56 protein-coding genes (2 of these 56 cut by a window edge) are annotated in these 56,804 nt (G+C 59.8%); 12 read left to right on the forward strand and 44 right to left on the reverse strand.

The window, feature by feature from the left end; all coding sequences use genetic code 11:
- The 12 genes from CAF77_RS25790 to CAF77_RS25845 all read right to left on the reverse strand — a co-directional run.
- Positions 1-39 carry the beginning of a tail fiber protein gene (locus CAF77_RS25790; protein ID WP_085655606.1) on the reverse strand. The gene continues 2,904 nt to the left of window position 1, outside the view, so only the first 39 of its 2,943 coding nucleotides appear in the window; its start codon is at positions 37-39; its stop codon lies off the left edge, out of view.
- The gene (locus CAF77_RS25795; RefSeq protein WP_064379032.1) at positions 40-675 is read right to left on the reverse strand and encodes a phage tail protein I; all 636 of its coding nucleotides are present in this window, start codon (positions 673-675) and stop codon (positions 40-42) included.
- Positions 672-1,667, reverse strand: a complete 996-nt coding sequence (locus CAF77_RS25800) for a baseplate J/gp47 family protein (RefSeq protein ID WP_064379031.1) — start codon at positions 1,665-1,667, stop codon at positions 672-674. The genes CAF77_RS25795 and CAF77_RS25800 overlap by 4 nt, the downstream gene beginning before the upstream one ends.
- Positions 1,664-1,996: a hypothetical protein gene (locus CAF77_RS25805; RefSeq protein WP_007954853.1), complete on the reverse strand. Its 333-nt coding sequence runs from the start codon at positions 1,994-1,996 to the stop codon at positions 1,664-1,666. The genes CAF77_RS25800 and CAF77_RS25805 overlap by 4 nt, the downstream gene beginning before the upstream one ends.
- Before the next feature lie 14 nt (positions 1,997-2,010).
- On the reverse strand, positions 2,011-2,619 hold the full coding sequence (locus CAF77_RS25810) for a phage baseplate assembly protein V (RefSeq protein ID WP_064379030.1): 609 nt from the start codon (positions 2,617-2,619) through the stop codon (positions 2,011-2,013).
- Positions 2,620-2,622: 3 nt separating this feature from the next.
- Positions 2,623-3,144, reverse strand: coding sequence for a hypothetical protein (locus CAF77_RS25815; protein ID WP_064379029.1), 522 nt, complete (start codon positions 3,142-3,144; stop codon positions 2,623-2,625).
- A gap of 74 nt (positions 3,145-3,218) precedes the next feature.
- Positions 3,219-3,557, reverse strand: a complete 339-nt coding sequence (locus tag CAF77_RS25820; RefSeq protein ID WP_064379028.1) for a phage holin family protein — start codon at positions 3,555-3,557, stop codon at positions 3,219-3,221.
- A 110-nt stretch (positions 3,558-3,667) separates the two neighbouring features.
- Positions 3,668-4,246, reverse strand: coding sequence for a DUF642 domain-containing protein (locus CAF77_RS25825; protein ID WP_064384039.1), 579 nt, complete (start codon positions 4,244-4,246; stop codon positions 3,668-3,670).
- A gap of 4 nt (positions 4,247-4,250) precedes the next feature.
- Positions 4,251-4,442, reverse strand: coding sequence for a Com family DNA-binding transcriptional regulator (locus tag CAF77_RS25830; RefSeq protein WP_084776901.1), 192 nt, complete (start codon positions 4,440-4,442; stop codon positions 4,251-4,253).
- 143 nt (positions 4,443-4,585) lie between these two features.
- Positions 4,586-5,011, reverse strand: coding sequence for a tail fiber assembly protein (locus CAF77_RS25835; protein WP_223290640.1), 426 nt, complete (start codon positions 5,009-5,011; stop codon positions 4,586-4,588).
- A gap of 124 nt (positions 5,012-5,135) precedes the next feature.
- On the reverse strand, positions 5,136-5,555 hold the full coding sequence (locus CAF77_RS25840) for a tail fiber assembly protein (protein WP_064379027.1): 420 nt from the start codon (positions 5,553-5,555) through the stop codon (positions 5,136-5,138).
- Between the two features lie 527 nt (positions 5,556-6,082).
- Complete coding sequence (locus CAF77_RS25845) at positions 6,083-6,817, reverse strand: XRE family transcriptional regulator (RefSeq protein WP_045121746.1); 735 nt, start codon at positions 6,815-6,817, stop codon at positions 6,083-6,085.
- A 210-nt stretch (positions 6,818-7,027) separates the two neighbouring features.
- Here CAF77_RS25845 and mutS point away from each other — a divergent pair, with 210 nt between their 5' ends.
- Together mutS and fdxA are read left to right on the forward strand one after the other, a co-directional pair.
- Positions 7,028-9,610, forward strand: a complete 2,583-nt coding sequence (gene mutS / locus CAF77_RS25850; RefSeq protein WP_064379026.1) for a DNA mismatch repair protein MutS — start codon at positions 7,028-7,030, stop codon at positions 9,608-9,610.
- Between the two features lie 163 nt (positions 9,611-9,773).
- Positions 9,774-10,097, forward strand: coding sequence for a ferredoxin FdxA (gene fdxA, locus CAF77_RS25855; protein ID WP_007908827.1), 324 nt, complete (start codon positions 9,774-9,776; stop codon positions 10,095-10,097).
- Between the two features lie 488 nt (positions 10,098-10,585).
- Here fdxA and rpoS read toward each other — a convergent pair whose 3' ends face one another.
- From rpoS to CAF77_RS25900, 8 genes are all read right to left on the reverse strand, one after another.
- Positions 10,586-11,593 (reverse strand): RNA polymerase sigma factor RpoS, encoded by a 1,008-nt coding sequence (gene rpoS, locus CAF77_RS25865; protein WP_007954831.1) that lies wholly within the window; start codon positions 11,591-11,593, stop codon positions 10,586-10,588.
- A 106-nt stretch (positions 11,594-11,699) separates the two neighbouring features.
- Complete coding sequence (locus CAF77_RS25870) at positions 11,700-12,581, reverse strand: peptidoglycan DD-metalloendopeptidase family protein (protein ID WP_084776899.1); 882 nt, start codon at positions 12,579-12,581, stop codon at positions 11,700-11,702.
- A 211-nt stretch (positions 12,582-12,792) separates the two neighbouring features.
- Positions 12,793-13,428, reverse strand: coding sequence for a protein-L-isoaspartate(D-aspartate) O-methyltransferase (locus CAF77_RS25875; RefSeq protein WP_170844894.1), 636 nt, complete (start codon positions 13,426-13,428; stop codon positions 12,793-12,795).
- 41 nt (positions 13,429-13,469) lie between these two features.
- Positions 13,470-14,219, reverse strand: coding sequence for a 5'/3'-nucleotidase SurE (surE, locus tag CAF77_RS25880; RefSeq protein WP_064379025.1), 750 nt, complete (start codon positions 14,217-14,219; stop codon positions 13,470-13,472).
- Positions 14,207-15,265: a tRNA pseudouridine(13) synthase TruD gene (gene truD / locus CAF77_RS25885; protein ID WP_064379024.1), complete on the reverse strand. Its 1,059-nt coding sequence runs from the start codon at positions 15,263-15,265 to the stop codon at positions 14,207-14,209. Before truD ends, surE begins: the two co-directional genes overlap by 13 nt.
- Positions 15,262-15,735 carry a 2-C-methyl-D-erythritol 2,4-cyclodiphosphate synthase gene (gene ispF, locus CAF77_RS25890; protein WP_007954821.1) on the reverse strand — a complete coding sequence of 158 codons (474 nt, stop codon included), beginning with the start codon at positions 15,733-15,735 and terminating at the stop codon, positions 15,262-15,264. Before ispF ends, truD begins: the two co-directional genes overlap by 4 nt.
- Positions 15,736-15,778: 43 nt before the next feature.
- Positions 15,779-16,624: an S-formylglutathione hydrolase gene (gene fghA / locus CAF77_RS25895; protein WP_064379023.1), complete on the reverse strand. Its 846-nt coding sequence runs from the start codon at positions 16,622-16,624 to the stop codon at positions 15,779-15,781.
- A 55-nt stretch (positions 16,625-16,679) separates the two neighbouring features.
- Positions 16,680-17,792, reverse strand: coding sequence for an S-(hydroxymethyl)glutathione dehydrogenase/class III alcohol dehydrogenase (locus tag CAF77_RS25900; RefSeq protein ID WP_064379022.1), 1,113 nt, complete (start codon positions 17,790-17,792; stop codon positions 16,680-16,682).
- Positions 17,793-17,908: 116 nt separating this feature from the next.
- On the opposite strand from CAF77_RS25900, the gene CAF77_RS25905 reads away from it, so the two are divergent.
- Positions 17,909-18,805, forward strand: a complete 897-nt coding sequence (locus tag CAF77_RS25905) for a LysR substrate-binding domain-containing protein (protein WP_064379021.1) — start codon at positions 17,909-17,911, stop codon at positions 18,803-18,805.
- On the opposite strand, the gene ispD is transcribed toward CAF77_RS25905, so the two are convergent.
- The 23 genes from ispD to rpsB all read right to left on the reverse strand — a co-directional run bounded on the left by ispD (position 18,802) and on the right by rpsB (position 44,938).
- Positions 18,802-19,509: a 2-C-methyl-D-erythritol 4-phosphate cytidylyltransferase gene (gene ispD, locus CAF77_RS25910; protein WP_064379020.1), complete on the reverse strand. Its 708-nt coding sequence runs from the start codon at positions 19,507-19,509 to the stop codon at positions 18,802-18,804. The two genes, CAF77_RS25905 and ispD, sit on opposite strands and share 4 nt — an antisense overlap.
- Positions 19,506-19,784, reverse strand: a complete 279-nt coding sequence (ftsB, locus tag CAF77_RS25915) for a cell division protein FtsB (RefSeq protein ID WP_003222158.1) — start codon at positions 19,782-19,784, stop codon at positions 19,506-19,508. The genes ispD and ftsB overlap by 4 nt, the downstream gene beginning before the upstream one ends.
- 171 nt (positions 19,785-19,955) lie before the next feature.
- Entirely contained in the window at positions 19,956-21,245 is a 1,290-nt protein-coding gene (eno, locus tag CAF77_RS25920) for a phosphopyruvate hydratase (RefSeq protein WP_007954808.1), read from the reverse strand.
- A gap of 156 nt (positions 21,246-21,401) precedes the next feature.
- Positions 21,402-22,247, reverse strand: coding sequence for a 3-deoxy-8-phosphooctulonate synthase (gene kdsA / locus CAF77_RS25925; RefSeq protein WP_007954807.1), 846 nt, complete (start codon positions 22,245-22,247; stop codon positions 21,402-21,404).
- Between the two features lie 5 nt (positions 22,248-22,252).
- The gene (locus tag CAF77_RS25930) at positions 22,253-23,884 is read right to left on the reverse strand and encodes a CTP synthase (RefSeq protein WP_011332696.1); all 1,632 of its coding nucleotides are present in this window, start codon (positions 23,882-23,884) and stop codon (positions 22,253-22,255) included.
- A gap of 274 nt (positions 23,885-24,158) precedes the next feature.
- Positions 24,159-25,487: a tRNA lysidine(34) synthetase TilS gene (gene tilS, locus CAF77_RS25935; RefSeq protein WP_064379019.1), complete on the reverse strand. Its 1,329-nt coding sequence runs from the start codon at positions 25,485-25,487 to the stop codon at positions 24,159-24,161.
- 147 nt (positions 25,488-25,634) lie between these two features.
- Positions 25,635-26,582, reverse strand: a complete 948-nt coding sequence (locus tag CAF77_RS25940; RefSeq protein WP_064379018.1) for an acetyl-CoA carboxylase carboxyltransferase subunit alpha — start codon at positions 26,580-26,582, stop codon at positions 25,635-25,637.
- Positions 26,583-26,721: 139 nt separating this feature from the next.
- The gene (dnaE, locus tag CAF77_RS25945) at positions 26,722-30,243 is read right to left on the reverse strand and encodes a DNA polymerase III subunit alpha (RefSeq protein WP_085655607.1); all 3,522 of its coding nucleotides are present in this window, start codon (positions 30,241-30,243) and stop codon (positions 26,722-26,724) included.
- Positions 30,244-30,319: 76 nt separating this feature from the next.
- Positions 30,320-30,946, reverse strand: coding sequence for a ribonuclease HII (gene rnhB, locus CAF77_RS25950; RefSeq protein ID WP_064379016.1), 627 nt, complete (start codon positions 30,944-30,946; stop codon positions 30,320-30,322).
- Positions 30,947-30,957: 11 nt separating this feature from the next.
- On the reverse strand, positions 30,958-32,088 hold the full coding sequence (lpxB, locus tag CAF77_RS25955) for a lipid-A-disaccharide synthase (RefSeq protein WP_064379015.1): 1,131 nt from the start codon (positions 32,086-32,088) through the stop codon (positions 30,958-30,960).
- 2 nt (positions 32,089-32,090) lie between these two features.
- Positions 32,091-32,867, reverse strand: coding sequence for an acyl-ACP--UDP-N-acetylglucosamine O-acyltransferase (lpxA, locus tag CAF77_RS25960; protein ID WP_064379014.1), 777 nt, complete (start codon positions 32,865-32,867; stop codon positions 32,091-32,093).
- Positions 32,864-33,304 carry a 3-hydroxyacyl-ACP dehydratase FabZ gene (fabZ, locus tag CAF77_RS25965; protein ID WP_003222142.1) on the reverse strand — a complete coding sequence of 147 codons (441 nt, stop codon included), beginning with the start codon at positions 33,302-33,304 and terminating at the stop codon, positions 32,864-32,866. Before fabZ ends, lpxA begins: the two co-directional genes overlap by 4 nt.
- 106 nt (positions 33,305-33,410) lie before the next feature.
- Positions 33,411-34,466, reverse strand: a complete 1,056-nt coding sequence (lpxD, locus tag CAF77_RS25970; RefSeq protein WP_064379013.1) for a UDP-3-O-(3-hydroxymyristoyl)glucosamine N-acyltransferase — start codon at positions 34,464-34,466, stop codon at positions 33,411-33,413.
- A gap of 3 nt (positions 34,467-34,469) precedes the next feature.
- Positions 34,470-34,973, reverse strand: a complete 504-nt coding sequence (locus tag CAF77_RS25975) for an OmpH family outer membrane protein (RefSeq protein ID WP_003222140.1) — start codon at positions 34,971-34,973, stop codon at positions 34,470-34,472.
- A 45-nt stretch (positions 34,974-35,018) separates the two neighbouring features.
- Entirely contained in the window at positions 35,019-37,394 is a 2,376-nt protein-coding gene (gene bamA, locus CAF77_RS25980) for an outer membrane protein assembly factor BamA (protein WP_064379012.1), read from the reverse strand.
- Positions 37,395-37,468: 74 nt separating this feature from the next.
- Positions 37,469-38,821, reverse strand: coding sequence for a sigma E protease regulator RseP (gene rseP / locus CAF77_RS25985; protein WP_085655608.1), 1,353 nt, complete (start codon positions 38,819-38,821; stop codon positions 37,469-37,471).
- Positions 38,822-38,874: 53 nt separating this feature from the next.
- Positions 38,875-40,065, reverse strand: a complete 1,191-nt coding sequence (gene ispC, locus CAF77_RS25990) for a 1-deoxy-D-xylulose-5-phosphate reductoisomerase (RefSeq protein ID WP_064384036.1) — start codon at positions 40,063-40,065, stop codon at positions 38,875-38,877.
- Positions 40,062-40,868, reverse strand: a complete 807-nt coding sequence (locus CAF77_RS25995; RefSeq protein ID WP_011332686.1) for a phosphatidate cytidylyltransferase — start codon at positions 40,866-40,868, stop codon at positions 40,062-40,064. Before CAF77_RS25995 ends, ispC begins: the two co-directional genes overlap by 4 nt.
- Positions 40,868-41,623, reverse strand: a complete 756-nt coding sequence (gene uppS / locus CAF77_RS26000) for a polyprenyl diphosphate synthase (RefSeq protein WP_064379010.1) — start codon at positions 41,621-41,623, stop codon at positions 40,868-40,870. The genes CAF77_RS25995 and uppS overlap by 1 nt, the downstream gene beginning before the upstream one ends.
- A 14-nt stretch (positions 41,624-41,637) precedes the next feature.
- Complete coding sequence (gene frr / locus CAF77_RS26005) at positions 41,638-42,195, reverse strand: ribosome recycling factor (protein WP_011332684.1); 558 nt, start codon at positions 42,193-42,195, stop codon at positions 41,638-41,640.
- A complete protein-coding gene (pyrH, locus tag CAF77_RS26010; protein WP_011332683.1) occupies positions 42,192-42,935 on the reverse strand; it encodes a UMP kinase in 744 nt (247 codons plus the stop codon). The genes frr and pyrH overlap by 4 nt, the downstream gene beginning before the upstream one ends.
- 211 nt (positions 42,936-43,146) lie before the next feature.
- Entirely contained in the window at positions 43,147-44,010 is an 864-nt protein-coding gene (gene tsf, locus CAF77_RS26015) for a translation elongation factor Ts (protein ID WP_011332682.1), read from the reverse strand.
- Between the two features lie 190 nt (positions 44,011-44,200).
- Positions 44,201-44,938, reverse strand: coding sequence for a 30S ribosomal protein S2 (rpsB, locus tag CAF77_RS26020; protein WP_008052780.1), 738 nt, complete (start codon positions 44,936-44,938; stop codon positions 44,201-44,203).
- A gap of 374 nt (positions 44,939-45,312) precedes the next feature.
- Between rpsB and map the strand changes: the two genes are divergently transcribed.
- From map to CAF77_RS26045, 5 genes are all read left to right on the forward strand, one after another.
- A complete protein-coding gene (gene map, locus CAF77_RS26025; RefSeq protein WP_039769663.1) occupies positions 45,313-46,095 on the forward strand; it encodes a type I methionyl aminopeptidase in 783 nt (260 codons plus the stop codon).
- 40 nt (positions 46,096-46,135) lie between these two features.
- On the forward strand, positions 46,136-48,838 hold the full coding sequence (locus tag CAF77_RS26030; protein ID WP_064379009.1) for a [protein-PII] uridylyltransferase: 2,703 nt from the start codon (positions 46,136-46,138) through the stop codon (positions 48,836-48,838).
- 43 nt (positions 48,839-48,881) lie between these two features.
- Positions 48,882-50,081, forward strand: coding sequence for a succinyldiaminopimelate transaminase (gene dapC / locus CAF77_RS26035; RefSeq protein WP_064379008.1), 1,200 nt, complete (start codon positions 48,882-48,884; stop codon positions 50,079-50,081).
- Between the two features lie 165 nt (positions 50,082-50,246).
- Entirely contained in the window at positions 50,247-50,981 is a 735-nt protein-coding gene (locus CAF77_RS26040; RefSeq protein WP_064379007.1) for a M12 family metallopeptidase, read from the forward strand.
- Positions 50,982-51,163: 182 nt separating this feature from the next.
- Entirely contained in the window at positions 51,164-51,835 is a 672-nt protein-coding gene (locus tag CAF77_RS26045) for a hypothetical protein (protein ID WP_064379006.1), read from the forward strand.
- A 24-nt stretch (positions 51,836-51,859) separates the two neighbouring features.
- Here the strand turns inward: CAF77_RS26045 and CAF77_RS26050 are convergent, their stop codons facing one another.
- Entirely contained in the window at positions 51,860-53,491 is a 1,632-nt protein-coding gene (locus tag CAF77_RS26050; protein ID WP_011332677.1) for a Na+/H+ antiporter, read from the reverse strand.
- Between the two features lie 181 nt (positions 53,492-53,672).
- On the opposite strand from CAF77_RS26050, the gene CAF77_RS26055 reads away from it, so the two are divergent.
- The 4 genes from CAF77_RS26055 to CAF77_RS26070 all read left to right on the forward strand — a co-directional run.
- Positions 53,673-54,035, forward strand: a complete 363-nt coding sequence (locus tag CAF77_RS26055) for an ArsC family reductase (protein ID WP_003222107.1) — start codon at positions 53,673-53,675, stop codon at positions 54,033-54,035.
- 31 nt (positions 54,036-54,066) lie between these two features.
- Entirely contained in the window at positions 54,067-55,101 is a 1,035-nt protein-coding gene (gene dapD, locus CAF77_RS26060; protein ID WP_007954762.1) for a 2,3,4,5-tetrahydropyridine-2,6-dicarboxylate N-succinyltransferase, read from the forward strand.
- Between the two features lie 125 nt (positions 55,102-55,226).
- The gene (locus tag CAF77_RS26065) at positions 55,227-56,432 is read left to right on the forward strand and encodes an aminotransferase class V-fold PLP-dependent enzyme (protein WP_064378980.1); all 1,206 of its coding nucleotides are present in this window, start codon (positions 55,227-55,229) and stop codon (positions 56,430-56,432) included.
- Positions 56,429-56,804 carry the 5' portion of a SufE family protein gene (locus CAF77_RS26070; RefSeq protein WP_064378979.1) on the forward strand. 32 nt of this gene lie beyond the right edge of the window, so only the first 376 of its 408 coding nucleotides appear in the window; its start codon is at positions 56,429-56,431; its stop codon lies off the right edge, out of view. The genes CAF77_RS26065 and CAF77_RS26070 overlap by 4 nt, the downstream gene beginning before the upstream one ends.

Raw genomic sequence — 56,804 nt, forward strand, 5'->3', positions numbered from 1 at the left:
AATCCCTGCGTTGGTGAGCAGGGTGTAATAGTCAGCCATTCAGGCCCCCTGAGGATAAATAGTGGATGTTTCGACGGTGTACAGCGCAGCCGCCATGAAGGCCTCGCCGGATGTCTCGAGCCCTTCGATGAACACCGGATAGACCGTGGTCAACTCACCGCAGAAGGTCGCGGCGCCGATGACGTGATTGCCGAAGGCGCTAAGCCCTACCGAAACCGACAGCATGTCCCGCTCGCTCTTGGCATCAGCCAGGCGCCGGTCGAGACGGGCGTCGATTTCTTCGCTGTAGGGTTGTTCGCTGAAGGCCCGCACGGAAAAGCTGTAAGGCTCGCCGGGCGGTGTCTGTTCGTACCAAGCGCGGATTTCCGGCCTGAGTTGCAAACCTTTGGCGGCGTTCTCCAGCGCCTTGCGAGTGCCGGCCTGGCGCGCGGTGGGCCAGGCCAGTTCGACGGTCAGGCGTTTTTCTGCTTCCGGTGCGTCGGTGCTCCATTCGGCAACACCACGATCCGCCGCCAGATACGGCAGGAACGCGACAGGTGTCGAAGCCGGGTTCATCAGTTCGGGAAACGGCGGCGCGACGCGATCAAGCAATGCGCCGAAGCCGATGTCGAGGGCCCGTTCCAGCGCCGAGCTGTTGGCTGGCAGCAGGGTCGGACGCGGTGTCTGATCGGTCATAGCGTCTGCACCTCGACTTCGACCGCCGTGCAGTACGGCGCTTGAAATGCGCTGCACACGATGGGCGTCAGCGGTTCAAGAATCTGCAATTGCACGGCGCCGGCGCTGTGCAGCGTGTAGTCGATCCAGCTCGGATCGACCCGGCCTTCCAGGCGATGGCAACTGTCGGCGTAGGCCTGCAAATGCTGCTGCGCGGCGACCTTGGTCAGACCCGAATCCGGGCCCGAATTGATCTTTGCCACGACGCGGATTGTGTAGCGCTGAATCTCTGCGCCTTTGACTGTGACCTTGTCCGTCTCCGGACAAACATCGGGCCGGGCAAAGTGTTGGCGTACACCTTCGAGCAGCGTCGGGGACGGTGTACCGTCGCCCTCGCGGGCAAGCACGGTAACTTGCACTTCGCCGGGCGCGGTGCGGCGACCATTGCCATCCTTGACCTGCGCGGCGAGGCCGTCCGGGTCGAAGGTGTAAGTGACATTCACAACACCCGCATCGGTGGATTCGACTTTCACTGTCGGCCGTTCACCGAGGGTGAACACCTCGCGGCGATACTGCATCCGCGAGCCCGCCGCCGGCGCATGGGGCGCCAGGTAATAGCGCAGCCGGGCGTCATCATCACTCTCGTAAATCGCAGGCACCGGCGGGAATGCCGCCGGGTCGCCCGGATCGAGCAACTGTCGCTCCAGGCCCATGTCCGCCAACCGCGCATCAAGATTGCTGCCGGTGGCCCACCACGCCAGCATCTGCTTGATCCGGGCGTTGTATTTGCGTTCGTGGGTTTGCAGGCGAACGCAGAAAGCCTCCAGTGCCAATGTCAGCAGTTCGCTTTCGTTTTCCAGGCTGGTCTTGAGCTTTTCCGCGCTCTGCGGCGAGCGTGCGCCGACGTACTCGACGACGAAGGTCTTGAACTCGGCGAGCAGATCCTCGAAGGCATCGACCTTGATCAAGGAGGGTTCGGCCAACTGGTTCTGGCCAGGGATCAACATGCTCATGTCACGACCTCGAAAGTCTGTTGGCGGTTTTTCCAGGTGCCGGCAAATCGCAACAGCAATCCCGCGCCCTGTCGGGTGGCGACGATCACGCCGGGCTGGAAATCGCCGATGCCGTTTTGCGGGTTGTAGAACGCCTGGGCCGCGTGGCTCTGGGCGAGCAACAGGATGTCGTCGCCCAGGTTCTGCCCCAGCAGCGTGGGGATCAGCGAACCGTACAAGGGCCGTTTTTGCCGGGTGCCCAGCGGCGTGGTCAGGGCCCGGGTCGCGCGCTGCACGAATTGCAGCCAGTCGTCGACCGTGGCCCCGCTGTCTCTATCGATTCCGATCATGGGAAGCTCTTGATTCAGGGGCTGATGACACGGCCTTGGTGATCCACCAACGGGCCGCTGAAATGCACGCCCGAGGCGTCGATGGTCAGGCCGACCGCGCCCAGTTGCAGGTTGATCGCTTGCGGGGTCATCGCCAGCCGTGCCGGACCGATGCTCATCACAAGCGCTTCGCGAGAACCGTTGAAGGCGGCCGGACCGTTTTGCCAGTGCAGCGTGTGCGTGGCGTCGTCGTAGCCGCTTTCGCTGCCGTCCTGATGGACGCGACGAGTCAACGTCGGGATCGTCGAGGTCGGCGGAAAACGGTCACTGTTCAGGCCGAACAGCGCCACGCTTTGTGCACCGCTTTCGCCGCTGCCGTAGTTCAGCAGCAGACACTGTTCGCCCACCGTCGGGATCCGCGACTCGCTCTGCGCGCCGGCACTCGGGTTGAAGAACTTGATGGCCGGGGTGAGCAATCCACCGTGGCTGACCCGGCAGGTGTTACTGGCGGCATCGACTTCCTGACAGATGCCGATACGGCAATAACTCTCGGCGCGCCGGTGCAGGTCTTCGATCTCCGCTTCCATCTCGGCCAGGCGCTCGATGATCGGGCCCAGCTGCATTCGCAGTAACGCGTCGAACATCGATCAGGCCTCCAGCGAGGTGTATTGGTCGGGATCGTCGATGTCGCTGACTTCCCAGGTGCGGGCGAATTTCGGTGTGCCGAGCGGGTCGTCGAGCAAGGTCGGGCCAAGATAGAGGGTCTGGTTGAATGTCAGGGTCCACGCCTTGTTTGGCTGATCGGCGCGAATCGCCAGTGAAGGTAATCCATCGATGTTCATCGGCAGATCGCATTGATCGCCGGGCAAGCCCCAACGGTTGTCGGTGACCAGATTCTTCAGGGCGGCGATCAGGTCACAGGCGGCAAACGCCGTGGCAGACAGCGCCGGAATGACTTGCAGCGACAGCGTCAGCACATGGGCAATGCGCCCGGTGGCGGCGCGCTCTCCCGATGCATTTCGCTCGATGTCGATCAGCACCCAGGCCTTGTCGCCGGGGGTCGTGAAGTCATCGTGATTACCGACCTGCACGTTCAGCTCGGAGCTGTTGCGCAAGGCTGTCGCCATCGCCGTGAACAGCTGCGAAGGCTGCTGGATCGGTGTGGGCATGCTTGACCTCCTTTTTCTGATGTCCACGCGAAGTCCCGCCGCACGGCGTGCAGCGAGACAGGAAAGTGAATGGGTTATTGCGGGTCGCGCGGCGGAACTTCGCAGACGCCGATGCGCTTGGCAGCCCAGCGTTCGTAAAGGCCGATGGCGACGTCGGCACCGGCCATTGCAGTGAGGCAACCAAATGCCCCGGCGGCCCAGATCGACAGCCCGGCGGCATACAGCAGCATGATCGCCGAGACACCGCAGATCATGCAGGCGCCGGAGCGCAGGGCCAGGCGTCGCAGTAGTGGCCAGCCACGGGCGCCTTCCTTGTCGGCGCGCCACATTTCGCCGGACACCCCGCCCACGACGGCAAGGAGGATGACCAGCCAGATCGGCATGTCAGCCAATGCTTGTTGCTCGGTTGTCATGTCACGCCTCCTGAAAGCGTTGATGAATGAAGAGAAGTGAAGAGGCGACACCGGACGGGTGTCGCCTCTGAAGCGGGGAAGAACAGCTACAGGTTCCGCGCATTCAGCAGTTACAGGCGCTCGACAATGACGTTGTCGATGAAGGCGTAGTTGGCGTACGGGTTCTGCTCGTTGGAAAACGCCAGAGTTGTCTGCGCGGTAATCGCGGTGAACTCGTAAGTGACGGTGCTCCACTCGACCGCGACGCCTTTGGCTGTCGGTGTGTTGAACGTAGCGGTTTGCCCGGCCACTTTCACCTGAATGACACCGTCGCCGGAGCGGCTGGCGAATCGGGAGTTGCCGGCACTGAAAGTCAGACGGTACTTGGCGCCCGGAGTGGTCGCGAAATTCTGCTGAATCCCGCCACCGTTGCCATAAACGTAGTTGGCCAGGTCGACGATCATCACGCCATCTGCTGCCACAGAACCGCCGATGGCATTGGGCATGTTGAAGTATTCGGCACCGGACAGGAACGTCGTCCAGCCTGTGATGGCATTGGTTTTTGCCGGGGTGTCCAGAATGCAGCCACCACCGCATGTCGATTGTTCAAAGCTGCCGTTCACCAGGAGGTTGGCGGCGATTGCGCTGCCGCCATTGCCCAGCAGTGCAATAGCGAGAAACGGAGCTACGTATTTCTTGAGAATATTCATGTCTTTACCTATGAGGAGATTGATCAGGTTGTGCTGGCGATGCAGCACGCATGTCGCTCACAGGCGATCGCTCGAGACTCGTGGCCTTCACATGATTCAATGTTCCGCAGCGGGAACATTTGATCTGGAGTTCTGTGTACCTACCCACCCGGGCGAGCAGTCGTTTGCAGCTGCCACAGCGGCACTCTTTCAACATCGGCAAATCCTTTTGATTCCCTGCCAGGCCATGTTCATGCCGCGAAACTTTGTTGAAGCGCCTGCATCAGGCGGATATTCCAGAAAGCCCGGCACAGGGACCGGCACAGGGACCGGGCTTTTCAGTAGTGCGCTCTTGCGCCTTTACGGCAACTCAGGCCAAACGATGGTCACCGGAAAACCCGGCTGCTTATTGACCTGAGTGAAGGCCACGCAGTACTCCTTGAACGCGGCCAGGTACACCTGCTCCGCTGTAGTGGCAATGCCCAGATCAACTTTGTATTGCAGACCGGCGGCGGCGACACGAGTGACTACGTTGTCGAACCGACGCGTCTTCTCATTGCGCAGTTGTTCGCCCAACACCGATTGGCCCCAAGGGAACTCGGGTGCAAAAGACCAGACGCCGTCGGTGTTGACTGCGTTATGGCCGTAATCGACCTGGCCAGCCAAGGTGGCGGTAACGTCGACCCACACTTGATCGCCGGGAAATTCTTCGGTGATCGGATTGGCAGTTTCGAAAATGTTGTCGACTTTGCCATTCACTACACGTGCATATTTTTTCAAGCTCATTGCTCACATCCTTATTGGATCGCCGATATCTCGGCATACGTTGATCTGACTGCATCGGGCAGGCATTCCAAAAAGCCCGGCAATTCGCCGGGCTTTTCAGTAATGCGCTTTCACTGGAAGTAAGTCAGAAAGGAGCCACCGGCCAGTCGAGCACCGGGAACACGGATTGTTTTTTCACTTCGCTTACGGCAACGACGTACTGCTTGTAGGCAACCAGCGCCGCCTCATCTGCCGGACTGGCGATGCCAAGATCCAGCCTGTATTGCAGCGGGTTGAACCTCAGCCAGCGTTCGGCTGCGTCGAACCGTTGCTGCATGCGGGCATTGTTGATCCACTCGTGCTCGGAGACGGGGATCGCACTGAACGTCACCCCGTATGGACCGTAATCCATTCTCATTCCCGGTTGCGCGGTGGTATCACCGGTGACATCTCGCCATGCGGCATCCGGTTCACCAAGAGGTATGGCCGGCAGCGGTCCATCAGTATCCAGCACCTGAAGAACGATGATGTAATTCGCATATATTGTGAGTACGTAACGGTTCATCCTGATTTCCTTGGTTGTTGTTCAGCCGATTGCTTTATTGCAGAGGGGGGTGCAGCGATGAGCTCAGTAGGCATTCCAAAAAGCCCGGCAACCCGCCGGGCTTTTCAGTAATGCACTCCTTTGCCTTCCTTCAATCCTGTGTACGTGAAGGAAGCTGACTTTTCGGCGCTACTGGCGCGGTACGAGTCCATTCAAATTGTTTTTCCGACCGCGGTCCCTGCCCGCCGGATAACTGCTTCTGGTGCTTTACGCTGCACACCCGGGTCAGTTGCCAACCCTCTGAACCGTTGAGGCCGGTCCATCGCTGCCTGTTCTTGTGGAACTAAAGAGCTGTTGTTGCCAGCCGCTTTGTCGAGCGGCTTGGTGGCAAGAATATGCATGGATGCATATACAGTCAATGCGTAAATGCATTTATTTATGCACGAGAAATGCGCGGATGCATGGAAGCCCCGCCAATCAAGGGTTGCCCGGTTTTCTACAGGCGAAAAAAAACCCGCCGAGGCGGGTTTTATCCGAAAGGGATCGGGTTACCGGGCGTACATGCCCCACCAGAAGACGTGACCGAGGATGACGATCTGCTCTTCCTGCATGTCCTGGAAGCTGTAGTCCTCGTCCGGATGCTCATCGCGATTGAAGCTGCGCAGACGGATACCGGTAGGCAGGCGATAAAGCTGCTTCACCCGCAGTTGACCGTTGTGGTTGATCGCATAAAGGTCGCCATCGATGATGTCGCCGATCCCGCATTTTCCCGCGTTGACCCCAACCGTGGCACCGTCGCGCAGCACCGGCAACATGCTGTTGCCCCGTACCGTCACGCATTTGGCCTGATCGAACTGCACACCGTTATGGCGCAGGCTGCGTTTGCCGAAGCGCAGGCTGGAGCGTTCGCTCTCTTCGATGACGAATCTTCCTGATCCAGCAGCCAATTCAACCTCGCGAAGAAAGGGCACCGACACCTCGTCGTCATCGACGGGGGTGTCGTCGTCCCACAGGCTTATGTCCTTGAGTTCGGAATGCAACTCGTCGCGTCCGGCGTTGGCGGCGGGCGCAACATCCGCGCGCCCGCGCAACTGGTCGGTGCTCACGGCAAAGTACTCGGCGATCTTCGAGATGTGCTTATCTGAAGGATCGACGATCTTCCCGCTGAGAATTCGCGAGAGCGTGGATTGAGGCACGCCGGTGCGACGGTGGAGCTCCGTGGGGGAGATCCCGTGCTGATCGAGCAGTGCTCTTAAGACGGAGGATACGTTGCGTTTTTGCATAACGCGCATAGTGCTTGAAGTTTTTCGCGAAGACAAATGCTGATTTGCATAAATCGTGCATAGTCGACGTTTTTGCACCAGATAGATGTCACCCGGCCGCGATGCCTGCGTCCGACAGACCGCCCATGGTAACCTTGCGCCCATCGCGGAAAAGCCCGGCGACTGCCGCGCTTTTGCCCCACACATTCCAACGAGTTACCTGACAATCCGATGAATAAAGCCGTCTCCGACCTGTCCTCCCACACTCCGATGATGCAGCAGTACTGGCGCCTAAAGAATCAGCACCCGGACCAGCTGATGTTCTACCGCATGGGCGACTTCTACGAGATCTTCTACGAAGACGCGAAGAAGGCGGCCAAGTTGCTGGACATCACCCTGACCGCGCGCGGGCAGTCGGCGGGTCAGGCGATTCCGATGTGCGGGATTCCGTATCACGCGGCGGAAGGTTATCTGGCGAAGCTGGTCAAGCTCGGCGAGTCGGTCGTGATCTGCGAGCAGGTTGGCGACCCGGCCACCAGCAAGGGCCCGGTGGAGCGTCAGGTGGTGCGGATCATCACCCCGGGTACGGTCAGCGATGAGGCGCTGCTCGATGAGCGCCGCGACAACCTGATCGCGGCGGTGCTGGGCGATGAGCGTTTGTTCGGCCTGGCCGTGCTGGACATCACCAGCGGCAACTTCACCGTGCTGGAGATCAAGGGCTGGGAAAACCTGCTGGCGGAACTGGAGCGAGTCAACCCGGTCGAGCTGCTGATCCCCGATGACTGGCCGAAGGATCTGCCGGCGGAAAAACGCCGTGGCGTTCGCCGCCGTGCACCGTGGGATTTCGAGCGCGACTCGGCGCTGAAAAGTCTCTGCCAGCAATTCTCCACCCAGGACCTGAAAGGTTTTGGCTGCGAAACCCTGACCCTGGCCATCGGCGCCGCCGGTTGCCTGCTGGCGTATGCCAAGGAAACTCAGCGCACCGCCCTGCCCCATCTGCGCAGCCTGCGTCATGAACGGCTGGACGACACCGTGGTGCTGGACGGCGCCAGCCGCCGTAACCTCGAACTCGATACCAACCTGGCCGGCGGCCGCGACAACACCCTGCAATCGGTTGTCGATCGTTGCCAGACCGCCATGGGCAGCCGTTTGCTGACCCGTTGGCTCAACCGTCCGTTGCGCGATCTGACCGTGCTGCTCGCTCGCCAGAGTTCGATCACTTGCCTGCTCGACCGCTATCGCTTTGAAAATCTGCAACCGCAGCTCAAGGAAATCGGCGATATCGAGCGGATTCTGGCGCGGATCGGCCTGCGCAATGCCCGCCCTCGCGACCTCGCCCGCTTGCGCGATGCACTCGGCGCGTTGCCTGAACTGCAAGTGGCAATGGCTGACCTGGAAGCGCCGCACCTGCAACGCCTGGCGGCCACCACCAGCACTTATCCGGAACTGGCGGCGCTGCTGGAAAAAGCCATCATCGACAATCCGCCGGCGGTGATCCGCGACGGCGGCGTGCTGAAAACCGGTTACGACAGCGAACTCGACGAGCTGCAATCGCTGAGCGAGAACGCCGGCCAGTTCCTGATCGATCTGGAAGCCCGGGAGAAGGCCCGTACCGGCCTCGCCAACCTGAAAGTCGGCTACAACCGCATCCACGGTTACTTCATCGAGTTGCCTAGCAAACAGGCTGAATCGGCGCCGGCAGATTACATCCGCCGCCAGACCCTCAAAGGTGCCGAGCGCTTTATCACCCCGGAGCTGAAAGAGTTTGAAGACAAGGCACTGTCTGCCAAGAGCCGTGCCCTGGCCCGCGAGAAGATGCTTTATGAAGCATTGCTGGAAGATCTGATCAGCCAGTTGCCGCCATTGCAGGACACCGCCTCGGCTCTCGCCGAACTGGACGTGCTGAGCAACCTCGCCGAACGTGCGCTGAACCTCGACCTGAATTGCCCGACGTTCGTCAGCGAACCGTGCATGCGCATCTCCCAGGGCCGCCACCCGGTGGTCGAGCAAGTGCTGACCACGCCGTTCGTGGCCAACGACCTGAGCCTGGACGACAACACCCGCATGCTGGTGATCACCGGCCCGAACATGGGCGGTAAATCCACCTATATGCGCCAGACTGCACTGATTGTGCTGCTGGCGCACATCGGCAGCTTCGTGCCGGCAGCCAGTTGCGAACTGTCGCTGGTGGACCGGATCTTCACCCGGATCGGTTCCAGCGACGACCTCGCCGGCGGGCGCTCGACCTTCATGGTGGAAATGAGCGAAACCGCGAACATTCTGCACAACGCTACCGAGCGCAGCCTGGTGCTGATGGACGAAGTCGGGCGCGGCACCAGCACCTTTGATGGTCTGTCCCTGGCGTGGGCGGCGGCGGAGCGTTTGGCGCAGTTGCGGGCCTATACTCTGTTTGCGACGCACTATTTCGAACTGACCGTGTTGCCGGAAGCCGAACCGCTGGTGGCCAACGTGCACCTCAATGCCACCGAACACAATGAACGCATCGTCTTCCTGCACCATGTGTTGCCGGGGCCGGCGAGCCAGAGTTATGGCCTTGCGGTTGCACAACTGGCCGGAGTGCCGAGCGAAGTTATCGTGCGTGCGCGTGAACACTTGAGCCGCCTGGAAGATACCGCGCTGCCACATGAGGCGCCGAAACCGGCCGCCAAGGGCAAACCGGCAGCGCCGCAACAGAGCGACATGTTTGCCAGCCTCCCGCATCCGGTGCTGGATGAGTTGGCCAAACTGGATCTGGATGACGTTACACCGCGTCGTGCGCTCGAAATGTTATATGCACTTAAGAACCGGATCTAAGCACCGACGAACCGGATATAACGCAAACGGCTTCAAGCTGTTAGAATCTCGCGCGGTTCGGGATGCTGCTGGCTAATAGCCTGGCCGGCAGACATCGCTCCCGAACCTGGCGACCCCAACCGTGAAGGGGCAACGCTGCCGCCGCCTGAGGAGAAAATTAGAAATGACCTTCGTCGTCACCGACAACTGCATCAAGTGCAAGTACACCGACTGCGTAGAAGTCTGTCCGGTGGACTGCTTTTACGAAGGCCCGAATTTCCTGGTGATTCACCCGGATGAGTGCATCGACTGCGCCCTGTGCGAACCGGAATGCCCGGCCGTGGCCATTTTCTCCGAGGACGAAGTTCCGGAAGAGATGCAGGAGTTCATTCAATTGAACGTCGAGTTGGCCGAAATCTGGCCGAATATCACCGAGAAGAAAGAATCGCTGCCGGATGCCGAAGAGTGGGATGGCGTCAAAGGCAAGATCAAAGACCTCGAACGCTGATCTGTCGCGCGTTTGAAGAAAAGGCCCCTCGCGGGCCTTTTTGCTTTTCCGGTTTTTGCTTTATTTCAGGCAAAAAAAGGGGCGGTTTGACCCGCCCACATTTTTTCCCTATTCCCTGTGTTCCTTTTCATCGTCCTGATGAATCGCTTCCTGCGATGTCCATTCCCCTCTTCCTCGAAGGGCGTGTCTATCCGTCGACACAACCCAGATACTAACGAGTTCCCCGCAGGGGGCAACCGGCCCTCAGTGCATGATCCTGTTGTCATAAATCCTTAACATTAAAATATAACCTTATAAATCAATATGTTATTGATCAGCGATGAGCACAATCGCCTTCGGCAGCAGTGTAAAAATCACGAACACTTACGATACAGTCAGCAAAGGCTTACAGCGCAAACCTACAAGGTGGGAATACCTGCCGCTTTCAGCACACAAACAAAAAGCCCCGAACCAGTCGGGGCTTTCTGCATGGCGGTCAGGCGGGCGGCTTATTGAAACAGCGACTCGCTCGACAGGCCGTTTTTCTCGAGAATTTCCCGAAGGCGCTTAAGGCCTTCCACCTGGATCTGTCTCACCCGTTCCCGGGTCAGGCCGATCTCCAGGCCTACATCTTCCAGCGTGCTGCTCTCGTGGCCGCGCAGGCCGAAGCGGCGTACCACCACCTCGCGTTGCTTGTCGGTCAGTTCCGAGAGCCATTGATCGATGCTCTGCGACAGATCGTCATCCTGCAGCAGTTCACATGGATCGGTCGGACGGTCATCCGTCAGGGTGTCCAGCAGGGTTTTATCCGAATCCGGACCCAGCGAGACGTCGACCGAAGAAACCCGCTCGTTCAGGCCCAGCATGCGCTTGACCTCGCCCACCGGTTTTTCCAGCAGGTTGGCGATTTCTTCGGGTGAAGGTTCGTGGTCGAGCTTTTGCGTCAGCTCCCGTGCAGCCCGCAGGTACACGTTGAGCTCCTTGACCACATGAATCGGCAGCCGAATGGTCCGGGTCTGATTCATGATTGCGCGTTCGATGGTCTGACGGATCCACCAGGTTGCGTAGGTCGAGAAGCGGAAGCCGCGCTCGGGATCGAACTTTTCCACCGCTCGGATCAGTCCGAGGTTGCCCTCTTCGATCAGATCCAGCAGCGACAGCCCCCGATTGACGTAACGCCGGGCGATCTTGACGACCAGCCGCAGGTTACTTTCGATCATGCGCTTGCGCCCGGCCGGGTCGCCACTTTGCGACAAGCGCGCAAAATGAACTTCTTCTTCCGGGGAGAGCAGAGGGGAAAAGCCGATTTCGTTGAGGTACAACTGCGTGGCATCGAGTGCCCGAGTGTAGTCGATGTACTTGTGTTGTTTAAGCGAAGCGGAGTGTTTGGATTTGGCACGAACGGAAGGTGGAGCAGCCCCTTCATCATTCGACATCGAATCCGAATCGATGCCGGTCTCCATCAGGAGAACCTCATCGTCGATGTCAAACTCCGGCACTTCTTTACTGAGAGCCATTGTTATAGTCCTTTGGTGAGTTCGACCCCAAGCTCAAGCGACGCCTTTATCCTTGGCAACGCTGGAGCCTGTCCCCTCTACGTGACGGAACAGGCTGGTCTGCAAATCAACGTCTTGGCAGGAACTGCAGCGGATCTACAGGTTTACCTTGTCGGCGAATCTCAAAATGCAGTTTCACCCGGTCTGTACCCGTTGACCCCATTTCGGCAATTGTCTGTCCGACCTTGACCTGCTGCCCCTCCCGTACCAACAGCCGACGGTTGTGTCCGTAAGCACTGACGTAGGTTTCGCTGTGTTTGATGATGACCAATTCGCCGTAGCCCCTTAAGCCACTCCCGGCGTATACCACCGTCCCATCAGACGCAGCTAAAACAGGCTGTCCCAAATCTCCGGCGATATCAATTCCTTTATTCAAACTACCGTTTGAAGAGAATTTTCCAATGAGAATGCCATTAGATGGCCATCCCCAGCCGGTCGGGGCCGGGCCCGGTGGTGGCAGTGGAGCGGGTGCTGGCTTGTTGGCGACGGACGGTACAACCGTCGTCGAAGCCGCGCCGGAACCCGTGGTTGTGGTGGTCGTCGTGCCATTTGCCTGGCGCCGGATAACCGTGGTTTTGCTGGACGAAGACGCTGAAGAACCGGAGTTGGTGACGACTGCCGTCGACGTTGAACCGGTACGGCCATCGAAGCGAATCGTCTGACCCGGATGGATCGTATATGGCGTAGGAATATTGTTCCGGGCAGCGAGGGCTTTGTAGTCCCAGCCGTAGCGAAAAGCGATGGAAAACAAAGTATCGCCCGGACGGACTACATACTGCCCGGTCGTCACGACCGGACGCTGGGCCACCGCATTGTTGCGATCAACGACCCGCACGTTGCTCGATTTTGTGCTGGAGCAACCGACCAGCAAGGTGCTCAAGACAAGGCCAGTCACCAGGCGCTGAAAGCTCGTGTTACCCATACGCTGCGCAATGACTGTGAGACTCACCCGCCGCTCCCTTTGTGGTGGCTGAAAAATGTGGAATGCCGATTCCGGCATGAAACTTCGCAAGTATAACGGGCGCAACCGGCTTTACCTTTATAGAAGCGCTATCGCCCGGCGCACACGTTTGCTTGTAGACGATCCATCCTGTTTAAACATTTGCTGCCGCTGTAAGACAAACGCGCTCGACGGGAATTCAGCGGCCTCGAACAAATGCTCAGGCGAGCGGCCCGTTGAGCAACGGCACGAAACGCACCGCTCCCAGAACGTGTCTGGAGAAGCCGTTTTCTTCGCGCACGATCAGCATCAATTGCTGCACTTCGCCTGAGCCGACCGGGATCACCATCCGCCCGCCCGGTGCCAGTTGATCAAGCAAAGCCTGAGGTACATCGGTGGCAACCGCCGTGACGATAATGCCGTTGTACGGCGCCAGCGCCGGCCAGCCCTCCCAGCCATCGCCCCAGCGAAACACCACGTTGCGCAGATTGAGTTCGACCAGACGCTCCTTGGCCCGATCCTGCAGCACCTTGATGCGCTCCACCGAGAACACCCGCTCGACCAGTTGCGACAGCACCGCCGTCTGGTAACCGGAACCGGTGCCGATCTCCAGCACCTTGTCCAGCGGTCCGGCTTCCAGCAGCAGCTCGCTCATGCGCGCCACCATATAAGGCTGGGAAATGGTCTGGTTGTTGCCGATCGGCAGCGCGGTGTCTTCATAGGCGCGATGCGCCAGTGCTTCATCGACGAACAGGTGCCGCGGGGTGCGACGGATCACTTCCAGCACGCTGGCGTTGGAAACACCCTCTTCATACAGACGCTGGATCAGGCGTTCACGGGTTCGCTGGGAGGTCATCCCGATGCCGCTGCGCAGCCTGTCGTCTTGTTCACGAGCCATCAGTTGAGACCCTCCAGCCAGCCGTCGAGACTTCTGAAGGCATCATTGAAGGTGCGATCGAGCTGCAACGGAGTGATGGATACGTAACCTTGCATCACTGCATGGAAATCAGTGCCCGGTCCGCCGTCTTCCGCGTTCCCTGCCGCAGCGATCCAGTAACCGGCCTTGCCGCGCGGGTCCACGACTTTCATCGGTGCCGCCGCACGGGCGCGATGGCCGAGACGGGTCAGTTGAATGCCGCGAATGTGATCGATCGGCAGATTCGGAATGTTCACGTTCAACACCGTGCGCGGTGGCAGATCGAGCCCGGCATGGGCCTCGACCAGTTTGCGCGCAAAGTAGGCGGCCGTGGGCAGGTTGTCGACCTGCCGCGACACCAGCGAGAAGGCAAACGACGGGCGCTCGAGAAAGCGGCCCTCGAGGGCGGCTGCCACCGTCCCGGAATACAGCACGTCATCCCCCAGGTTGGCGCCAAGGTTGATCCCCGACACCACCATGTCCGGCTCGCGTTCAAGCAAACCGTTGAGCCCCAGATGGACGCAGTCGGTCGGTGTGCCATTGAGGCTGATAAAGCCGTTGGCCAGGTATTGCGGGTGCAGCGGACGGTCGAGTGTCAGCGAACTGCTGGCACCGCTCTTGTCCTGTTCCGGGGCGATAACCACGCACTCGGTGTAATCCGCCAGCGCAGCATAAAGCGCGGCAAGACCGGGCGCAGTCACCCCATCGTCGTTAGAAATCAGAATACGCATGGGCTGTCCGTCTGCCCCACCGGCACCAGATCAACGAGTTCGCGCACCAATACGGTGGCGAAGCATCCGGCCGGGAGGACGAATTCCAGTTGCAGAATGTCAGGCTCGGGATAATGCCACGTCAACCCGCCAATGGGCAGCCGCAGGATGCGACGTTCGTGGCTCATACCGGCATTAATCAACCAATCGCGCAGATCCGCCTCGCGTGCGGCAATCCCCTGCTCCAGATCATGGACAACCCCGGCCGCCGGCGAGTCACCTTCGCCCCACTGCGGGCCGGTCGGGTGCAGGTCGAGAATCGCCAGGCGCGGGTCGCTGCACTCGGCCTCACCGGCCGGGAAAAAGCTGCGGCTGTCGGTGAAGGCCAGCAGATCGCCGACCTGGGCGCGCTGCCACGTGCCATCGGCGACCCGTGCTGCGAGCACCTGATTGAACAGAAAACTGCGCGCGGTCGACAGCAGGCGCGAGCGCACATTGCGCTGCTCCGGCAGTGCCTTGCGCGCGGCCCAGGAGCGGGCATCGACAACGTTGCCACCGTCATGGCCGAAACGCTGGGCGCCGAAGTAATTCGGGATTCCGTGTTTGGCGATCAGTTGCAGACGCTCGTCGATGGCGGCCTTGTCGCCATTGAACTGGGTCAGGCGCAACGTGAAACCGTTGGCCGAATGCGCACCGCGTTGCAACTTGCGCTTGTGGCGAGTGGTCTTGAGGATTTTCAGCGTGTCGTTTTCCGCCGCCGACAGATCCGGATCGGCCTTGCCCGGCAATTGCACGCTGAACCACTGACGGGTCAGCGCCTGACGATCCTTCAGACCGGCATAGCTCACCGTACGCAGCGGCACACCTGCCGCCTTGGCGATACGGCGTGCAGCCTCTTCTGTATTCAAGCCACGCTTTTCCACCCAGATCCACAGGTGCTCGCCGTCACCGCTGAACGGAATGTCGAGCACTTCATCGACCTGAAAATCTTCGGCGATGGCTTTCAGTACCGCAGTGCCGAGGGCGTCGCCATAGGCCCGTGGGCCGAGCAATTGCAGTTCGTTCATGCGCGCAGCAACAAGGCAACGGAATGCACGGCGATGCCTTCTTCGCGACCGACGAAGCCAAGCTTCTCGGTGGTGGTGGCTTTCACGTTCACTTGGTCCAGTTCAACTTGCAGATCCGCGGCAATCAGGGCGCGCATCGATTCGATATGGGGGGCCATTTTCGGAGCCTGGGCAACGATGGTGTTGTCGACGTTGCCGACCTTCCAGCCTTTGGCGTGGATCAGACTGACCACATGGCGCAGCAGGACACGGCTGTCGGCACCCTTGAATTGCGGGTCGGTGTCCGGGAAGTGCTTGCCGATATCACCCAGCGCGGCCGCGCCGAGCAAGGCATCGCTCAAGGCGTGCAGCAGGACGTCACCGTCGGAGTGAGCGAGCAGCCCGAAGCCGTGTGCGATTCGCACGCCGCCCAGAGTAATGAAATCGCCTTCAGCGAAACGGTGCACATCATAGCCGTGGCCAATACGCATAAAAAAACGCCCCGAATTTTGTCAGGGCGTGATTCTACCTGCATTAACTCTTTAGAGCGCGCGCGTGATGCTGCAAGTGGTCGTCAATGAAGCTGGCGATGAAGAAATAGCTGTGATCGTAGCCCGGTTGCAGGCGCAACGTCAGCGGATGCCCCGCCTGTTTTGCCGCTTGTTGCAGGGCCTCGGGTTTGAGCTGGGTGGCGAGGAAGTCGTCGCGATCCCCCTGATCGACCAGCAATGGCAGCTTTTCGTCCGTCTCGGCGATCAGCGCACAGGCATCCCACTCGCGCCATTTCGAACGGTCTTCGCCCAGATAGCGGGAGAACGCTTTCTGGCCCCACGGGCAATCCATCGGATTATTGATCGGAGAGAATGCTGATACTGACTGATAACGCCCTGGATTGCGCAAGGCACAGACCAATGCACCGTGACCGCCCATCGAGTGGCCGCTGATGCTGCGTTTGTCCGAGGCCGGGAAATGCGCTTCAACCAGTGAGGGCAATTCCTGCACGACGTAGTCATGCATCCGATAGTGCCGCGACCAGGGTTCCTGCGTGGCATTCAGATAGAACCCGGCACCGAGGCCGAAATCCCAAGCCCCGTCGGGATCGCCCGGTACATCTGGGCCGCGAGGACTGGTGTCCGGGGCCACGATAATCAGCCCCAATTCAGCCGCCATGCGCATGGCACCGGCCTTCTGCATGAAGTTCTCGTCCGTGCACGTCAGGCCCGACAGCCAGTACAGCACCGGCAACTTGCCGCCCTGCTCTGCCTGCGGCGGCAGGTACACGGCGAACACCATTTCGCAACCCAGCACTTCGGAACGATGGCGATAGCGCTTGTGCCAACCGCCGAAACTTTTCTGACAGGAGATGTTTTCCAGACTCATGTAGGACTCCTACGCAGCCACGGCTGCACATCGGCAGTCGTGGCATCGTGATTGATCAGAAATGAATGACGGTACGGATGCTCTTGCCTTCGTGCATCAGGTCGAAGGCCTTGTTGATGTCTTCCAGGCCCATGGTGTGAGTGATGAAAGTATCCAGCGGGATTTCGCCGCTTTGCGCCATGTCGACGTAGCTTGGCAATTCGGTACGACCACGCACGCCACCGAACGCCGAACCGCGCCAGACGCGACCGGTCACCAGCTGGAACGGACGGGTGGCAATTTCCTGGCCGGCACCGGCCACACCGATGATGACCGACTCGCCCCAGCCTTTATGGCAGCACTCGAGCGCTGCGCGCATCAGTTGCACATTGCCGATGCATTCGAAGGAGAAATCAACGCCGCCGTCGGTCATGTCGACGATCACTTCCTGGATCGGACGATCGAAGTCTTTCGGGTTTACGCAATCGGTGGCACCCAATTGCTTGGCGATTTCGAACTTGGCCGGGTTGATGTCGATGGCGATGATCCGTGAGGCCTTGGCCTTCACCGCGCCGATCACGGCCGACAGACCGATGCCGCCGAGGCCGAAAATCGCCACGGTGTCACCCGGTTTCACCTTGGCGGTGTTGATCACCGCACCGATACCGGTGGTCACGCCGCAACCGAGCAGGCAGACCTTTTCCAGCGGTGCATCCTTGGAGATCCTGGCCACGGAGATTTCCGGCAGCACGGTGTACTCGGAAAACGTCGAGGTACCCATGTAGTGGAAAATCGTTTGGCCCTTGTAGGAAAAGCGCGAAGTGCCGTCCGGCATCAGGCCCTTGCCCTGGGTGGCGCGAATCGCCTGACACAGGTTGGTCTTGCCCGACTTGCAGAATTTGCACTGACCGCATTCCGGGGTGTACAGCGGAATCACGTGGTCGCCGACGGCCACGGATGTCACGCCTTCGCCGATCGCTTCGACGATTGCGCCGCCTTCGTGGCCGAGGATCGACGGGAAGATACCTTCCGGGTCAGCGCCGGACAGCGTGTACGCATCGGTATGGCAAACGCCGGAAGCCACCACGCGCAGCAATACTTCACCGGCCTTGGGCATGGCGACATCGACTTCTACGATTTCCAGCGGCTTCTTGGCCTCGAAGGCAACGGCGGCGCGCGACTTGATCATGCTGACTCTCCAGTGAATCCATTGAATAAAAAACCAGACAGTCAGTGTAGTCCAGCGCTGCTTGATGAATAATCCGGACAAAAGCAAAACATTATTGCCATACAGGGATAATCCCCATGTCCGAAAACCGCTGGGAAGGCATCGACGAGTTCGTCGCCGTTGCCGAATGCAGCCAGTTCACCGCGGCTGCCGAACGCCTGGGCGTTTCTTCCTCACACATCAGTCGACAAATCGTACGGCTGGAAGAGCGTCTGCAGACGCGTTTGCTGTATCGCAGTACCCGGCGCGTGACCCTGACCGAGGCCGGCCAGACCTTTCTGCAACATTGTCAGCGTCTGCAGGACGGTCGCGAAGAAGCACTGCGCGCGGTCGGCGATCTGACCAGCGAGCCCAAAGGCATGCTGCGCATGACCTGCGCCGTGGCCTATGGCGAACGCTTCATCGTGCCGCTGGTGACCCGGTTCATGGGGCACTACCCGCAACTGCGCATCGATATTGAACTGACTAACCGGCAACTCGATCTGGTACATGAAGGCCTGGACCTGGCGATCCGTCTTGGCCGACTTCAGGATTCCCGGCTGGTGGCGACTCGCCTTGCACCGCGACGCATGTATCTGTGTGCATCGCCTTCGTACCTTGAACGGTACGGACGCCCACACAGTTTGTCGGAACTGGGACGGCACAATTGCCTGATCGGCAGCTCGGACATCTGGCAGCTTGAACAAAACGGGCGGGAATTTTCCCAGCGGGTACAGGGAAACTGGCGCTGCAACAGTGGGCAAGCGGTGCTGGATGCGGCGCTACAAGGCGTCGGACTGTGCCAGTTGCCGGACTATTACGTGCTGGAACATCTGCACAGCGGTACGTTGGTTTCTTTGTTGGAGACGCATCAACCGCCGAATACGGCGGTGTGGGCGCTGTACCCGCAGCAGCGGCACTTGTCGCCCAAGGTGCGCAAACTGGTGGATTTTCTCAAGGAAGGTTTGGCCGAACGGCCGGAATATCGGACTTAACGACGATTGGCCCAGCGCTGACGCAACCATTCGAGGTCTTCCGGGCGGGTCACTTTCAGGTTATCCGCACGGCCTTCGATCAGGCGCGGTGCCAACCCGGCCCACTCCATCGCCGAAGCTTCATCAGTGATCACGGCATCCGCCACCAGACTGTCCGCCAGTGCGCGGTGCAAGGCACCGAGGCGGAACATCTGCGGCGTGTACGCTTGCCAAATCACGCTGCGATCGACGGTTTCCACCACACGACCGTGCTTGTCGACCCGCTTGAGAGTGTCCTTCGCCGGCACAGCCAGCAAACCACCGACCGGATCGTTCGTCAGCTCAGCGAGCAATTTGTCGAGATCGTCACGGCTCAGGTTCGGCCGCGCCGCATCGTGCACCAGCACCCAGTCTTCATCGTCGGCACCTTGCGCATGCAGATGCAGCAAGGCGTTGAGCACCGATCCGGAGCGTTCGGCGCCACCGTCGACCCGCTGAATTCGCGAATCACTGGCGCTGGCCAGGTTCGGCCAATAAGGATCATCGACGGCAAGACTGACCACCAGGCCCTTGAGGCTCGGGTGATCGAGGAAACAGCCGAGGCTGTGTTCGAGAATTGTGCGCCCGCCCAGTTGCAGGTATTGCTTGGGACGGTCCGCGGCCATTCGGGCACCGACGCCCGCGGCAGGAATCACGGCCCAGAAGGCCGGCAGGGAATCGATCATTGGGCCAACTGGTAAAGGGTTTCGCCGTCCTTGACCATGCCCAATTCGTGACGAGCCCGCTCTTCAACGGTCTCCATGCCTTTCTTCAACTCGCTGACTTCAGCGTCCATCACTCGGTTGCGCTCCAGCAAGGCTTCGTTCTCGGCGTGTTGATCAGCAATTTGCTGATTCAGTTCGGCGACTTGCGCCAGACTGCCATTGCCCACCCACAGGCGGTACTGCAGACCGGCCAGCAGCAAGAGCAAGACGAGAAACAACCAGTAAGGACTGCGCATCGAATATCAGGTATCCAGTGAAAAAAGACAGCCACACAAAAACTTTGAAGCATCTGATAGCACGAAGCCTGGAATATCCAGGCTTGTGCATATAAGGCATCAGATTAGTGGCAAATCCATCGCTGTCACGACTTTTCCGACACAATCCGGTGTCTTTCTATCATTTACTGCTCAGCCGCGAAACTCGCTGCGACCGTTGTACTTGGCCTTGCCATTCAACTGCTCTTCGATACGCAGCAGTTGGTTGTACTTGGAAACGCGGTCGGAACGGCACAGCGAACCGGTCTTGATCTGGCCAGCCGAAGTACCCACGGCCAGGTCGGCAATGGTCGAATCTTCGGTTTCGCCCGAACGGTGCGAGATCACGGCGGTGTAACCGGCAGCCTTGGCCATCTGGATGGCTTCCAGGGTTTCGGTCAGGGTACCGATCTGGTTGAACTTGATCAGGATCGAGTTGGCGATCTTTTTATCGATGCCTTCTTTCAGGATCTTGGTGTTGGTCACGAACAGGTCGTCGCCGACCAGTTGGGTCTTCTCGCCGATCTTGTCGGTGAGGATCTTCCAGCCAGCCCAGTCGGACTCGTCCAGACCGTCTTCGATCGAGATGATCGGGTAACGCTCGGTCAGACCTTTGAGGTAGTCGGCGAAACCTTCAGCGGTGAACACCTGGCCTTCGCCGGACAGGTTGTACTTGCCGTCTTCGAAGAATTCGCTGGCCGCGCAGTCCAGAGCCAGGGTCACGTCGGTGCCCAGCTTGTAACCAGCGTTGGCGACTGCTTCGGAGATCACTTTCAGTGCGTCTTCGTTGGACGCCAGGTTCGGCGCGAAACCGCCTTCGTCACCGACGGCAGTGCTCAGGCCACGGGCCTTCAGCACGGCTTTGAGGTGATGGAAAATCTCGGTACCCATGCGCAGACCTTCCGAGAAGGACTTGGCGCCAACCGGCTGAACCATGAATTCCTGGATGTCGACGTTGTTGTCGGCGTGTTCGCCACCGTTGATGATGTTCATCATCGGAACCGGCATCGAGTACACACCCGGGGTGCCGTTCAGATTGGCGATGTGAGCGTACAGCGGCAGGTCCTGATCCTGTGCAGCCGCCTTGGCCGCAGCCAGGGACACGGCGAGGATGGCGTTGGCGCCCAGGGTCGCTTTGTTTTCGGTACCGTCGAGCTTGATCATCGCGTGATCCAGCGCTTTCTGGTCGCTTGGGTCGGTGCCCAGCAGCAGATCGCGGATCGGACCGTTGATGTTGGCTACCGCCTTGAGCACGCCCTTGCCCAGGTAACGGCTCTTGTCGCCATCACGCAGCTCGAGCGCTTCACGCGAGCCAGTGGATGCACCGGACGGCGCACAGGCGCTGCCGATGATGCCGTTGTCGAGAAGCACGTCCGCTTCCACGGTGGGATTGCCACGGGAGTCGAGAACTTCACGACCTTTGATGTCGACGATTTTTGCCATTGTTGTAAACACTCCAAAGTTGACGAAAACGACGCAGCTAGAGGAAATCTTTTTACCGTCGGCAAGTGGTGTGCAGCGGGCAGCTTGCAGACGACAACGCTCATACCCGAGGGCATGAGCGACAAATCGTGCGGTACTTTACCGGAGAATTGAGGTTTACGCGGTTTCTACCGTCGGAAAACTCTTCACCAGTTCGTCCAGGGCTTTGAGCTGGGCCAGGAATGGCTCCAGTTTGTCCAGACGCAAGGCGCAAGGGCCGTCGCATTTGGCGTTGTCCGGATCCGGGTGCGCTTCGAGGAACAGCCCCGCCAGCGACTGGCTCATGCCAGCCTTGGCCAGGTCGGTGACCTGGGCGCGGCGACCGCCGGCGGAGTCGGAACGACCGCCAGGCATTTGCAGCGAATGGGTCACGTCGAAGAATACCGGGTACTCGAACTGCTTCATGATGCCGAAGCCGAGCATGTCAACCACGAGGTTGTTGTAGCCGAAGCTCGAACCACGTTCGCAGAGGATCAACTGATCGTTACCCGCTTCCACGCACTTGTTCAGGATGTGTTTCATTTCCTGAGGCGCGAGGAACTGGGCTTTCTTGATGTTGATCACTGCGTTGGTCTTGGCCATCGCGACGACCAGATCGGTCTGGCGCGACAGGAAGGCCGGCAGCTGGATGATGTCGCAGACCTCGGCGACGACCGCAGCCTGGTCAGGCTCGTGGACGTCGGTGATGATCGGCACGCCGAAGGCTTGTTTGATGTCCTGGAAGATGCGCATGCCCTCTTCCAGGCCAGGACCGCGATAGGAGGTCACAGAAGAACGGTTGGCCTTGTCGAAGCTGGCCTTGAACACGTAAGGGATACCGAGTTTTTCGGTGACCTTCACGTACTCTTCGCAAACCTGCATGGCCATGTCACGGCTTTCCAGCACGTTCATGCCGCCGAACAGCACCATGGGTTTATCGTTGGCAATCTCGATGTCGCCGACGCGGATGATCTTCTGTGCCATCGGGGTTACGCCTTCTTCTGGTGTTGAGCCAATGCCGCTTTGACGAAGCCGCTGAACAGCGGATGGCCATCGCGTGGCGTCGAGGTGAACTCAGGGTGGAACTGGCAAGCGACGAACCATGGATGATCCGGTGCTTCGACCACTTCAACCAGCGCTGCATCGGAAGAACGACCGGAAATCTTCAGGCCGGCCTCGATGATTTGCGGCAGCAGGTTGTTGTTCACTTCGTAACGGTGACGGTGACGCTCGACAATCACATCCTTGCCGTAGCAGTCGTGCACCTTGGAGCCGGCTTCGAGCAGGCATTCCTGAGCGCCGAGGCGCATGGTGCCGCCCAGGTCGGACGCTTCGGTACGCACTTCAACGGCACCGGTGGCGTCTTCCCACTCGGTGATCAGACCGACAACCGGGTGGCCGCTGGCACGATCGAACTCGGTGGAGTTGGCGTCTTTCCAGCCCAGCACGTTACGGGCGAACTCGATGACCGCCACTTGCATGCCCAGGCAGATACCCAGGTACGGAACCTTGTTTTCACGAGCGTACTGAACGGCGGTGATCTTGCCTTCCACGCCTCGCAGACCGAAGCCGCCCGGTACGAGGATCGCGTCGACGCCTTCCAGCAGCGCGGTGCCCTGGTTTTCGATGTCTTCGGAATCGATGTAGCGCAGGTTGACCTTGGTGCGGTTGGTGATGCCGGCGTGACTCATCGCCTCGATCAGCGACTTGTAGGCGTCCAGCAGCTCCATGTACTTGCCGACCATCGCGATGGTGACTTCGTGCTCCGGGTTCAGCTTGGCATCGACAACCTTTTCCCACTCGGACAGGTCGGCGCCATTGCATTGCAGGCCGAAACGCTCGACGACGAAATCGTCCAGACCCTGAGCGTGCAGCACGGCCGGGATCTTGTAGATGGTGTCGACGTCTTCCAGGGAGATCACCGCACGCTCTTCAACGTTGGTGAACAGCGCGATCTTGCGACGCGACGACACATCCACCGGATGGTCGGAGCGGCAGATCAGCACGTCTGGCTGCAGACCGATCGAACGCAGCTCTTTTACGGAGTGCTGGGTCGGCTTGGTCTTGGTCTCGCCCGCAGTGGCGATGTACGGAACCAGGGTCAGGTGCATCAGCATCGCGCGCTTGGAACCGACTTCCACACGCAACTGGCGGATGGCTTCGAGGAACGGTTGCGATTCGATGTCGCCAACGGTACCGCCGATTTCCACCAGGGCCACGTCGGCATCGCCGGCGCCCTTGATGATGCGACGCTTGATTTCGTCGGTGATGTGCGGAATCACCTGGATGGTTGCACCCAGGTAGTCACCACGGCGCTCTTTGCGCAGCACGTGCTCGTAGACACGGCCGGTGGTGAAGTTGTTGTTCTGGGTCATGGTCGTGCGGATGAACCGCTCGTAGTGGCCCAGGTCCAGGTCGGTCTCGGCGCCGTCGTGGGTGACGAACACTTCACCGTGCTGGAACGGGCTCATGGTGCCCGGGTCGACGTTGATGTACGGATCCAGCTTCAGCATGGTGACCTTAAGCCCCCGCGCCTCCAGGATGGCCGCCAATGAAGCCGATGCAATGCCTTTCCCCAAAGAAGAAACAACACCGCCCGTGACGAATATGTAGCGCGTCATGAAAAACCCTAGAAGTCTGCGTTAAAGCGGTCCGAGCCGCCGGGGAAAGCGAAGGAAGGCCGAAGCCCCCGATCACCTGCATTAATCACAGTGCACCTTTCAAAAAAACCGCCGCGTTGGGACAGACCGGAAGTGAAAACACCGGTACGTTGCTCGCTACACATTTTTTGGAATCGCCCAGCAAAGACTGCTTGGTAATCGGCAACTCCTGCAATTCAGGCGAATCCACAGAAGTTGTATCAAGAAGGGAGCGTAGTCTACCGGAATGCCCCCTTCATCTCAAACCTTGATCTTCGTCAGAAGGCTGCCAATGCAATCGCCAGCCCTCCAGCGCATTGCCGTCGAGCCCCGGCAGGTTCGCCACGGCGAGCAATTCCTTACCGCGAAACAGCAGCGGCAATCTGCCACGCACGAAGCCCGGCACCGCGCGCTCATTGAGCAGGCGCTTGAGATCACGATGACCGCGATCCTCCAGATGCATCACCTCGCCGCCCTGCCGATAGCGGATTTGCAGCGGCCCGACGGGAGTCTGACCGCTGAACATGACACGTCCGTTATCGGGCAAGCGTAGCGCCAGCGATGGCTCGTGCCAGTCGCCGCTGACTACCGGCGCGCGCAACCATTGCCCGCTGAGCCACCACAGGCGACCGGCGCTTCGGTGCAGCTCGCCATCCGCCAGACGCCAGATCGGCGAGGCATCGCTACCGGCGTCCCGCAGATCCGTCCAACCCGACCAATGGTCGGTATCCGGCAGTCGGGTCAACGGCTCAAGCCAGTGGCTGAGTGCATTTCGCTGACGGGCATCGGACAACCCTGCGATGGCCGAAAACTCCAGTGACGGCAATCCCGACCACTCGAACTCAGCGGGCAATTTCGCAGTAGCCAGATCGATTTGCGCCAGCTCATCGAGCAAACCTTGCGCCTCACGCAGATGCGCCGCGCTGCGGGCCATGCTGGCGTGCGCCTGAGGCCAGCGACCGCTCAGCAACGGCAGAACCTGATGCCGTAGATAGTTGCGCGAAAACTGTCGATCCTGATTCGAAGGGTCCTCGACCCAGCGCAGGCCGTGGTCCTGCGCATAGGCTGCCAGCTCGGCACGCGTGACGTCGAGCAACGGCCGAACCAGACTGCCCTGCCCCAGCGCTCGCTGGACTGGCATGCCTGAGAGACCTCTGACCCCGGCGCCACGCAACAGCCGGAACAACAGTGTTTCAGCCTGATCGTCGCGATGCTGCCCGGTCAGCAGCACATCCTCGGCCTGGGTCGCCGCAATGAACGCTGCGTAGCGCGCATCCCGCGCCGCCCGCTCCAGACTCGCCCCCGGCGGCACCTGCACACGCACCACTTGCAACGGCACCGCCAGCTCATCGCAGACAGCCTGACAATGCGCCGGCCACGCGTCGGCCACAGCCTGAAGGCCGTGATGGACATGGATGGCGCTTAGCGCCGGAATGGATTGGGTTTTGGCGAGTTTGGCCAGGAGGTGCAGCAGAACGGTGGAATCGAGGCCACCGGAGAAGGCGATGCGCCAATGGGAAGCACCGAGCCAGGGCTTGAGATTGCGCAGAAGCCTGGAAGGCAAATCAATCGAGGGCTGACCCATTTTTCTACCTTTTCACAAACCAAATGTGGGAGCGGGCTTGCTCGCGAAAGCGCTGAAACAGCCAACACAGTCGTTGAATGTTACATCGCATTCGCGGGCAAGCCCGCTCCCACAGTGTTTTGCATTGTCAGCCAGAACGGCGTTCGATCAGAGACCGTAGCTCATCAGACGATCGTAACGACGCTTGAGCAGCGCTTCGTTGTCGAACTTCTTCAGCATCGCCAGTTGCGAGCTCAGCTCGGCGCGGATCGAGGCCGCAGCGGCGGCCGGATCACGGTGGGCGCCGCCCAGAGGCTCGCTGATCACCTTGTCGACGATGCCCAGGCCTTTCAGACGCTCGGCGGTGATGCCCATCGCCTCGGCAGCATCCGGCGCCTTCTCTGCGGTTTTCCACAGAATCGAAGCGCAACCTTCCGGCGAGATCACCGCGTAGGTCGAGTACTGCAGCATGTTCAACTGGTCGCACACACCGATTGCCAGTGCACCACCGGAACCACCTTCACCAATCACGGTGGCGATGATCGGGGTTTTCAGGCGAGCCATGACACGCAGGTTCCAGGCAATCGCTTCGCTCTGGTTGCGCTCTTCGGCGTCGATCCCGGGGTAGGCGCCCGGGGTATCGATGAAGGTCAGGATCGGCATCTTGAATCGCTCGGCCATTTCCATCAGGCGGCAAGCCTTGCGGTAGCCTTCCGGACGCGGCATGCCGAAGTTGCGGCGTACCTTTTCACGTACTTCACGGCCCTTCTGGTGACCGATCACCATCACTGGCTGGTCTTCCAGACGTGCCACGCCGCCCACAATGGCCGCGTCGTCGGAGAAGTGACGGTCACCGTGCAGTTCGTCGAACTCGGTGAAGATGTGGTCGATATAGTCCAGGGTGTAAGGACGTTTCGGGTGACGCGCCAGACGTGCGATCTGCCAGCTGGTCAGCTTGCCGAAGATGTCTTCGGTGAGCGTCTTGCTCTTGTCCTGCAGGCGGGAGATCTCATCGCCGATATTCAGCGAATTGTCATTACCGACCAAGCGCAACTCTTCGATCTTGGCTTGCAGGTCGGCGATCGGCTGTTCGAAATCTAGAAAATTCGGGTTCATAGGCGTCCGTCTTGGGTCGTGTCCCAAATGAGCTTGGGCCGGCCGGTTGTCTATTCGCGCCCTACCTTAAGGGAGAGGCGCGCTGAGGTCGAGATTAAAAATTCAGGTTGTGGGCAGGCGCTTTGATGGCACCTCCCGGTCAACGGTATTGGAGGAAGACGTTGTCTCGCCCGAACTGGTCACGCAGGGCTTGAATCAAGGCATCCGCCGGGTCGATCCGCCAGGTCTCGCCAAACTGCAGCAAGGTCTTGGCGTCGGGGCTGGTGTATTCCATGGTGATCGGGCACGCCCCGCGATGACGCTTGAGCAAATCACCCAACCAGCGTAGCTGATCGCCTTTCAGGTCCTGGGTCTGCAACTTCAGGCGCAGGCTCTCGGCCAGGTTGGTGCGCGCATCTTCCATGCTCATCACCCGCTTGACCCGCAGCCGCAGGCCGCCGGAGAAGTCGTCGTTGCTGACCTCGCCTTCGACCACCACCATCGCATCGGTCTGAAGCAGCGACTGTGCGGAGTGGAACGCATCGGCGAACAGCGAAGCCTCGATACGCCCGGAGCGGTCGTCGAGGGTGATGAAGCCCATCTTGTCGCCCTTTTTGTTCTTCATCACCCGCAGGGCGATGATCATCCCCGCCACGGTCTGGGTATCCCGGGCCGGTTTCAGGTCGATGATGCGCTGACGGGCGAAACGGCGGATTTCGCCTTCGTACTCGTCGATCGGGTGACCGGTCAGGTACAGGCCCAAGGTGTCTTTTTCACCTTTGAGCCGCTCTTTGAGGGTCAGCTCTTTCGCCTTGCGATGAACCGCGTAAACGTCCGCGTCTTCCTCGACGAACAGCCCGCCAAACAGGTCGGCGTGGCCACTGTCGCGGGTGCGCGCGGTCTGCTCGGCCGACTTGATCGCCTCTTCCATCGCCGCCAGCAGCACGGCGCGGTTGCGGTCGATGTTGGCCTGATAAGCCTTTTGTTCGTCGTGGAAATACGGGCCGAGGCGATCCAGCGCACCGCTGCGGATCAGTCCGTCCAGCGTGCGCTTGTTGATACGTTTGAGGTCGACCCGGGCGCAGAAGTCGAACAGGTCCTTGAACGGACCGGCCTGACGGGCCTCGGTGATTGCTTCCACCGGGCCCTCACCGACGCCTTTGATCGCGCCCAGGCCGTATACGATGCGGCCCTCGTCGTTCACCGTGAACTTGAACTCCGAAGTGTTCACGTCCGGCGCGTCGAGGCGCAGCTTCATCGTGCGCACTTCCTCGATCAAGGTCACGACCTTGTCGGTGTTGTGCATGTCCGCCGACAGTACCGCAGCCATGAACGGCGCCGGGTAGTGAGCCTTCAGCCAGGCAGTCTGATACGAGACCAGGCCGTAGGCGGCGGAGTGGGATTTGTTGAAGCCGTAACCGGCGAACTTTTCCACCAGGTCGAAAATGTTACCGGCCAGATCCGCGTCGATATTGTTCGACGCACAACCCTCAATGAAACCGCCGCGCTGCTTGGCCATTTCCTCGGGCTTCTTCTTACCCATCGCCCGACGCAGCATGTCCGCGCCACCGAGGGTATAACCGGCCATGACCTGGGCGATCTGCATCACCTGTTCCTGATACAGGATGATGCCGTAGGTCGGTGCCAGTACCGGCTGCAGGCCTTCGTACTGGTAATCCGGGTGCGGATACGCCAGTTCCGCGCGACCGTGCTTACGGTTGATGAAGTCATCCACCATGCCCGATTGCAGCGGCCCCGGACGGAACAGGGCCACCAGTGCGATCAAGTCTTCGAGGCAGTCGGGCTTGAGCTTTTTGATCAGCTCTTTCATCCCGCGGGATTCAAGCTGGAACACTGCGGTGGTTTCAGCTTTTTGCAGCAGCTGATAGGTCGGCTTGTCATCCAGCGGGATGAAAGCGATGTCCAGCGGCGGCTCGTTGACCTTGGCGCGGTCGCGGTTGATGGTCTTCAGCGCCCAGTCGATGATCGTCAGGGTCCGCAGACCGAGGAAGTCGAACTTCACCAGACCGGCCGCCTCGACGTCGTCCTTGTCGAACTGGGTCACCAGACCGTCGCCGGCCTCGTCGCAATAGATCGGCGAGAAGTCGGTCAGCTTGGTCGGCGCGATCACCACACCACCGGCGTGTTTACCGACGTTACGCACCACGCCTTCGAGCTTGCGCGCCATCTCCCAGATTTCCGCCGCTTCCTCATCGACCTTGATGAAATCGCGCAGGATTTCTTCCTGCTCGTAGGCTTTTTCCAGGGTCATGCCGACTTCGAACGGAATCATCTTCGACAGGCGATCCGCCAGGCCGAACGATTTGCCCTGGGCCCGCGCCACGTCGCGGACCACAGCCTTCGCCGCCATGGAACCGAAGGTGATGATCTGGCTCACCGCGTTGCGGCCGTACTTTTCGGCCACGTAATCGATCACCCGGTCGCGACCGTCCATGCAGAAGTCGACGTCGAAGTCGGGCATCGATACCCGTTCCGGGTTGAGGAAACGTTCGAACAGCAGGTCATATTCCAGCGGGTCGAGGTCGGTGATCTTCTGTACATAGGCCACCAGCGATCCGGCACCCGACCCCCGGCCTGGGCCCACCGGAACACCGTTGTTCTTGGCCCACTGGATAAAGTCCATCACGATCAGGAAGTAACCGGGGAACCCCATCTGGATGATGATATCCAGCTCGAAATTCAGCCGGTCGACGTAGACCTGACGCTTGGCCTCGTAATCCTCGGTGGTGTCCTTGGGCAGCAGCACGCTGAGGCGCTCTTCCAGACCATCGAACGAGACCTTGCGGAAATACTCGTCAATGGTCATGCCATCGGGAATCGGGTAATCCGGCAGGAAGTGCTTGCCCAGTTTCACGTCGATGTTGCATCGCTTGGCGATCTCGACGGTGTTCTCGATCGCATCGGGCAGGTCGCTGAACAGCTCGGCCATTTCCTCGGCGCTTTTCAGGTACTGCTGGTCGCTGTAGTTCTTGGATCGCCGTGGATCGTCGAGGGCCCGGCCCTCACCGATGCAGACACGGGTTTCGTGGGCGGCGAAGTCTTCCTGCTTGATGAAGCGTACGTCGTTCGTAGCTACCAACGGCGCGCCGAGCTTTTCGGCCAGGGCGACGGCACCGTGCAACTGCTCTTCGTCGTTCGGACGGTTGGTACGCTGAATTTCCAGATAGAAACGATCCGGGAACACCGCCATCCATTCGCGGGCCAGCGCCTCGGCTTCGGCGGGGTTGCCGCCGATCATGGCCATGCCGATCTCGCCTTCTTTGGCGGCGGACAGCATGATCAGGCCTTCGTTGGCCTCGGCGACCCACTCGCGCTCGATGATGACCATGCCGTTACGCTGACCGTCGATGAAGCCACGGGAAATCAGCTCGGTCAGGTTGCGATAGCCCTGGGCATTCATGACCAGCAGGCTGATCCGGCTCAGCGGCCCGTCCGGGTCCTTGTTCGACAGCCACAGGTCGGCGCCGCAGATCGGCTTGATCCCGGCACCCATGGCGTTTTTATAGAATTTGACCAGCGAACACATGTTGTTCTGGTCGGTCACCGCTACGGCCGGCATGCCCATGCCGGTCAGGGCCTTGACCAGCGGCTTGATCCGCACCAGCCCGTCGACCAGGGAGTATTCAGTGTGCAGGCGTAGATGAACGAATGAAGCCGGCATAGTGATCCTGTCCAGTTACATAGAGACAACAAGGCCCGGATTGTACCGGGCCCTGAACAAAACATCAGCCTTGCCGCTAAACCTGCGTCAGGCCTTCGAGCGCTTCATAAGCCTGCCGCACCGGGGCAAACGAACGCCGGTGAATCGGCGTCGGCCCGAGGCGTGACAGCGCTTCCAGATGAACGGGGGTCGGATAGCCTTTATGGCCGCCGATGCCGTAACCCGGGTAGATCAATTCGAACGCCGCCATCTCGCGGTCGCGGCTGACCTTGGCCAGAATCGATGCTGCTGCAATCGCCGGCACCTTGCCGTCGCCCTGCACCACGGCTTCGGAACGCATTGGCAGTTTCGGACAGCGGTTGCCGTCGATCATCGCCAGTTTCGGCTGGATGTGCAGGCCAGCGACCGCGCGCTGCATCGCCAGCATGGTGGCGTGAAGGATGTTCAGCTCGTCGATTTCTTCGACTTCGGCGCGGGCGATGCACCAACTGAGCGCCTTCTCGCAGATTTCGTCGTAGAGTTTCTCGCGCTTGGCTTCGGTGAGTTTCTTCGAGTCGTTGAGACCGAGGATCGGGCGATTCGGATCGAGGATAACCGCTGCCGTGACGACCGCGCCGCACAGCGGGCCACGACCGACTTCATCGACGCCGGCCACCAGTTCTTCGACTTCGGCGACCAGGGTGAAATCCAGGCCCATCTGCATGCTTGTCTTGCTCATCGTGTGTGCCCGATCAGGTTCAGAACGGCGTCAGCCGCCTGATTGGAAGCGTCCAGGCGCAGGGTGCGATGGATCTCGTCGAAGCCACGGGTCTGCTCTTCGCCACCATCGATCAATGGCGACAGGGTCTGGGCAAGTGCTTCAACCGTCGCATCATCCTGCAACAATTCCGGCACCAGCAATCGCTGGGCCAGCAAGTTCGGCAGGGACACGTACGGGCTCTTGACCATGCGTTTGAGAATCCAGAACGTCAGCGGCGCAAGACGATAGGCCACGACCATCGGGCGCTTGTACAGCAGCGCTTCCAGGGTCGCCGTGCCTGACGCGATCAGGACCGCATTGCACGCCGCCAGGGCCAGGTGAGATTGGCCATTGAGCAAGGTCACCGGCAGATCACGACCGGCCAGCAGCTCTTCGAGTTGGGCGCGACGCTCGGGGTTGGCGCAGGGTATGACGAAACGCACGCCCGGGCGCATGGCACGCAGGCGTTCGGCGGTATCGAGGAACAGCGCCCCCAGACGGCTGACTTCGCCGCCCCGGCTGCCGGGCATCAAAGCCACCAGCGGACCGTCCGGCAGACCGAGTTCGGCCCGCGCAGCAGAGCGATCGGCTTCCAGCGGAATGGTGTCGGCCAGCGTATGGCCGACGAACCGTACCGGTACGCCTTTCTCTTCGTAGAATCTGGCTTCGAACGGCAGCAGCGTGAGCATCAGGTCGCAGCCTTCGCGGATCTTCAGCACCCGCTTCTGCCGCCACGCCCACACCGACGGGCTGACGTAGTGCACGGTCTTGATTCCGGCCTGACGCAGCTTGAGTTCGATATTGAGGTTGAAATCCGGTGCGTCGATGCCGATGAACACATCCGGTTTTTCAGCGATGAGCGTGGCGATCAGATCCTTGCGGCGCTTGAGCAGTTCACGCAAGCGTCCCAGGACTTCCACCAGCCCCATGACCGACAGACGCTCCATCGGAAAATAGGAAGTCAGGCCTTCGGCCTGCATCAGCGGGCCGCCGACACCGATGAACTCCACCGCAGGGTGCTGTGCCTTGAGGGCACGCATCAGGCCTGCGCCCAGAATGTCACCGGAAGCCTCCCCCGCCACCAGCGCAATAAGCAGATTGGCCATGGTCAGCGGGTGATGCCGCGGGTCGACGACTGGATGGAGTCACGGAACACCGCGACCTCCGGGAACTGGGCGGACAGTTCGGCCAGCTCGGCCAATGCCTGCTCAACGGTCAGTCCCTGGCGATACACCGTTTTGTACGCACGGCGCAGGGCGTGGATGGCGTCTTCGCTGAAACCGCGACGGCGCATGCCCTCGAAGTTCATGCTACGCGCTTCGGCCGGGTTGCCAAATACGGTGACGAACGCCGGAACATCCTTGCCGATGGCCGTGCCCATGCCGGAAAAGCTGTGGGCACCAATGTGGCAATACTGATGCACCAGGGTGAAACCGGACAGGATCGCCCAGTCATCAACGTGCACATGGCCGGCCAGCGCAGTGTTGTTGACCAGAATGCAGTGGTTGCCGATGACGCTGTCATGTCCGATGTGGGCATAGGCCATGATCAGGTTGTGATCACCCAGGGTCGTTTCGGAACGATCCTGAACGGTGCCACGGTGAATCGTCACGCCTTCGCGGATGACGTTGTGGTCACCGATCACCAGGCGGGTTTCTTCGCCCTTGTATTTCAGGTCCGGCGTGTCTTCGCCTACCGAGGAAAACTGGTAGATGCGGTTGTGCTTGCCGATACGGGTCGGACCTTTGAGGATCACGTGTGGCCCGATGACCGTACCCTCGCCGATTTCCACACCTGCACCGATGATCGACCACGGGCCGACCTCGACGCCATCAGCCAGGACGGCCGATGGATCGATGATTGCGCGAGGGTCAATCAAACTCATAGCTTGCGTTCCGCACAGATGATTTCAGCCGAGCAGACCGGTTTGCCATCGACCGAAGCCTGGCATTCGAACTTCCAGATCTGACGCTTGCAACTGATGAACTTGGCTTCCAGGATCAACTGATCGCCCGGCAGCACTGGCTGGCGGAAACGCAGTTTGTCGGAGCCAACGAAGTAATAAAGGGTGCCGTCGGCCGGTTTCACGTCAAGCATCTTGAAACCGAGGATCCCGGCAGCCTGAGCCATGGCTTCGATGATCAGCACACCCGGCATGATCGGGTGCGCCGGGAAGTGACCGTTGAAGAACGGCTCGTTGATGCTGACATTCTTGTAGGCGCGAATGCGCTTGCCTTCCGTATCCAGCTCCACTACCCGATCCACCAGCAGGAACGGGTAACGGTGAGGCAGGTATTCGCGAATCTCGTTGATGTCCATCATTTCGGGGGGAAGCCTATGTAAAGATTGGGAGCGCGACTGACGCGCACTCCTCTAGCAAATCAAGGAGGCAGTCCAGAGGCTGTGCACACTTGATATGGAAATGGTATCAGCCTTCAGATGAAGCATTACCGTCGGGGGTCACTTCCCCGAACCGCTTTTCCAGCTGTTTCAAACGTCGCGCGATGTCATCGAGCTGACGAATACGGGCCGCGCTTTTGCGCCATTCGGCCGCAGGTTGCATGGCTGTGCCGGAAGAATAGGCACCCGGCTCGGTAATCGAGTGGGTCACCATGGTCATTCCGGTCAGGAATACGTTGTCGCAAATATCGATGTGCCCTACCAGGCCAACACCCCCGGCGAGCATGCAGTGCTTGCCGATTTTGGTGCTGCCGGAAATCCCCACGCATGCCGCCATGGCGGTGTGGTCACCGACCTGCACGTTGTGGGCGATCTGAATCTGGTTGTCGAGTTTCACGCCATTGCCGATCACGGTATCGGCCAACGCACCGCGGTCGATGGCGGTGTTCACGCCGATCTCCACATCGTCACCGATGGTCACGCCGCCGATCTGGGCGATCTTCTGCCAAACACCCTTCTCATTGGCAAAACCGAAGCCTTCACCGCCGAGCACGGCGCCGGACTGGATCACCACCCGCTTGCCGATCCGCACATCGTGATACAGCGTGACTCGCGGGGCCAGCCAGCCGCCCTCGCCGATTTCGCTGCGGGCTCCGACAACGCAATGCGCGCCGAGCGTCACGTCTGCACCGATTCGCGCACCGGCTTCGATCACCACGAAGGGACCGATACTGGCGCTCGGGTCGACCACGGCATCCTCGGCAATCACGGCCGTCGGATGGACGCCGGCAGCGGCCTTGGGTTTCGGATCAAACAGATGGGAAATGCGTGCGTAAGCCAGGTAAGGATCAGGCACCACCAGCGCATTACCGGCATAACCTTCCGCGTCGGCAGCCTTGAGCAACAGGGCTGCGGCTTGCGAGCCAGCCAGGTATTTACGGTATTGGGGGTTTGCCAGAAAGCTCAACTGAGCTGGGCCAGCCTCCTGCAAGGTGGCTAGCCCAGTGATTTGCTTCTCGGGGTCGCCACTCAGGGTGGCGCCGAGGAACTCGGCCAACTGGCCGAGCTTGATAGTCACGGTCATGGGTTACTTCAGCTGATTCATGCGCTCGATAACCTGGCGCGTGATGTCGTACTGAGGCTTGACATCGATCACTGCGCCACGCTCGAACACCAGGTCAAAACCACCTTTCTTGATGACTTCTTCCACTGCGCTATCCAGTTTCGGCTTCAGTTGCTTGAGCATTTCGCGGTCGGCAACGGCTTTTGCTTCATTCAGTTCCTTGGACTGGAACTGGAAGTCACGCGCCTTTTGCTTGAACTCAAGCTCCAGACGCTCGCGTTCGCCCTGCTGCATCTTGTCACCACCGGCCATCAGACGATCCTGAATACCCTTGGCGCTGCTTTCCAGTGTCTTGAGCTTGGTCAGTTGCGGGCCGAACTTTTTCTCCGCATCTACGGCGTACTTCTTGGCTGCGTCGGATTCCAGCAGTGCCATCTGATAGTTCAGAACGGCGATTTTCATGTCGGCAAATGCCGGGCCTGCCACCAGTACGGAGGCCAGGAGAACCAATTGAGTCAACTTACGCACGATGCACTCCTACAAAATCCATTGTCGTTGTCTTGGGTCAGACGCTTAGAACGTCTGGCCCAGGGAGAATTGGAACACTTGAGTTTCAGCTTCATCCGGTTTCTTGATCGGCATCGCCAGGGCAAAGCTCAGCGGGCCCAGCGCGGTGACCCAGGTCACACCGACACCGACGGAGCTGGCCATGTTGCTCAGACTGATGTCGTTGCACTTGGTGTTCGACGACGAGCCATTGGCGTTGGTAGTGTCCTTGCACTGCGAATCGAACACGTTACCCACATCCCAGAATACCGACGTACGCAGAGAGCGTTGATCCTTGACGAACGGTAGCGGGAACAGAACTTCCACGCCGCCCTGAATCAGGACATTGCCACCGAACGGCAGCGGGTCCTGGTCCGGGTCTACCGATGTACCCGGGTTGGTGCCACGGCTCGGGGTACTGCGCGGACCGAGCGTGCTGTCTTTAAAGCCACGTACCGAGTTGAAACCACCAGCATAGTAGTTTTCATAGAACGGCAAGCCGTCGGTCGAACCGTAGCCGTCACCATAGCCCAGCTCGGTGTGCAGACGCAGGGTGTAGTTTTCGCTGATCGGCTGGAACAACTGACCACGGTAGTCGAGCTTGTAGAACGACAGGTCGCTGCCTGGAATCGTGGTTTCCAGCGTCAAGCTCTGGGAACGGCCACGGGTTGGCAATACACCCTTGTTCAAGGTCGACTCGGACCAGCCGGCCGATGCCTTGAAGTTCAGGTAGTTATCACCTTCCTTGTTAACGAAGTCGAAAATCTCGTCAACGGTGTACTTACCGGTCTTGATCTTGTCCTGTTGAGCGGACAGACCAAAGGTCAATCGTGAAGTCTCGCTGATCGGGTAGCCCACGTTCACGCCGGCACCCAGGCTGTCGACCGCATAACTCGCTACGTCGACGTCGAGGTCTTTGTAGTCGGTGGTGCGGTAGAACGCGTTGTAACCCAGGCTCACGCCATCGGCGGTCCAGTAGGGGTCAACGTAGCCGAAGTTGTAGCGGCTCTGGTATTCGCTGCGGGTCAGACCGACGCTGACGCGGTTACCGGTACCGAGGAAGTTGTTCTGGGTGATCGAACCACCGAGGATCAGACCGGCGCTCTGGGCGAAACCGACGCTGGCAGTGATCGAACCGGAGGCCTGCTCTTCAACGCTGTAGTTCACGTCAACCTGGTCGTCGACACCTGGCACGGCCGGGGTTTCGACGTTGACCTCTTTAAAGAAGCCCAGACGCTCCAGACGGGTCTTGGACTGATCGATCAGGTAGGTTGAAGCCCAGCCACCTTCCATCTGACGCATTTCACGGCGCAGCACTTCGTCCTCGGACTTGGTGTTGCCACGGAAGTTAATGCGGTTGACGTAGGCACGCTTGCCCGGATCGACGGCAAACAGGATATCGACGGTGTGATCTTCGTCGTGCGGTTGTGGCACGCCGTTGACGTTGGCGAAGGTGTAACCCTCGTTGCCCAGACGACGGGTGATCAGTTCGGACGTGGTGGTCATCAGCTTGCGCGAGAACACCTGGCCTTTCTGCACCAGCAACAGGGATTTGACCTGGTCCTCAGGGACTTTCAGGTCACCGCTGAGCTTGACGTCACGAACAGTGTACTTCTCGCCTTCGTTGACGTTGACGGTGATGTAGACGTGCTTCTTGTCCGGGGTGATGGACACCTGGGTCGAAGCGATATCCATGTTGATATAGCCGCGATCCAGGTAGTAGGAACGCAGACGCTCCAGGTCACCGGACAGCTTTTCACGAGCGTACTTGTCGTCGTTCTTGAAGAACGACAGCCAGTTGGTGGTTTTCAGTTCGAACAGGTCGGTCAGGTCTTCCTCGGGGAAAACCGTGTTGCCCACCACGTTGATGTGCTGAATGGCGGCGACGGTGCCTTCGTTGATCTTCACTTTCAGGCCGACGCGGTTGCGCGGCTGCGACACCACTTCGGTATCGACGGTAGCCGAGTAACGACCTTGTGCAACGTATTGACGCTGCAGCTCGTTACGCACACCTTCAAGGGTCGCGCGCTGGAAGATCTCGCCTTCGGCCAGACCGGATTGCTTGAGGCCTTTCATCAGGTCTTCGGTGGAGATCGCCTTGTTGCCTTCGATCTCGATGCTGGCGACCGAGGGACGCTCGACGACAGTGATCACCAGGACGTTGCCTTCGCGGCCCAGCTGGATATCTTGAAAGAAACCGGTTTTGAACAACGCACGAGTGGATTCCACCAGGCGACGATCATCCGCCTGCTCGCCGACGTTCAACGGCAAGGCACCAAAGACGCTACCCGCGGAGACCCGCTGGAGGCCATTGACGCGAATATCAGAGATAGTGAAGGACTCGGCGTGAACTTCGGCGATCATCAATACGGTGAGAACCGCAGTTAGCAGCAGACGTTTCATGAAGTCCTTTCTTATTCCAACTGGCAATAAACAAACTGCCGCAAAATGCGGCAGATTCGCAATTCAGCGAAGCGTTACAGACGACCCAGATCGTTGACCAGAGCAAGCAACATCACTCCGACCACCAAGCTGATACCAATCTGTATCCCCCAACCTTGCACCCGATCCGACAAGGGACGACCACGCGCCCACTCGATCAGATAAAACAACAAATGCCCCCCATCCAGCACAGGAATGGGCAGCAAATTCAGAACCCCCAGGCTAATACTCAGATAAGCAAGGAAATTCAGGAAATCAGCGACGCCCGACTGGGCAGAAGCGCCCGCCACTTTAGCAATGGTTATCGGTCCACTCAAGTTTTTTACCGAGAGCTCGCCGAAGAGCATTTTCTTCAGTGAATCCAGCGTCAGGACGCTCATGGTCCAGGTACGACGGGCACCCTCACCAATCGCTGCCAAAGGACCGTAGCTGACCTCGCGAATCATTTCCGGTGGCCAGTCGACAGCCTTCACGCCCGCCCCCAGGTAACCGCTTGGCGACTTCTTCTCACCACGTGCAGCCAATGTCACAGGGACGTCGATTTGAACACCGTCGCGCTGGACGCGCAGCACGATTTTGGTATCAGGACGCGTACGAACGGTGTCGACCACCTGCTGCCAGTCATCCAGCGCCTTGCCATCGAGCGTCAGCAGACGGTCGCCGGTTTTCAGCCCGGCTGCCTGGGCCGGACCTTTCGGGTCGAGTTCGGCAAGAACTGGCGGCAACGCCGGACGCCAAGGGCGAATGCCGAGGGAGCGAATCGGATCCGGCTCGTCAGCCCCCTTGAGCCATTTATCGAGTGCCAGCTCACGCGGCGTATCAGCCGTGGAACCCTGCTCGCGCACCAGTAACTGCAGTGAACCGCTTTCGCCCAGACGCCGCACCAGTTGCAGATTGACCGCAGCCCAGCCCGAGGTCGGCTCACCGTCGATCGCGACGATTTCCTGACCGGCGCTCAGTCCAGCTGTCGCGGCGATGCTGCCGGGCTCGACAGAACCGATGACCGGGCGAATCTGCTCGCTGCCGAGCATGGCCAGCACCCAGAAAAACACCAGCGCCAGCAGAAAGTTGGCCACAGGGCCGGCCGCGACGATGGCAATGCGCTGACGTACGGACTTGCGATTGAATGACTGATGAAGCTGATCGGCCGGTACTTCGCCTTCGCGCTCATCAAGCATCTTGACGTAGCCACCCAGCGGAATGGCCGCGACCACGAACTCGGTGCCCTGTTTGTCATGCCAGCGCAGCAGCGGCATGCCGAAGCCCACGGAGAAACGCAGAACCTTGACGCCACAGCGACGCGCGACCCAGAAATGGCCGAATTCGTGAAAGGTGACCAGCACACCCAGAGCGATCAGGGTGCCGGCAATCATATAGAGCGCGCTCATCTACTTTCTCCGCAATCCTGTCCAGTGCCGCGTGAAGCCATCTGTTGCAAAACCTACCGGCCGTAACGAGTCAGCCACTGCCCGGCCAATGTACGGGCGGTTGCATCGGCGGTGAACACCGCATCGAGATCATCCAGCGCCACCACAGGCTCCAGATTCAAGACCTCCTCGATGATACTCGCGATTTCCAGGTAGCGAACCCGTCCGTCGAGAAACGCCGCAACCGCCACTTCATTCGCCGCATTGAGCATGGCCGGGGCGCTGTTTCCCGCCTCGGCCGCCTGCCGCGCAAGCCGCAGGCACGGGAAGCGCTCTTCGTCGGGCGCTTCGAAATCCAGGCGTGCTACAGCGAACAGATCCAGAGGCGCCACGCCCGAATCGATACGCTCCGGCCATGCCAATGCATTGGCAATCGGCGTGCGCATGTCGGGATTGCCCAGCTGCGCCAGCACCGAACCGTCCACATAGTCGACCAGTGAATGAATCACACTCTGCGGATGAATCACCACTTCAACTTGCGAAGGTCTGGCATCGAACAACCAGCAGGCTTCGATCAATTCGAGCCCTTTGTTCATCATGCTGGCCGAATCCACGGAAATCTTGCGCCCCATCGACCAGTTCGGGTGGGCACAGGCCTGGTCCGGTGAAACATGCGCCAATTCGGCCATTGGCGTCTGCCGGAAAGGACCACCGGAAGCTGTCAGCAAAATCCGACGAACCCCGACGTTACCCAGCCCGCGAGCAAAGTCCTGCGGCATGCACTGGAAAATTGCGTTGTGTTCGCTGTCGATCGGCAACAGGACCGAGCCGCTCTTGCGCACCGCCTGCATGAACAAGGCGCCGGACATGACCAGCGCTTCCTTGTTGGCCAGAAGAATCTTCTTGCCCGCCTCGACAGCCGCCAGAGTCGGGCGCAAACCCGCCGCGCCGACAATGGCCGCCATGACGGCATCCACCTCAGGCGCAGCAGCGACCTGACACAAGCCTTCCTCGCCAACCAGCACCTGCGTCGACAGGCCAGCGGCTCGTAAATCGTCCTGCAGGTTGCGGGCAGCACCGGCCTCCGGCACTACCGCATATTTGGGGAGATGGCGAACACACAGGGCAAACAGTTCGCTCAGACGGGTAAAACCGCTCAGGGCGAAAGCCTGATAACGATCCGGATGCCGAGCGATAACGTCCAGCGTACTCAGACCGATCGATCCGGTCGCGCCCAGGACGGTAATCTGCTGTGGGCGACTCACGATGCCGCCATCCACAACAGCACTGCAAAGACCGGGATCGCCGCCGTCAGGCTGTCGATGCGATCCAGCACGCCACCATGCCCCGGCAGCAGATTACTGCTGTCCTTGATGCCGGACTGGCGCTTGAACATGCTTTCGGTCAGATCACCCACCACAGAGATGAAGACAATCACCGCTGCACCGATCAACCCCTTGAACAGTTGCGCCACCGTCCAGTCACGGAACAGTGCGACCAGGGTGGTGATGACCAGGCTCAGCGCCAGACCGCCATACACGCCTTCCCAACTTTTGCCGGGACTGACTTGCGGCGCCAGCTTGCGCTTGCCGAATGCACGACCGGAGAAGTACGCCCCGATATCAGCCCCCCAGACCAGCACCATCACTGCCATGATCAACCAGTTACCGAGCGGGTACTGCTTGATCAGCACCAGCCCCTGCCAGGCAGGCAACAGAATCAGCAAGCCGATCACCAGTTTGCTGGCGGCACTGGACCAGCGCTCGCTGGAACGCGGATACGTCAGCACCAGCCAGGTCGCCAGTGCCCACCAGATTACCGAAGCACCCAGCACCCAAGGCGCCAGCCCCGGAAGGATGTACATGACAAACAGCATCAGCGCGACGACCGCCGCGTAGCCGACACGAAATGCCTGCGCGGTGAAACCGGCCAGACGCGCCCACTCCCAGGCACCCAGACTCACGACCAGCCCGATGAACAGAGCAAAGCCGGAACCTTCGAGCAGGAAAAAACCGCCCAGGGCGATCGGCAACAGAATCAGTGCAGTGATGATGCGTTGTTTAAGCATTAAACCCGGGCTCCAGCTTCGACCTGCTCACTCGTTTTACCGAAGCGACGCTGGCGCAAAGCGAAATCGGCCAGCGCATTGCGCATGGCTTCGTGTTTGAAGTCCGGCCAGAACAGGTCGGAGAAGTACAACTCGGCGTAAGCCAACTGCCACAAGAGGAAGTTGCTGATGCGATGCTCGCCGCCGGTGCGGATGCACAGGTCGGGCAACGGCAGATCACCAGTGACCAGACAGGTCTGCAGCAGATCCGGCGTGATGTCTTCCGGTCGCAGATGACCCGCCTGAACTTCACGCGCCAGACGCTGCGCCGCTTGCGCAATGTCCCACTGACCGCCGTAATTGGCGGCGATCTGCAGAATGAAGCGGTTGGCACCAGCGGTCATCGCTTCAGCCTCACGCATGGCTGCCTGAAGCTCGGGATGAAACCGCGTACGGTCGCCGATGATGCGCAGACTGATGTTGTTGTCGTTCAGGCGTTTGGCTTCACGACGCAGCGCCTTGAAGAACAGGTCCATCAAGGCGCTGACCTCGTCAGCCGGACGCTGCCAGTTTTCACTGGAAAAGGCGAACAGGGTGAGCACTTCGACCTTGGCCTCGGCACACACCTCGATCACCGCCCGCACAGCATCCACGCCAGCCTTATGCCCGGCGACACCCGGCATAAAGCGTTTTTTCGCCCAGCGATTATTGCCATCCATGATGATCGCGACATGGCGCGGCACCGTGGACGGCGCAGTCTGCTTGGTCTTGTCCATTTAAAACTCGACCCTTATACGGCCATCAGGTCTTTTTCTTTCTCGGCCAGCTTGGCGTCGATTTCAGCCACGAACTTCTTGGTCAGGTCGTCGATCTCGCCTGCGGCGCGACGCTCTTCGTCTTCGCTGATTTCCTTTTCCTTGACCAGATCCTTCAGGGAGCTGTTCGCATCGCGACGGATGTTGCGCACGGCAACACGGGCGTCTTCTGCCACGTCACGCGCCTGCTTGGTGAAACCGCGACGGGTTTCTTCGGTCAGGGCCGGCATGCTGATCAGCAGCAGCTCACCCAGATTGGTCGGGTTCAGGTTCAGACCCGCGCTACCGATAGCCTTGTCGACGGCGCCCAGCATGTTGCGCTCGAACGCAACGACTTGCAGCGTACGGGCATCCTTGACGGTGATGTTGGCCACTTGCTTGATCGGGGTATCAGCGCCGTAGTAAGGCACCATCACACCTTCCAGGATGCTTGGGTGTGCCTGACCGGTACGGATACGGCCGAAGTTGTGAGCCAGGGACTCAACGGATTTCGTCATGCGCTCTTTGGCGTCTTTCTTGATTTCGTTGATCATTGTTGGACTTCCTCGATCAGAGTGCCTTCAGCGCCACCATGCACGATGTTCAGCAGGGCGCCCGGCTTGTTCATGTTAAATACGCGCAGCGGCATCTTGTGATCGCGGCACAGGCAGATAGCCGTCAGATCCATTACACCCAGCTTGCGATCCAGCACTTCATCGTATGTCAGATGATCGAACTTCTCGGCATGCGGGTCTTTGAACGGGTCAGCGGTGTAGACGCCATCGACCTTGGTCGCCTTGAGCACGACGTCCGCGTCGATTTCAATGGCGCGCAGACAGGCTGCCGAATCCGTGGTAAAGAACGGATTGCCGGTACCGGCCGCGAAAATCACCACATCCTTGGAGTTCAGGTGGCGCATGGCCTTGCGACGGTCATAGTGGTCGGTCACGCCAACCATGGAAATGGCCGACATCACGATGGCCGAGATATTGGCACGTTCCAGCGCGTCGCGCATGGCCAGGGCGTTCATCACAGTGGCCAGCATGCCCATGTGGTCGCCCGTGACCCGATCCATGCCGGCCTTGCTCAGCGCTTCACCGCGGAACAGGTTGCCACCACCAATCACCAGACCGACCTGAACGCCGATACCGACCAGCTGGCCGACTTCCAGCGCCATGCGATCCAGCACTTTCGGATCGATCCCGAACTCTTCCGAGCCCATCAGGGCCTCGCCGCTAAGCTTGAGTAGAATGCGTTTATAGCGAGCCTGATAACCACTGCCCTGCTGAGCCATTGCGAATCTCTCCTGCGGCGTATTTTAAAAATTCTTTGCGAGCTGTTTACAGCTGGCGTTCACTCTAGCTTGGCGCTGCTTCAGCGCCATCGGAACATGGCTTTGTAAGTCAGTTCCAAGGGGAAACCAATTAAAAATTGATAACCCTATCTGAAAAGAGGCTGCGCGCGTGAGCGGGCAGCCTCTTTCGGGCGACAGTTGAAAAACTGTCTTATTGCTTGGCGGCAGCCAGCTGGGCAGCAACTTCTTCAGCGAAGTTGTCGACCGGCTTCTCGATGCCTTCGCCTACTTTGAAGTAGGTGAAGGAAACGATTTCAGCGCCGCCTTTCTTGGCCAGCTCGCCAACCTTGATTTCAGGGTTCTTGACGAACGCCTGCTCAACCAGGCTCGCTTCTGCCAGGAACTTGCTGATACGGCCCTTGACCATGTTCTCAACAATGTTTTCTGGCTTGCCTTTGATTTTTTCTTCGTTCAGCTGCAGGAACACAGCTTTTTCACGCTCAATCGCTTCGTCGGAGACTTGCGAAGGCAGCAGGAACTCAGGGTTGCTTGCAGCAACGTGCATCGCGATGTCTTTGGCCAGCTCGACGTCGCCGCCTTTCAGGACAACAGCAACACCGATCTTGTTGCCGTGCAGGTAGGTGCCGACGACGTCGCCTTCTACGCGCACCAGGCGACGAATGTTGACGTTCTCGCCTACTTTGGCAACCAGTGCTTCGCGAGCAGCTTCTTGAGCAGCGATCAGCGGAGCAGCGTCGGTCAGCTTGTCAGCGAATGCTTTGTCGACGCTGGCAGCAACGAAGTTTTTGAAGTCGTCCTGCAGAGCCAGGAAGTCGGTCTGCGAGTTGACTTCGATCAGAACGGCAGCCTTGCCGTCGTCCTTGATGGCGATAGCGCCTTCAGCGGCAACGTTGCCAGCTTTCTTGGCAGCCTTGATGGCGCCCGAAGCACGCATGTCATCAATGGCTTTTTCGATGTCGCCGCCAGCCTTTTCCAGGGCTTTCTTGCAATCCATCATGCCTTCGCCGGTACGCTCGCGCAGTTCTTTGACCAACGCTGCAGTAATTGCTGCCATTTTCAAATTCCTCTTGGATAGGTTTTCAACCATTCCACCCGATCGAACGGGCGTTCAATTCTTCCCGAACCTGTTTGTAGCCGCTGCACGTTACAGATGCTGTAGCTGCGCTGCCGACAGATGGTTTTCGAGGTGGCAAAAAGGGGGCCAAGCCCCCTTTTTGCTTACTGAGTCAACGCCAGGGCGTCAATTACTCAGCTGCAGCCTGAGTTTCTTCAGCTGCGAATTCTACAGTACCGCCAGCAACGTTGTTGCGACCGCGGATGACTGCGTCAGCCATCGAACCCATGTACAGCTGGATAGCGCGGATTGCGTCATCGTTGCCTGGGATGATGTAGTCAACGCCTTCCGGGCTGCTGTTGGTATCGACAACGCCGATGACCGGGATGCCCAGCTTGTTGGCTTCGGTGATCGCGATGCGCTCGTGGTCAACGTCGATCACGAACAGTGCGTCTGGCAGACCGCCCATGTCCTTGATGCCGCCCAGGGAGCGATCCAGCTTCTCAAGATCGCGAGTGCGCATCAGCGCTTCTTTCTTGGTCAGCTTGGCGAAAGTACCGTCTTCGGCTTGTACTTCAAGGTCACGCAGACGCTTGATGGAAGCACGGATGGTCTTGAAGTTGGTCAGCATGCCGCCCAACCAGCGGTGATCGACGTACGGCGAACCGCAACGTGCTGCTTCTTCAGCAACGATCTTGCCAGCGGAACGCTTGGTGCCGACGAACAGAATCTTGTTTTTGCCCTGGGCCAGACGCTCTACGAAAGTCAGAGCTTCGTTGAACATTGGCAGAGTTTTTTCAAGGTTGATGATGTGAATCTTGTTACGCGCGCCGAAAATGTATTTACCCATTTTCGGATTCCAGTAACGGGTTTGGTGACCGAAGTGCACACCGGCCTTCAGCATATCGCGCATGTTGACTTGGGACATGATAGTTCCTTGATAAGTCGGGTTGGGCCTCCACGTATCCCAATGACCAACCATTGATCCGAGGATCAAAGGCACCCAGGCCATCGTGTCGACACGTGTGTGGGTTAATGCTCCCGGGGCTATCCCCGGAAAGCGGCGCATTTTATACCACAGGGACGACGCAAACGGAACCCGGAATCTGCAATCGCGTCAGGGACATGCGCGCCAGCCCCTTGGAATCGGGACAATGCACCGCATTGTATAGAGAGAAGCGATGCACGCAGGCGCGGATTTGCGCCTTTGGTCTGTTAGAATCGCGTTTTTCGGGGCCGCCAAATCAACAGTTGCGCCCCTGTTCGTATCAGCAAGCGCCGCCGAGCGCAGAGAGAGCCTGTATGACCGTCACCCTCAAAACCCCCGAGGACATCGCTGGCATGCGTGTCGCCGGCAAACTGGCCGCCGATGTGCTGGAAATGATTGCCGAGCACGTCAAGCCGGGCGTGACCACCGATGAGCTGAACCAGATCTGCCACGACTATATCGTCAACGTGCAGCAGGCCATCCCCGCCCCGCTCAACTACAAGGGCTACCCGAAGTCGATCTGCACCTCGATCAACCACGTGGTCTGCCACGGTATCCCGAACGACAAGCCGTTGAAAAACGGCGACACCCTGAACATCGATGTCACCGTGATCAAGGACGGCTACCACGGCGACACCAGCCGCATGTTCCACGTCGGCACCGTGCCGGTCTGGGCCGAGCGCCTGTCGCAGGTCACCCAGGAATGCATGTACAAGGCGATCGAAATCGTCAAACCCGGCTGCCGCCTCGGTGACATCGGCGAAATCATTCAGAAGCACGCGGAAAAGAACGGCTTCTCGGTGGTGCGTGAATTCTGCGGCCACGGCATCGGCAAGGTGTTCCACGAAGAACCGCAGATCCTGCACTACGGCCGCGCCGGCACCGGCATGGAACTGAAGGCCGGCATGACCTTCACCATCGAGCCGATGATCAACCAGGGCAAGGCCGACACCAAAGTACTGGGCGACGGCTGGACCGCGATCACCAAGGATCGCAAGCTGTCGGCACAGTGGGAACACACTTTGCTTGTCACCGACACTGGCTACGAGATCTTCACCCTGCGCAGCGACGACACGATCCCGCGCATCTCGGCCTGACCCAGACACCGCTCCCAGCCTATAGAAGGAAAGCCAATCGATGCCGCAGGTGGATCCCGAACTTTTCGACCGCGGCCAGTTCCAGGCTGAACTGGCCCTGAAAGCGAGTCCCATCGCGGCATTCAAGAAGGCGATCCGCCAGGCCCGCGAAGTGCTCGATGCACGCTTTCGCGCCGGGCGCGACATTCGGCGGCTGATCGAGGACCGGGCATGGTTCGTCGACAACATCCTGCAAAAGGCCTGGGATCAGTTCGACTGGAGCGAAGACGCCGACATCGCGCTGGTCGCGGTCGGCGGCTACGGTCGCGGCGAGCTTCACCCCTACTCCGACATCGATCTGCTGATCCTTCTGGACAGCGCCGACCACGAAATCTTCCGCGATTCCATCGAGCGCTTTCTGACGCTGCTGTGGGACATCGGCCTGGAAGTCGGTCAGAGCGTTCGTTCGGTCGACGAATGCGCCGAAGAGGCCCGCGCCGACCTGACGGTGGTCACCAACCTGATGGAAAGCCGTACCATCTGCGGCCCCGAGCGCCTGCGCCAGCGTATGCTCGACGTCACCAGCACCGCGCACATGTGGCCGAGCAAGGATTTCTTCCTGGCCAAGCGCGCCGAGCAGAAGGCTCGCCACCACAAGTACAACGATACCGAATACAACCTGGAACCCAACGTCAAAGGCTCGCCCGGCGGACTACGGGATATTCAGACGATTCTGTGGGTAGCCCGTCGTCAGTACGGCACCCTGAACCTGCGCGCCCTGGCCGGTGAAGGGTTCCTGGTCGAGAGCGAGAACGCCTTGCTGGCCTCCTCCCAGGAATTCCTCTGGAAGGTGCGTTACGCCCTGCACATGCTGGCCGGTCGCTCCGAAGACCGCCTGCTGTTCGATCACCAGCGCACCATTGCCGGTCTGCTGGGTTTTGAAGGCGACGACGCCAAACAGGCCGTCGAAAACTTCATGCAGCAGTATTTCCGGGTGGTGATGAGCATCGCCCAGCTCAGCGACCTGATCATCCAGCACTTCGAGGAAGTCATCCTCGCCCCGGAAGACGAAGCGCCGCCGCAGCCGATCAACTCGCGCTTCCAGCTGCACGACGGTTACATCGAAGCACGCAACGACAACGTGTTCCGCCGCACGCCGTTCGCCATGCTCGAGATCTTCGTGCTGATGGCCCAGCAGCCGGAAATCAAGGGCGTACGCGCCGACACCATTCGTCTGCTGCGGGAAAACCGTCACCTGATCGACGACAACTTCCGCAACGACATCCGCAACACCAGCCTGTTCATCGAGCTGTTCAAGTGCAAGATCGGCATCCACCGCAACCTGCGGCGGATGAACCGCTACGGCATTCTCGGGCGCTACCTGCCGGAATTCGGCTTCATCGTCGGGCAGATGCAGCACGACCTGTTCCACATCTATACGGTCGATGCGCACACGCTGAACCTGATCAAACACCTGCGCAAGTTGCAGTACACCCAGGTGTCGGAGAAATTCCCGCTGGCCGCCAAGCTCATGGCCAAACTGCCGAAGCCTGAACTCATTTATATGGCTGGCCTGTATCACGACATCGGCAAGGGCCGGCATGGCGATCACTCGGAAATTGGCGCAGTGGATGCCGAGGCGTTCTGCCAGCGCCACCAACTGCCGGTCTGGGACAGCCGCCTGATCGTCTGGCTGGTGCAGAACCACCTGGTGATGTCGACCACCGCCCAGCGCAAGGATTTGTCCGACCCGCAGGTGATCCATGACTTCGCCCTGGCGGTCGGTGACGAAACCCGTCTCGACTACCTGTACGTCCTGACCGTAGCCGACATCAACGCGACCAACCCGACCCTCTGGAACTCGTGGCGTGCCAGCCTGTTGCGCCAGCTCTACACCGAAACCAAGCGCGCCCTGCGCCGTGGCCTGGAGAACCCGGTGGATCGCGAAGAGCAGATCCGCCAGACCCAGAGCGCAGCGCTGGACATACTGGTACGCGGCGGCACCGATCCGGATGACGTCGAGCAATTGTGGGCGCAACTGGGTGATGACTACTTCCTGCGTCACACCGCCGGCGATGTGGCCTGGCACACCGACGCCATCCTCCAGCAACCGGCTGACGGCGGTCCGCTGGTGCTGATCAAGGAAACCACCCAGCGCGAATTCGAGGGTGGCACGCAGATCTTCATCTATGCGCCGGACCAACACGACTTCTTCGCCGTGACCGTGGCCGCGATGGACCAGCTCAACCTGAACATTCACGACGCCCGGGTCATCACGTCCAGCAGCCAGTTCACCCTCGACACCTACATCGTGCTCGACACCGATGGCGATTCGATCGGCGACAATCCGGTCCGGGTCAAGCAGATTCGCGACGGCCTGACCGAAGCTCTGCGCAATCCGGCCGACTACCCGACGATCATCCAGCGTCGAGTACCGCGCCAGCTCAAGCATTTCGCGTTCGCCCCGCAGGTGACGATCCACAACGATGCCCAGCGCCCGGTGACGGTGCTGGAACTCACGGCACCCGATCGCCCGGGCCTGCTGGCACGGGTCGGCGGGATTTTCCTCGAGTTCGACCTGTCGCTGCAGAACGCCAAGATCGCCACCCTGGGCGAGCGGGTGGAGGACGTGTTCTTCATCACCGACGCCCACAATCAACCGCTGTCCGACCCGCTGCTGTGCAGCCGTTTGCAGGATGCCATCGTCGAACAGTTGAGCGTCAATCAGGACCCCGATATCAAACTGTCGCGCATCAGCATTTGATTGCGCGCCCGGATTCAATCGCTTTGCACGAGATCCCGCACCGATGAACAACGCTCTGTCCCAGCTCCAGCCCTACCCGTTCGAAAAGCTCCGCGCCCTGCTCGGCAGCGTCACGCCAAACCCGGACAAGCGCCCGATCGCGCTGTCCATTGGCGAACCGAAGCATCGCTCGCCAAGCTTTGTCGCCGAGGCGCTGGCGAACAATCTGGAGCAGATGGCGGTGTACCCGACCACCCTCGGCATTCCGGCCCTGCGCGAAGCCATCGCGGCTTGGTGCGAACGTCGTTTCAACGTGCCGAGCGGCTGGATCGACCCGGCGCGCAACGTGCTGCCGGTCAACGGCACCCGTGAAGCGCTGTTCGCTTTCACCCAGACAGTGGTCAATCGTGGCGACGACGCGCTGGTGGTCAGCCCGAATCCGTTCTATCAGATCTACGAAGGCGCAGCGTTCCTCGCCGGCGCCAAGCCGCACTACCTGCCATGCCTGGACGAGAACGGCTTCAACCCGGACTTCGACGCGGTATCGCCTGACATCTGGAAGCGCTGCCAGATCCTGTTCCTGTGCTCGCCGGGCAACCCGACCGGCGCGCTGATTCCGGTCGACGTGCTGAAAAAGCTCATTGCCCTGGCCGACGAATACGACTTCGTGATCGCCGCCGACGAGTGCTACAGCGAGCTGTACTTCGACGAACAGACCCCGCCGCCGGGCCTGCTCAGCGCCTGCGCCGAACTGGGTCGCAAGGACTTCAAGCGTTGCGTGGTGTTCCACAGCCTGTCCAAGCGCTCGAACCTGCCGGGCCTGCGCTCCGGTTTTGTCGCCGGCGATGCCGACATCCTCAAGGGCTTCCTGCTGTACCGCACCTACCACGGCTGCGCGATGCCGGTTCAAACCCAACTGGCCAGCGTCGCCGCGTGGAATGACGAAGTGCATGTACGCGCCAACCGCGCGCTGTATCGCGAGAAGTTCGACGCTGTGCTGGCGATCCTCAGCCCGCTGATGGATGTGCAGCGCCCCGATGGCAGCTTCTACCTGTGGCCGAATGTACAAGGTGACGACGCTGCGTTCTGTCGGGATCTGTTTGCCGAAGAGCACGTGACCGTAGTGCCGGGCTCCTATCTGTCGCGGGACGTCGATGGCGTCAATCCGGGCGCCGGACGCGTGCGCATGGCGCTGGTAGCCCCCTTGGCGGAGTGCGTGGAAGCGGCCGAGCGCATTCGCGATTTCGTCTTGCGCCATAAGTAATCGCTCACGCCCGTGCCGGGCAATCCGGCACGGGCGATCAAACATGACGTAACACTTCCCCCGCTTTTTCTACCCCACCTTTACGCTGGCCAGACGTTAGTCTTGAGTCGCGTCATTGTGCGCACCACCCAAAATCAACCTGCAACTTCATGGACGAAGTCAATAATGAAAGAACTTCTGGATTGCCAACTGATTCAATGGCCGGACGACCAGGCCGCTTACATCGCCGCCATCAACGAGAACCCGGCGAATGCCGGCACCCAAAGCACAGCAGGCTCTCGCCGCAAACGCTCCGTGGTCAATTATTCGAAACTCTGGGCAAATGGCCGAACATTGAAAATTGCTTTTATTGACGCACCCGACGCCGATCATAAGACAGGGATTATCAATGCGGCTCGTAAATGGCTGGCCTATATCAACCTGACCTTCGAATTCGTCGACGATCTGAAAGGCGATATCCGCATCGCAACCCGAAACAATGACAACAGTTCAATGCTGGGTACCGATGCCCTGTTGATACATCCCGACCATCCAACGATGAATCTGGGCGTCAAACCAGAGCATCCCGATTTCGAGACCATCGTGATCCACGAGTTCGGCCATGCACTGGGCGCCCTGCATGAACATCAGCATCCTCAAGCCAATATTCCGTGGGACAAACCCAAGGTTTACGAGTTTTACCGGAATCGGGAAATGAATCCGCTGACTCGCGAACAGGTCGACCGCAACCTGTTCGCGACTTTCGATACGCTGGATGCGATTTATACGAACTACGACAGGCGATCGATCATGCATCATCCTGTATCGAACGATTTGACCATCGGCAACTGGGAAGTACCGATAAACCGCAAGATCAGTAAAAAAGACAAACAATTGATGAAGCTGCTTTATCCAAAATAATTCGGACATTTCAAACTAAAAAGTTTGCCAGGTGCAACGCCTGGCAAACTTGAATTGAAAACACACAACCTTACATCAAACAACTTTCACAAACTAACATCTACCACTAACTTCAACACCACCCGAACCCATCGGATCCCGGGAAATTCAACTATCAATTTTACAAGCAAGGACACTTGAACATGATTCCGACTATCACCGCCCCCGGTCGTAAAAAACGTGCGATTGGCAAACCGGCTCACTTCTGGACACCAGGTCAAACATTGCGCGTTGCCTTCTTAAACGGCGACCAGCCGTTCAAGGATGCGGTCAAGGCTGCTGCCAGCGAATGGCTGCCGTACATCAATTTGAACTTTGATTTCGTCGAGGGTGAATCGGGAGATATCCGAATCAGCAGCGAGCCCGGGATTTACTGGTCGATGATTGGCACCCACGCACTGCTGATCGAGGACGGCCCGACCATGAGGCTGTCGCCGGATCTGCAGGCACCGGCGTTTTTCGCCGCCAACGTCATGCACGAGTTCGGGCATGCGCTGGGGGCCGAGCATGAGCACCTGCATCCGGAATCGAACATCCCCTGGAACAAGGCAGCGGTCTATGCCGCGCACTGGGTCAAAGAAAACGCCGACGAAGACGATTACGCCCGCCGATCTGTCGATGAACGCTACTTCAACCTGCTCGACGCCAGCGATTTCGACCATTTGCCCTACGATCCGAAATCGATCATGCACTACGCCGTGCGTCAGGACTGGACCCACGGCGACTTCAAGATTGATCTGAATCTGGAGCTCAGTGAAAAGGACAAGACGTTCATGTCGAAGGCCTACCCCTACCCTGCCGAACAAGCGCAATAACCCATGCGAACCAAAGTGACGCCATTATTTGACCGAGCCCAGATTCGCCTCACTCAAGTCCAGTTCGCCCAACACTTCACGCAGAACGTCATCGCCAATCTGGTGCTGACGACTGAGGCTGTATAACTCAAGGCGTTGCGCGCGCAGTGCCTTGAGGCGCAAGCGGCGTTCGAGCAGATCCATCTGGAACGCCAGCGCCTGGGCTTCCGCCGAATCGTTGAAGACCTCCAGTTGATGGCGATACTCGGACATGATCCGCGCCTTGAGCTCCGCTGCCAGGGCGGCTTGCGCGGCGTCCTGCGGGTTGACCTCCTCGGTCTCCAGCGCATGGATCGCTGCTTCCGCCGTCTTGCGCCAGGCGTCGCGCACTTCCTGACGACGCTTGTCGTCCGGACTTTTTTCGATACCGCGCAACAGCAACGGCAGCGCAATACAGGCCGCCACCAGCGATAACAGAATCACCCCGGCGGCGATGAAGATCAGCAGATCGCGCTCGGGGAACGCCTCGCTGCCCATCAGCATCGGCACCGACATCACGCCCGCCAGGGTCACCGCACCGCGCACGCCGCCGACGGTCAGCAGCCAGCAGGAACGGGCGGTCGGCACCTGCGTCAGATCACCCTTGCCGCGCAAGCGACGCAGCAGCACCGACAGCCGCCAGATGCTCTGCACCCAGATGAAGCGCAACAACACCAGCGCCAGGAAAATCGCCACCACATCGAGACAGCGATAGAACAGGGTCGGCCATAACGATGTCTCGTGGCTGACCACCGCTTTAACGATGTCCGGAAGTTGCAGGCCGAGCAGCAGGAAGATCAAACCGTTGAAGGCAAACTCCAGCAACGACCAGACGCTGCGGTTGAGCAACCGGGTGCTGGTCTGGCGCGGCAGCAGATCGAGCCAGCTCTGCATCATCCCCGCCGCCACTGCCGAAAGAATGCCCGACGCGCCAAGCCGCTCGGCCAGCACGTAAGCGGCGAATGGCAGCAGCAACATGAACACCACGTGGGTCGCCGGATCGTCCCAGCCCCGGGCAATCATCCAGGCGCGCAACCTTCCGACCAGCCAGCTCAGCGCCACGCCGACCGCAAGCCCGCCGACGGCCACCAGCACGAAGGTCAGGCTGGCATTGGCCAGGGAGAATGCACCGGTCACCGCCGCGACCAGCGCGAACTTGAACGTCACCAGGCCTGAGGCATCGTTCATCAACGCCTCGCCTTGCAGCATGTGCATCAGCGGCGTGGGCAAGCGGTTCTGCGAAATCGCCGAAACTGCAACCGCATCGGTCGGCGACAGCACCGCTGCCAGTGCAAAGGCCACCGGCAACGGAATCGTCGGCAGCAGCCAATGAATGAAGTAGCCGGCACCGACCACGGTAAACAGCACCAGCCCGACCGCGAGCGTCAGCACCGGCCCGCGCAGGCGCCACAATTCACGCTTGGGCATGCGCCAGCCATCGGAAAACAGCAGCGGTGGCAGGAACAGAAACAGGAACAGTTCGGGATCGAGGGCCACGTGCAGGCCGAGGGTCGGCCAGGCCAGCAAGGCGCCGGCGGCGATCTGTACCAGTGGCAGCGGCAGCGGAATCACCCGTCCCACCAGGCGCGAGACACTGACCAGCATCAGCAGGATCAGGACGGTATAAGCAGTTTGCATAAAGCGGAAATCCCGGACAATCGACAGCGTTGAACTGCCATATTAGCCGCTTAGGCTGTGCGTGACCGTTGCACCTATGTCGCAGCCCGCTCAGCAAAAGCAACCTCGGCGCCGCGAAACCGTCTGGTCATGGCATAATCCGACACCATTTTTTTCCAGCACCTGTAAAGGGGGCAATTCCTTGACCGTTTCAAGCAAAACGTTGCACCTTTTCGGCATCAAAGCCTGCGACACCATGAAAAAGGCGCGCACCTGGCTCGATGAACACGCTGTCAGTTATGACTTCCACGATTACAAGACCGCCGGCATTGACCGCGAGCACCTGACCCAATGGTGCGACGAACATGGCTGGCAAACGGTGTTGAACCGCGCGGGCACGACCTTTCGCAAACTCGACGACGAACGCAAAGCCGATCTCGACCAGTCGAAAGCCATCGAACTGATGCTCGCTCAACCCTCGATGATCAAGCGCCCGGTGCTCGATCTCGGTGACCGAACCCTGATTGGCTTCAAGCCAGATATCTACGCGGCCGCCCTCAAGTAAGCAGCCCGTCACATTTTGTAGAGGTATTCACATGTCCAACTCCCTGTTCAGTATCGCCTTCGGCGTCGGCACCCAGAACCGTCAAGGCGCGTGGCTGGAAGTGTTCTACGCTCAGCCGCTGCTCAATCCATCGGCCGAACTGGTCGCTGCTGTTGCACCGATCCTCGGCTACACCGAAGGCAACCAGGCCATCACCTTCACCACCGCGCAGGCTGCGCAGCTGGCTGAAGCCGTGAAAGGCATCGACGCCGTACAAGGCAAGCTGCTGACCCGTCTTGCTGAAAGCCACAAGCCACTGGTCGCCACCCTGCTGGCCGAAGACGCTCAGCTGACTTCCACCCCTGAGGCTTACCTCAAGCTGCACCTGCTGTCCCATCGTCTGGTCAAGCCGCACGGCGTGAGCCTGGCCGGGATTTTCCCGCTGCTGCCAAACGTGGCCTGGACCAGCCAGGGCGCGATCGACCTGAGTGAACTGGCCGAGCTGCAACTCGAAGCCCGTCTGCGTGGCGAACTGCTGGAAGTGTTCTCGGTGGACAAATTCCCGAAAATGACCGACTACGTAGTACCGGCCGGCGTGCGTATCGCTGACGCCGCGCGTCTGCGTCTGGGCGCCTACGTGGGCGAAGGCACCACCGTGATGCACGAAGGTTTCATCAACTTCAACGCCGGCACCGAAGGCCCGGGCATGATCGAAGGCCGCGTCTCCGCTGGCGTATTCGTCGGCAAGGGCTCGGACCTGGGCGGCGGCTGCTCGACCATGGGCACCCTGTCGGGCGGCGGAAACATCGTGATCAAGGTCGGCGAAGGCTGCCTGATCGGCGCCAACGCCGGTATCGGTATCCCGTTGGGCGACCGCAACACCGTCGAGTCGGGCCTGTACGTGACCGCCGGCACCAAGGTGGCGCTGCTGGACGAGCACAACAACCTGGTCAAAGTGGTCAAGGCCCGTGAACTGGCCGGTCAGACCGACCTGCTGTTCCGTCGCAATTCGGAAACCGGCGCTGTGGAATGCAAGACCCACAAATCGGCGATCGAACTGAACGAAGCACTGCACGCTCACAACTAAGCGCCAGAAGCTCACCTGAGGGAGCCGGCCTGTTTGCCATGGCGTTCGAAAGATCGCCATCGCGGGCAAGCCCGCTCCCACAGGGTTCGGCGTTAACCCGCCCATCTTCACCAGGGCTTGAAACCGTGATGATTCCCTCCCCCTGGCGCGCCGATTTCCCGGCCATCGCCGCCCTGCAACGGCAAGACCAGACCTATCTGGACAACGCCGCCACCACGCAAAAACCCCAGGCCCTGCTTGACGCGCTGACGCATTACTACGCCAATGGCGCGGCCAACGTGCATCGTGCCCAGCATCTGCCCGGCGCCCACGCCACGCAGGCGTTCGAGGACAGCCGCCTGAAGGTTGCCCAGTGGCTGAATGCCGGTGACAGCGGGCAGATCATCTTCACCCACGGCGCCACCAGTGCGCTGAATCTCCTGGCTTATGGCCTGGAACATCTTTTCCATCCGGGCGATGAAATTGTCATCAGCGCCCTGGAGCATCACGCCAACCTGCTGCCGTGGCAGCAACTGGCACAACGTCGCGATCTGAAGTTGGTAATTCTGCCGCTGGACGAGGACGGCGTGATCGACCTCGCCGCCGCCGTTCACCTGATCGGCCCGCGTACTCGCTTGCTGGCGGTCAGTCAGTTATCCAACGTGCTCGGTGCCTGGCAACCGTTGCCGGCGCTGCTGGCGATGGCCAAGGCGCACAACGCACTGACGGTGGTCGATGGCGCTCAGGGCGTGGTCCATGGCCGGCATGACGTGCAAGCGCTGGGTTGCGACTTTTACGTGTTTTCCAGCCACAAGTTGTACGGCCCCGATGGCCTCGGCGTGCTGTTCGGGTGCAACGCAGCGCTTGAGCAACTGCGCCCGTGGCAATTTGGCGGCGAGATGGTGCTGGAAGCCAATTATCACGACGCGCGTTTCCGCCCGGCGCCACTGGGTTTCGAGGCCGGAACGCCGCCGATTGCCAGCGTTATCGGCCTCGGTGCGACCCTCGACTATCTGGCCGGTCTGGATCAGGACGCCGTGTCCGCCCACGAAGCGGCGTTGCACGATTATTTGTTGCGTGGTCTTGCGGCACGTAATGGCATTCGTCTGCTGGGCAAACCGCAACTGGCGCTGGCCAGTTTTGTCGTTGAAGGCGTACACAACGCTGATCTGGCGCATTTGCTGACCGAACAGGGCATCGCCGTGCGCGCCGGGCACCACTGCGCAATGCCGTTGCTCAAGCGCTTCGAACTGGCCGGGGCGATTCGCGTGTCGCTGGCGTTGTACAACGATTCAGAGGATCTGGAGAGGTTCTTTGAAGCGCTGGATCAGGCGCTGGAGTTGTTGCGATGAGCCTGCCGGTCGAGGCTGCCGAAGCGCTGCAAACGTTTCAAAACGCCGCTGGCTGGGAACAGCGGGCGCGGCTGTTGATGCAGTTTGGTGATTGCCTGCCGCCTTTGAGCGATGCAGACAAGTGCGAGGCCAATCGGGTACACGGCTGTGAAAGTCAGGTGTGGCTGGTTGGCGAATTGCGCGACGGCCATTGGCAGTTCGCAGCGAGCAGCGATGCACGGATGATTCGCGGGTTGGTGGCGTTGCTGCTGTTGCGGGTCAACGGCTTGACCGCGGGCGAGCTGCAACAGGTCGATCTGCCGGACTGGTTCAATCAGTTGGGGCTGTCGCGACAGTTGTCGCCGTCGCGCAGCAATGGCTTGAATGCCGTGT

The sequence above is a fragment of the Pseudomonas sp. R15(2017) genome (assembly GCF_002112685.1).
Classification (GTDB): domain Bacteria; phylum Pseudomonadota; class Gammaproteobacteria; order Pseudomonadales; family Pseudomonadaceae; genus Aquipseudomonas; species Aquipseudomonas glycinae.

Excerpts from the sequence above, each read along its gene's own strand:
- CAF77_RS25795 (WP_064379032.1), bottom strand. The coding sequence starts at position 675 with ATGACCGATCAGACACCGCGTCCGACCCTGCTGCCAGCCAACAGCTCG.
- CAF77_RS25800 (WP_064379031.1), bottom strand. The coding sequence starts at position 1,667 with ATGAGCATGTTGATCCCTGGCCAGAACCAGTTGGCCGAACCCTCCTTG.
- CAF77_RS25805 (WP_007954853.1), bottom strand. The coding sequence starts at position 1,996 with ATGATCGGAATCGATAGAGACAGCGGGGCCACGGTCGACGACTGGCTG.
- CAF77_RS25810 (WP_064379030.1), bottom strand. The coding sequence starts at position 2,619 with ATGTTCGACGCGTTACTGCGAATGCAGCTGGGCCCGATCATCGAGCGC.
- CAF77_RS25815 (WP_064379029.1), bottom strand. The coding sequence starts at position 3,144 with ATGCCCACACCGATCCAGCAGCCTTCGCAGCTGTTCACGGCGATGGCG.
- CAF77_RS25820 (WP_064379028.1), bottom strand. The coding sequence starts at position 3,557 with ATGACAACCGAGCAACAAGCATTGGCTGACATGCCGATCTGGCTGGTC.
- CAF77_RS25825 (WP_064384039.1), bottom strand. The coding sequence starts at position 4,246 with ATGAATATTCTCAAGAAATACGTAGCTCCGTTTCTCGCTATTGCACTG.
- CAF77_RS25830 (WP_084776901.1), bottom strand. The coding sequence starts at position 4,442 with ATGTTGAAAGAGTGCCGCTGTGGCAGCTGCAAACGACTGCTCGCCCGG.
- CAF77_RS25835 (WP_223290640.1), bottom strand. The coding sequence starts at position 5,011 with ATGAGCTTGAAAAAATATGCACGTGTAGTGAATGGCAAAGTCGACAAC.
- CAF77_RS25840 (WP_064379027.1), bottom strand. The coding sequence starts at position 5,555 with ATGAACCGTTACGTACTCACAATATATGCGAATTACATCATCGTTCTT.
- CAF77_RS25845 (WP_045121746.1), bottom strand. The coding sequence starts at position 6,817 with ATGCAAAAACGCAACGTATCCTCCGTCTTAAGAGCACTGCTCGATCAG.
- mutS (WP_064379026.1), top strand. The coding sequence starts at position 7,028 with ATGAATAAAGCCGTCTCCGACCTGTCCTCCCACACTCCGATGATGCAG.
- fdxA (WP_007908827.1), top strand. The coding sequence starts at position 9,774 with ATGACCTTCGTCGTCACCGACAACTGCATCAAGTGCAAGTACACCGAC.
- rpoS (WP_007954831.1), bottom strand. The coding sequence starts at position 11,593 with ATGGCTCTCAGTAAAGAAGTGCCGGAGTTTGACATCGACGATGAGGTT.
- CAF77_RS25875 (WP_170844894.1), bottom strand. The coding sequence starts at position 13,428 with ATGACCTCCCAGCGAACCCGTGAACGCCTGATCCAGCGTCTGTATGAA.
- surE (WP_064379025.1), bottom strand. The coding sequence starts at position 14,219 with ATGCGTATTCTGATTTCTAACGACGATGGGGTGACTGCGCCCGGTCTT.
- truD (WP_064379024.1), bottom strand. The coding sequence starts at position 15,265 with ATGAACGAACTGCAATTGCTCGGCCCACGGGCCTATGGCGACGCCCTC.
- ispF (WP_007954821.1), bottom strand. The coding sequence starts at position 15,735 with ATGCGTATTGGCCACGGCTATGATGTGCACCGTTTCGCTGAAGGCGAT.
- fghA (WP_064379023.1), bottom strand. The coding sequence starts at position 16,624 with ATGAGTCTGGAAAACATCTCCTGTCAGAAAAGTTTCGGCGGTTGGCAC.
- CAF77_RS25900 (WP_064379022.1), bottom strand. The coding sequence starts at position 17,792 with ATGATCAAGTCGCGCGCCGCCGTTGCCTTCGAGGCCAAGAAGCCGCTG.
- CAF77_RS25905 (WP_064379021.1), top strand. The coding sequence starts at position 17,909 with ATGTCCGAAAACCGCTGGGAAGGCATCGACGAGTTCGTCGCCGTTGCC.
- ispD (WP_064379020.1), bottom strand. The coding sequence starts at position 19,509 with ATGATCGATTCCCTGCCGGCCTTCTGGGCCGTGATTCCTGCCGCGGGC.
- ftsB (WP_003222158.1), bottom strand. The coding sequence starts at position 19,784 with ATGCGCAGTCCTTACTGGTTGTTTCTCGTCTTGCTCTTGCTGCTGGCC.
- eno (WP_007954808.1), bottom strand. The coding sequence starts at position 21,245 with ATGGCAAAAATCGTCGACATCAAAGGTCGTGAAGTTCTCGACTCCCGT.
- kdsA (WP_007954807.1), bottom strand. The coding sequence starts at position 22,247 with ATGGCACAGAAGATCATCCGCGTCGGCGACATCGAGATTGCCAACGAT.
- CAF77_RS25930 (WP_011332696.1), bottom strand. The coding sequence starts at position 23,884 with ATGACGCGCTACATATTCGTCACGGGCGGTGTTGTTTCTTCTTTGGGG.
- tilS (WP_064379019.1), bottom strand. The coding sequence starts at position 25,487 with ATGGGTCAGCCCTCGATTGATTTGCCTTCCAGGCTTCTGCGCAATCTC.
- CAF77_RS25940 (WP_064379018.1), bottom strand. The coding sequence starts at position 26,582 with ATGAACCCGAATTTTCTAGATTTCGAACAGCCGATCGCCGACCTGCAA.
- dnaE (WP_085655607.1), bottom strand. The coding sequence starts at position 30,243 with ATGCCGGCTTCATTCGTTCATCTACGCCTGCACACTGAATACTCCCTG.
- rnhB (WP_064379016.1), bottom strand. The coding sequence starts at position 30,946 with ATGCAGATGGGCCTGGATTTCACCCTGGTCGCCGAAGTCGAAGAACTG.
- lpxB (WP_064379015.1), bottom strand. The coding sequence starts at position 32,088 with ATGGCCAATCTGCTTATTGCGCTGGTGGCGGGGGAGGCTTCCGGTGAC.
- lpxA (WP_064379014.1), bottom strand. The coding sequence starts at position 32,867 with ATGAGTTTGATTGACCCTCGCGCAATCATCGATCCATCGGCCGTCCTG.
- fabZ (WP_003222142.1), bottom strand. The coding sequence starts at position 33,304 with ATGATGGACATCAACGAGATTCGCGAATACCTGCCTCACCGTTACCCG.
- lpxD (WP_064379013.1), bottom strand. The coding sequence starts at position 34,466 with ATGACCGTGACTATCAAGCTCGGCCAGTTGGCCGAGTTCCTCGGCGCC.
- bamA (WP_064379012.1), bottom strand. The coding sequence starts at position 37,394 with ATGAAACGTCTGCTGCTAACTGCGGTTCTCACCGTATTGATGATCGCC.
- rseP (WP_085655608.1), bottom strand. The coding sequence starts at position 38,821 with ATGAGCGCGCTCTATATGATTGCCGGCACCCTGATCGCTCTGGGTGTG.
- CAF77_RS25995 (WP_011332686.1), bottom strand. The coding sequence starts at position 40,868 with ATGCTTAAACAACGCATCATCACTGCACTGATTCTGTTGCCGATCGCC.
- uppS (WP_064379010.1), bottom strand. The coding sequence starts at position 41,623 with ATGGACAAGACCAAGCAGACTGCGCCGTCCACGGTGCCGCGCCATGTC.
- frr (WP_011332684.1), bottom strand. The coding sequence starts at position 42,195 with ATGATCAACGAAATCAAGAAAGACGCCAAAGAGCGCATGACGAAATCC.
- pyrH (WP_011332683.1), bottom strand. The coding sequence starts at position 42,935 with ATGGCTCAGCAGGGCAGTGGTTATCAGGCTCGCTATAAACGCATTCTA.
- tsf (WP_011332682.1), bottom strand. The coding sequence starts at position 44,010 with ATGGCAGCAATTACTGCAGCGTTGGTCAAAGAACTGCGCGAGCGTACC.
- rpsB (WP_008052780.1), bottom strand. The coding sequence starts at position 44,938 with ATGTCCCAAGTCAACATGCGCGATATGCTGAAGGCCGGTGTGCACTTC.
- map (WP_039769663.1), top strand. The coding sequence starts at position 45,313 with ATGACCGTCACCCTCAAAACCCCCGAGGACATCGCTGGCATGCGTGTC.
- CAF77_RS26030 (WP_064379009.1), top strand. The coding sequence starts at position 46,136 with ATGCCGCAGGTGGATCCCGAACTTTTCGACCGCGGCCAGTTCCAGGCT.
- dapC (WP_064379008.1), top strand. The coding sequence starts at position 48,882 with ATGAACAACGCTCTGTCCCAGCTCCAGCCCTACCCGTTCGAAAAGCTC.
- CAF77_RS26040 (WP_064379007.1), top strand. The coding sequence starts at position 50,247 with ATGAAAGAACTTCTGGATTGCCAACTGATTCAATGGCCGGACGACCAG.
- CAF77_RS26045 (WP_064379006.1), top strand. The coding sequence starts at position 51,164 with ATGATTCCGACTATCACCGCCCCCGGTCGTAAAAAACGTGCGATTGGC.
- CAF77_RS26050 (WP_011332677.1), bottom strand. The coding sequence starts at position 53,491 with ATGCAAACTGCTTATACCGTCCTGATCCTGCTGATGCTGGTCAGTGTC.
- dapD (WP_007954762.1), top strand. The coding sequence starts at position 54,067 with ATGTCCAACTCCCTGTTCAGTATCGCCTTCGGCGTCGGCACCCAGAAC.